Origin of the sequence: Kitasatospora sp. NPDC056783 (assembly GCF_042789895.1) — a bacterium.
Taxonomy (GTDB): domain Bacteria; phylum Actinomycetota; class Actinomycetes; order Streptomycetales; family Streptomycetaceae; genus Kitasatospora.
This window is the reverse complement of sequence record NZ_JBHUAF010000013.1, coordinates 1-50,956: the sequence shown is the minus strand read 5'-3', so window position 1 is coordinate 50,956 and position 50,956 is coordinate 1. Positions and strand designations below refer to the sequence as shown.

Here is a 50,956-nt window from a genome sequence, read left to right as displayed (position 1 = left end):
GCACGGCCGAGGTCAAGGACGGCAAGCTCACCTGGACCGGCGACCTCCCCGTCAGCGGCACCACCACCATCACCTACTCCGTCACCGTGAACGGCAACGGAGACGCCCAGCTGCACAACGTCGTCACCACCACCGACGACAAGCGCGGCCACTGCGACACCACCACCGGCTGCGAAACCAACCACAGCTACGGGACGTACACCTTCTCCAAGGTCTCGGACCCGAAGTCCGGCTCCACGGTCCAGGTCGGCGACAAGGTCACCTACACCGTCACCGTGAACCAGCACGGCAAGGCGGAGATCAAGGGCGCGACCATCACCGACGACCTGTCCAAGGTCCTTGACGACGCCACCTACAACAGCGACGTCAAGGCCTCCTCGGGCACGGCCGAGGTCAAGGACGGCAAGCTCACCTGGACCGGCGACCTCCCCGTCAGCGGCACCACCACCATCACCTACTCCGTCACCGTGAACGGTGGTGGTGACACCAAGCTCCACAACTCCGTCACCACCACCGACCCGCGCGGCACCTGCGAACAACAGATCGGCTGCGAAACCGACCACAGCTACGGGACCTACGTCTTCGCCAAGTCCTCGGACCCGAAGTCCGGCTCCACGGTCCAGGTCGGCGACAAGGTCACCTACACCGTCACCGTGAACCAGCACGGCACCGGCGAGGTCAAGGCAGCCACCATCGCCGACGACCTGTCCAAGGTCCTCGACGACGCCACCTACAACGACGACGTCAAGGCCACCACCGGCACGGCGCAGGTCAAGGACGGCAAGCTCACCTGGACCGGCGACCTGCCGACCGCCGGCACCGCCACCATCACCTACTCCGTGACCGTGAACGGCAACGGCAACGGAGATGCCAAGCTCCACAACGTCGTCACCACCACCGACGACAAGCGCGGCCACTGCGACGCCGACAAGGCCTGCGAGACGGACCACTCGCTGCCGGGGGCCACGCCCCCGCCCACCGAGCCCCCGGCGCCCGGCGATCCCGAGCCCGGCCCGCAGACCCCGGCGGCCCCCGCGCCGTCCGCGCCGTCCGGGATCCTCGCCCGCACCGGCACCGTCGTGCTCACGGCGGCGGGGGTCGGCGGCACGCTGCTGATCCTCGGTGGGCTCGCCCTCGCCCTCAGCAGGCGCCGCCGCAACAGCTGAGGTAGCACGACCGGAAAGGGGTGTCCGTGGCAGCCGGCCACGGGCACCCCTGTGTCGTACCCGTGTCACCGCGACAGTGCCCGTTGTCCCCTCTCCCCCGTTCCGGTGAGCGCCGGCCACACCTGCCTGCCCGACCTGGAACAAGCCGCCCGTGAACACCAGGTCACCGTCTCCGGGCCGCTCCGGAGCAGCCCCGCCCGCCGGCACCGCCGAAACGAGGGCTTCGCCCGGGACGACTTCCTCCCCGACGGAGTCATGCTCGGGCACCTGAAGCGCCATCAAGCCTGACAGGCCCACTGAAACGACGTCGCCCTGGCCCACCGATCAGGCGAGTCGACAACGCTGCGGGTCAATGCACCTAGCGGGCGATTACCGCGACGGTGGTACGGCCGCCGTCGACGTCCAGGACGATGCCGTGGACGAACGCGGACTCGTCACTGGCGAGGTAGACCGCGGCCTTGGCAATATCGGCCGGGTGGCCCATCTGCCCAGCGGGGGTGCCGTTCATCATCACCTCGCCCGGGCGGACCTCGCCCGGCACCTTCTCGTGCACCACGCCGGGTGAGATCGCGTTGACACGAACCCCCTGCGGCCCGTACTCGGCGGCCCAGGACCGCGTGAGGGTCTCCACCGCGCCCTTGGTGGAGCTGTACAGCGCGCCCGGAATGCCGAGCCGGGCGATCCACGACCCCAGATTGATGATCACTCCGTTCCCTGCCTCGACCATGGACGGTGCGACAGCGGCCGTCAGGAAGAACGGCGCCTTCACGTTCACGCCGTAGACCTGGTCGAAGGTCTTCTCGTCGATCTCGGACGTGCCGCCGCCGGGGTAGATGCCGGCGTTGTTGACCAGGATGTCGATCCGCCCGCCGAGCGCGGACTCGGCGTCCTTCGCCAGCGTGCGCGAGGCCTCCGGGCTGCCGTCCAGATCCGCTTTCACGAACCGCGCTCGGCCGCCGCGGGACCGGATCCGGTCCACGACCTCGGCGCCGCGCTCCTCGCTGCGCCCGGAGACCACCACGTGCGCGCCCTGCTGCGCGAACTCCTCCGCGATCGCGCGTCCGATGTTGCTGGTCGCGCCGGTCACCAGCGCCGTCTTGCCTTCAAGCCGCCCGGCCATATGCCTGTACTCCTTGCCGTTTTCCTGCGTGGGGTCGGCGCGCCGCACCGTCTCCGGCCCGCCCGCCGCGCCTGGATCGTCCCGGGCGCAGTGCCAGGCTGCGGAAACAGGATTGGACTTGCAAGTCCAAAATGCGGCCACGGCCGCCCAGCAGCCCTGTCCATCCTCCGCTCCACCCGGCTCCTTCCCTGGTGGGAACGTGCCCGCAAGGCCCGGCGCCACCGGAGGAGCCGCGGCGGGACTGCCCCGAACGACCCCCTGGAACGGACTCGCTCTCGCAACCCCGCGCAGGCGAAGTGTTCGACCTGGTCACCGCCCGCGAGGTCACGCCGAGGATCGGCGCCCGATACCCGCTCGCGAACGCAGCGAAGGCCCAGCCGGACCTCGCCTCGCGTCGGACCGTCGCCAAGCTCCTGCTCGTGCTCGTGCTCCTACTCCTGCTCCTGCTCCTGCTCCTGCCATGACCACCCACTGGTGGCGGCACCCGTGGGCGTGCCCCGGGTCGCAGGTCAGCGGGCGGCGATCGCCGCCGGTCGCCGGTCGGCCAAGCGGCGCAGGTCGCCGATCGCGTGGTCGAGCGCGACCCGCAAGTGGTAGGCCTGCCCGGTTGACTGAAGGATCGTCACACCGCCCTGGATAGCCGCCAGCAGCGCCGCCGCACGTTCCTCCGCGTCCACCTCTCGGGGCAGGTGGCCGGCCGCCTGCAAGGCACGGATGCCTACCGCCAGGTGCTCCTGCCAGCGGTGCAGCAGTTCCACCACGACCGCCCGCGCCCCGGGCGTGCTTCGCCCCAAGTGCAGCGAGAGCGACCCGAGCGGGCACCGGTCGCCCTGCTCCTCGTAACGCCTGATCATCACGTCCCGCCACTGCTGCCAGGCCTCCCACGAGCCCAGGCAGCCCAGGTAGGGCTGCTGGTCCTCCAGGACCTGCTCGGCCTCGAACCGGGCCACCGCGAACAGCAGGTCCTCCTTGCCGCCGGGAAAGTAGTGGAACAGCTGGCTCTTGCTGGTACGGGTGCGAGCCATCACCTCGTCCAGGGTGGCCTGCTCGACGCCTTTCTCGCGCAGCACCAGCGCCGCACCCTCGATGATGCGGCCACGGGTTTCCCGGCCCTTCGCCGTCAGCTCTTTGCCCACGACGCCTCCCTCGGAATGGACTATGCAGTCCATTCTATGCCGAGTTCCAAGGCCCGCCTGACTAATCGGTCTTGTGGCAGATCGAGGTGAGCCGACGGACGCGGCGCGGGAGCCGGGTAGAGCCCCTGTTGTCGCAGGTGGACGGGCGCGGCCGTCCGTGGCGTGATTACCGGCAGGTGGTCGCCGGTGTGCTGTGGCGGCTTCGGGCTCCAGGGCCCCGTGGCGCGACCTGCCCGAGCGGTACGGACCGTGGCAGACCGTCTACGAGCGGTGCGCCCGCCGGGAAGCGGACGGCACCCGGGCGAAGCCGCTGAAACACGTCCAGGTCCGCGACGATGCCGTGGGCCGGGCGGAGTGGACCGCCGACGCCGAGGGCGCCTCGGCGGCCGACCGCCCGCCTTCGGCAAGGAGATCCACCGCGACCGCAACGTCCTCTGACGATGCATCGCCCGCCTCGAGCAGTTCCGCGCGATCGCCACCAGGCTCGAAAAGCTCGCCGACCGCTACCGTGCCGGAGTCGTCCCGGCCTGATCCTCTGGCTCTGCGAACCGACCAGATGATCACTTGTCAGTCAGGCCCTACCGAAAGGCGGCAACGTCGCGGGTTGCCCCGCCCGGCCACCCGCGCGCCGCGGCGGCGGTCAGCCGTCGAACCGGCCCCAGGTGAGGCCGATGTCGGCGAAGGGGCGCAGCAGGCTGCGGTGGCGGGCGGTCACGTGGAAGCCGCCCGCCGGGACCGAGGCCGCCGGGGTGTGGGCGACCACGCCGGGGGCGACGTGGAGCTCACTCGGCATGGAAGGGGAGTGGAACGACCGCAGGGGCACCCGGCGTAGCAGTCCCTTCAGCCGGGGCAGCACCTCGGCGGTGGGGCCGCTGCCCCAGGCGACGTAGGGGCCGACCGGTGCCTCGTACAGGGCGAAGTGCAGGAGGAAGCGGCTGAGGGGTTCCGGTTCGGCGGTCGGGGCGTCGACCTCCCGGGTGTGCCAGACCGTCGGGTCAGTCCCGGTGGCGTCGGGCTCCCACGGGATCGACCAGTGCCAGCAGCCCTGGTTCTCATCACCGATCACGAGCCGGTCGCCGCTCTCCACGACGCGGTAGTCCTCGGGCCGGCGAAGGTAGTTCTGTCGGCCGAGCAGCCCGGGGTGCCGCGCGGCGAGGCGGTGGAAGACGCGCAGGACGGGCGGTACGGATCGCGGCGGCTCGGGCGGCGGCTCCGTCACGGGGCCGGTGGGGTACCAGTCGGTGACGAACAGTTCCAGGGCGCGGCAGGGGTCGGTGTCGACGTGATCGAGCCAATCCATGCCGGGGAGCGGGGGAACGGACCCGGTGCTCGGTGGCCGCACCAGCGCGAGGATCTCGTCGCTCAGTGGCGGGTCGAACCGCAGGGTGCAGGACAGCATCGTCCTGTTGCTGCCGTGAGCCGTGGCCTTCCGGAGCACACCCACGTAGAGCAGTCGGCCCGGGCCGAGGCGCACCGCCAGGTGGACGGGCAGGTCGTACCCGTCCAGAGGGCGGCAGCCGCAGCCGATGCCGAAGCGCGCGCCGACAGGATCGGGCGCGGGGCCGAGCAGGCGGAACTCGTGGTGGTTCCACACGCAGGCCGCCTCGGGGTCGTCGCCGGCCTCCGCGAGGATCACGGTGCCGGCGGCGCCGAGTACCACGGTGGCGCCGGGCAGGGGGTACGCGGTCCGGTCGGGGCCCGCGAGGCTCAGCAGAGCGGTTTCGTCCACGGTGTCCTGACGGGAGAGCGGCATCGGGGGAGTGTAGGCCCTCGCTTCGGATCATGCCAGGCAGTCACCGTCGGAGCGCGCACGCCCCGGCCTCCGCCTGTCCCGGCCTCCACCCGGGAGCGGCGCGGGCCGCCGGTTGCGGACCTCCGCCGCGAATCCGGCGGACTGTCAGTGACCACCACTACCTTCGTCACCAGAAGCGCCGCCGAGCGGTGTTCATCCCCCAATCCTGAGGAGACGGTGTGCTTTCGCCTGCCTGGGAGCATTCGAGTACGGTCCGGGTGGTCCCGCCCGCGAGACCCCGCAAGCTCGCCAAGGTCCCGTTCGTGGAGCTGGCCGACGGGCGCCTTCAGGGCGTGGTCTCCAGCGGTTCGGACATCAGCCGGGTCTACGTGTCGGCCATCGCCGCCGGCAGCCACGACTTCTCGTGCGGCACCAACAACAACCGGCCCTGCGGCGGGCTTCGCGGCGGCTTCTGCAAGCACCTGGTCGCGCTGGTGGACGACGCGGTGCTCCAGTTCGGCGGCGAGCGCGTCGCCCGCTACCTGCGGGTCGATCTCGACACCGACGCCCCCGGTGCGGCGGACCTCACCCGGGCGATGACCGTCGCCAACCCGGCCAAGGCCGCGACGTCCCCGGCCCCGGCGGTGTTCGCCCGGTTCCTGAACCACCTGCGGTACCTGGAGTTCGAACCGGTCACCACGCCCGTGCCGGAGATGCACTGGTTCCCGACGGCGCGGGCGGTGGCGTGATGCGCTTCGACGTCCTCTCCTCCCCGATCGCCGGCCTCGACGAGGCCCTCGACGTCGTCGGCGCCTTCGACCGGGTGCTGACGGACGGCCTGCTGCGGCCGCAGCCCGCCCAGGCGGGCGCGCTCGGCGAACTCGCGGCGGCCCTCGCGGCCTCCCCGCTGTCCGCCCTCGTCACCGAGGCCGTGGACAAGGCCTGCGCCGGCACCGCGGACGAGGAGCACCTGCTCGTCCTCGCCGCCGCCCGCACCGCGCTGCTCGGGGCGGCCCACGACGCGCTGCGCGGCGCCGTCGACGAGGCGACCGGCCGGAGCAGCGCCCCGTCCCCGGCCACCGTGCCGGGCGAGCCGCACGCGCCGAACCTGCTCGCCGCGGCCCGCTCCTGGCTGGCCGATCTGGCCCGCGCCGGCTGGCGCGGCCTCGACCACGACCTGGTGTCCGCCTCGGCCCCGGTCGTCTCCGCGATGCTCCCGGACCCGGCGCTGCGCCGGCTCGCCCTGCTGCTCGACGGGTTCGCCGGTGAGCTGGCGGCGTCCTGCCCGGGGGCGAGTCTGGAGCGCGTCCCCGCCCGGCGCTGGGCGGACCTGTGGTCCCGGGCCGTGCTGCTGACGGTGCCCGGCACGGCCGACGCGCCCGCCGTGGAGAACGTCACCGGCCGGCTGCTGCCGCTCGGCGTCGACCTGCACGAACACGCCACCGCCGCGCAGGCGCAGGTCCACGCGGTCCTGGAGCCGTCCGACGGGTCGGCGCCGCGGCTGGTCCGGGCCTCGGTGTCGGCGCCGAAGCCGGACAGCGTCGTCGGCGCCGGGATCTGGCAGCTGCTCCGCCCGCATCTGTCCCTGCTCGCCGCGCTCGGCGAGGGCCGCGCGATGGAGCTGACGGACATGCCGCTCACCGCCGAGGGCGACCTGCTGTGGCGCGACGACCGCGCCCGGCCGGGCGTGAGCGCCGACCCGTTCGCGACCGCCCGCGTCGTCCTGCCCACCGTCGTCGCGGCGCCGCCCGCGCCGCTGGAGCGCCACCCGGTACGGCTGGCCGAGCCCGTCTTCCTGGAGGGCTACACCGTCCGGGAGGCCGACGGCGTACCGGTCTTCGCCCTGGCCGGGCACGAGGTCGCCGTCGACACCGGCCGTCTTCCGGAGGCCGGGCCGCTCACGCCGAAGGCCGTCGCCGCCTCCACCGCGTGCATCGGCCTGCTCCGCTGGGACGCCGGGGCGTTCGTGCTCCAGCCCCTCGCCGTGGAGACCGCCGTCAAGCGCCAGAGCGTCGCCCTGCACGCCGGGGCGTGGGCCGGGGGCACCACCGACAAGGCGGGCGTCAAGGCCGAGACGGCCGCCGCCGCGACCGTGGCCGTGCTGAGCGAGCGCGCCGGAAAGCTGCTGCGCAAGTGAACGACCCGATAGCCGCGGCCCCCGACGCCGCGAACGACACCCCTGACGCCCCCGCCGGCCCTGACACCCCCGACGGCCCCATCGGCCCCGACGCCGACGAGAACCGCCGCCAACTCCTCTACTGGCGGCTGCTGGCCCGCCTCTTCGACCCGGCCGAGCAGCCCGCCCTGGAGTCGGCCGGCCTGGCCGTCACCGAGGACATCGGCCTGCCCGCCGGCCTGCTGGACCCCCGGGTCTCCCTCGACTCCGTCGTCCAGCGCCACCCCGCGCTGGCCGCCGAGTTCGACGGCCTGATGGTGCCTCGGGCCGACGCCGACGCCACCGGCCGCGACCGTGCCGCCGAGGTGCGCCGCGCCGCGCTGGTCTCCAAGGTGCTCCTCAACACCTTCGCCACCGGCTCCGGCACGGTGACGGCCGGACAGCTCGCCGCCTGGCAGTCCGACGCCGCCTGGCTGGAGCGCGCCCTGGGCTGCAAGCCGGGCGAGCTGCGCACCGGACGCGGCGCCGGTGGCGCCGCCGGGACCGGCACCGGCGGCGGCACCGGGAACCCGGACCTGTCGACGCTCATCCCGCAGATCGGCCCCGAACTCGCCGGCCTCGAAGCGGACCTGGTCAAGCGCATGCACCTGCGCGAGGTCCTCGCCGACAACGCGCTCGCCTCCCGGCTCACCCCCAGCATGTCGCTGATCGAGCAGCTGCTGCGCGACAAGGACAACCTCGACGGCATCGCCCTCGCCAACGCCAAGGCGCTGATCCGGCGCTTCGTCGACGAGGTCGCCGAGGTGCTGCGCACCGAGGTGGAGAAGGCGAGCGTCGGAGAGCTCGACCGCTCGGTGCCGCCCAAGCGCGTGTTCCGCAACCTCGACCTCAAGCGCACGGTCGAGAAGAACCTCGTCAACTGGAACCCGGAGGACGAGCGCCTCTACGTCGACCGCCTCTACTACCGGCAGACCGCCCGCAAGACCACGCCGCAACGGCTGATCGTCGTCGTGGACCAGTCCGGCTCGATGGTCGACTCGATGGTCAACTGCACCATCCTCGCCTCGATCTTCGCTGGCCTGCCCAAGGTCGACGTCCACCTGATCGCCTACGACACCCGCGCCGTCGACCTCACCCCCTGGGTGGGAGACCCGTTCGAGGCGCTGCTGCGCACCGACCTCGGCGGCGGCACCGACGGCACCGTCGCCATGGCCCTCGCCCAGCCCCGGATCGCCGAACCGCGCAACACCGTCGTGGTGTGGATCTCCGACTTCTACGAATGGCGCGGCGAGGAGCTGTTCGCCCAGATGGCCGCCGTGCACCGCTCCGGGACGAAGTTCATCCCGGTCGGGTCGGTGACCAGCTCGGGCCGCGGCAGCGTGAACCCGTGGTTCCGCGAACGCTTCAAGGACCAGGGCACCCCGGTGATCTCCGGCCACATCCGCAAGCTCGTCCACGAGCTGAAGACCTTCCTCACCTGACCCTCGACCGCCCCTCGTCCGAACCCGCACGCCCGCACGCCCAGAAAGGCGACCACATGTCCGACCTGCTCCGCGCCCCCGCCGAGATCAAGTACGCCGACGAGCTCGACTACCTCGAGTCCGTCGACACCGGCCCCAAGCCGTCCACCTGGCGGCTGTCCCCCAAGATGATCCGCACCTTCGTCCTCGGCTCCGAGCGCTCCGACGGCCTGGACCGCGTCGTCGAGCAGAAGTGGTTCGGCGAGCGCGGCATCGTCGAACGCGCCGTCGTCACCCTGGCCTCCGACCGCGGCCTGCTGCTGATCGGCGACCCCGGCACCGGCAAGAGCTGGCTGGCCGAACTGCTGGCCGCCGCGGTGTGCCGCAACTCCACCCAGGTCGTGCAGGGCACCGCCGGCACCACCGAGGACCACATCAAGTACTCCTGGAACGTCGCCCAGGTGATCGCCAAGGGCCAGTCCCGGGAGTCGCTGATCCCCTCCCCGATCATGACCGCGATGGAGAACGGCACCATCGGCCGCTTCGAGGAGCTCACCCGCTCCACCAGCGACGTCCAGGACGCGCTGATCTCCATCCTGTCCGAGAAGTACGTGTCGGTGCCCGAGCTCAGGGGCCCCGAGGGCACCGTGTTCGCCAAGCCCGGCTTCGCGGTCATCGCCACCGCCAACAGCCGCGACCGCGGCGTCAACGACCTGTCCTCCGCACTCCAGCGGCGCTTCAACTTCGTGCGCATCCCGGTGGTGACCAACAAGGCCAGCGAGGCGGAGATCGTCCGCTTCCGCACCGAGGAACTGCTGCGCCGCCACCAGCTCGACCTGGACGTACCGCCCACCCTGCTGGACGTGCTGCTGCGCAGCTTCGGCGACCTGCGCGACGCCGCCCGGCAGGCCGCGAGCGAGGACGAGAAGCTCGGGTCCGCGCTGTCCACCGCCGAGCAGATCGGCGTGCTGGAGGACGCCGTCCTGCACAGCGACTTCTTCGGCGAGCGGACGCTGACCGCCCGCTCCCTCGGCTCCTCCCTGGTCGGCTCGCTCGCCCGCCGCGCCCCCGAGGACTCCGCCATCCTCACCAAGTACTTCACCGGCGTCGTCGGCCCGCGCGGCCAGCAGGAGGGCGGCGACTGGCCGGAGTTCCACCAGGCCGGCCTCGACGCCCTCAAGGCCCTCGCGTGAACGACGTGACCACCCGGGTGCCCGCCGAGGGCGGGCACCCCGCGCCCCGGACCTTCGACGCGCTGCGCGCCCAACTCCAGGACGCCGCCGCCGCGTTCACCGAAGGCCCCGGCGCGCTAGACGGCATCCTCCACGGCCTCGTCGACGATGTCGACCGCGCGCTGCGCGAGCCGCTGGAGATCTTCCCGGTCTGCCACCACTCCCCCGCCTCCGCCACCGCCATGGCCCGCCGGCTGCGCGCCAAGCAGCCGAAGACCGTGTTCCTGGAGCTCTGCGAGGACCTGGCCCCGCTGCTCACCGAACTGCGCGGCTGCCGGCTGCCGGTCGCCGTCCAGGCGTTCGCCACCCGCATCGACGGCTTCCCCGCCGACTGGGCGCCGCTGTCCGTCGTCGCGCCGATCACCGAGGCCTCCGCCGAGTACCAGGCCATCGCGTACGCGCTGGAGACGCCCGGCGTCGAGCTGGTCCTCGTCGACCGCTCCTGCGACCACGTCTTCCAGTGGCAGCCCCGCGAGGACACCGGTCCGGGCCCGGAGAGCACGGCGCCCGCCGAGGAGGAGGCCGCCCTGCACGGCGACGCGGTCGGCGTCGAACTCGGCGACCTGCGGCCCCGGTTCGCCGAGCTGGAACGGCACCTGCTGCGCCACGGCAAGGTGCGGCACTGGTCGGAGTGGTGGCACCAGTACGTCGAGCTGCCGCTCGGCGACGCCGACCACGCCACCTACCGGCAGGTCATGTTCCTGATCGGCAGCCTCTTCCGCCGTCTGGCACCCGGGGACACCGGCCGGGTGCGGGTCGACGAGGACCGCGAGCGGTACATGTGGACCCGCATCCGCGAGCACCTGGCCGCCACCGGCGCCGACCCGGCCGACAGCGTCTACGTCTGCGGCGCCTTCCACGCCGCCAGCCGGGTCGAGGAGTTCGGCGTCCACGGGTCCTCCGGCTCCTTCACCATCCCGGCGCGCACCGCCACCGAGTGGCAGTACGGCCTGATCCCCTCCAGCCACACGGCCATCGAGGCCCAGTTCGGCCTGGAGAGCGGCTCGGTGTCCATCGCCGCCACCCAGTGGGAGAAGAACCTCAAGCGCACCCGCGTCCAGCCGTACCGGCTCAAGGGCCAGGCCGGTGCCAAGGCCGGCCGGGCACGGAAGGCCGCCGCCCCCGCGCCGGCGGCGGCGGAAGCGGACCCCGCCGACCTGCTGTCCGGATTCCTCCGGCGCCCTCCGGTCCTCGACCGCCTCGACCAGGAGGAACTGCTCGGCTGGTCCGTCGAGATCGTGCGCGCCGCCCGCCGCAACGGCTACCTCGCCTCCACCGCCGACGCCATCGCCGTGTACGAGACGTCCATCCTGCTCGCCGGGATGCGCGACCGCGCCAAGCCGACCCCGTACGACTTCCTGGACGCGGCCGTCACCTGCATCGAGAAGGACCGCGTCCCCGGCCGGCGCGACGTACGCCGCCTCGTCGAGATCATGATGGGCGGCGACCGGATCGGCCAGGTCGGCTACGAGTCCCTCCCGCCGCTCGCCCGCGACGTCCACGACCGGCTCGCCCCGCTCGGCCTCAACCTCCAGGCCCGGGGCGTCAAGCGGGCCCTGCTGGACATCAAGACGGACCCGCGGCTGTCGGCCTGCTCCGACGTGCTGTGGATGCTGCGCCACCTGCTCCCGCCCGGCGCCGCCCGCCCGATCATGGGCGAGCGCAAGCTCGGCGAGCAGCCCGTGCAGGAGTCCTGGGACCTCGCCCTCGGCACCCACCAGCGGGCCCTGATCGAACTCGGCTACGAGGGCGTCAGCCTGGAACAGGTCCTCGAACAGCGGCTGCGCCGCGAGGCCAACGCCGCGAACGCGACCACGGCCGTGGTCCTGCGGACCGTCGAGGACGCCACGCTGTACCTCGGCAGCCGCCGTCTCGCCGACGAGCTCGGCACCCGGGCCCTGGACGTGCTGTCCGGCGAGCGCGGCGTCGACGGCGCCCCCGAGGTGCTGCGGCGGGTGCGCAAACTGCTGGCGTACTACCGCACCAGCGAGCCGGTACTGCCGGAGTGGATCGAACGGTTCGCCAAGACCGGGTACGCGCACTACTGCACCCTGCTGCCGACGGCGTTCACCGACGAGACGGCCACGGTGCGCCAGGTCGCGGCGATGCTCGGCTTCCTGTTCGGCATGGAGAGCCTGGCCCTCTCCCTGGGCGGCGACCGCACCCAGCTCGAACTCGCCGTCGCCCAGTCCCACCCGGAGGAGCCCGCCAAGACGGCCCTGCTGTGGGGCGCCCAGGTGCACATCGGCCGGCTCTCCCGGCAGGAGCTGCGCGAGCGCTGCGACGCGCTGCTCTCCAACCCGCTGATGCTGCCCGCCTACCCGCGCTACCTCAGCGGACTGCTGCACGCCCTGGAGCCGGTCCCGGGCCTGGTCGACATCGTCGTGGAGGCCGTCTCCAACGCCTTCGCCCGCCTGCCCGACCCCGTGCTGCTGCCGTGGCTGCCCACCCTGATCGCCACGCTGCGCGGCAGCGGAACGGAGCTGGCGCCGCTGCTGACCCGCGAGGCCGGCCGGATCTTCCCCGGCCGCCTGGCCGAACTGGACACCTGGGTCCCGCCCTGGCGCACCCCGGCGGCCGCACCCGCCCGGCCCGCGGCAGCCGGGCAGGGGGTCGCGCTGCTCCTGGCCCACCGGGAGACCACCGACGCCCTCGCGGCCGTCCTGGGCTGCGCGGGCCCCTGGGCCGCGCCGGACGAGCCGCAGGGCTCGCCACTGCTCGCCCGGCACCCCGAGACCGCCTCGACCCTGGCGGCCCTGCTCGGCGCGGCGTGAGACCGGCCCGGGGCCACCTGCCGGGTGGCCCCGGCCGCCGGCGGGACGGGCCTCCGACGGCGGGCCGGCCGAGCGGACCCGCGGGCTCGGCGAGTCACCGATGTGAAGCGCGCTGGGCCCGGAGGCCCTCACGTGGCCACCCGGAGCTGGTGGAAGAACTGGCGGACCGCGGTGGTGCCGTAGGAGCCGGAGCTGAGGAAGAACCGTAGCGTGCAGCGCCATGCCTCCGGCGCGCTCTCGTCCTCGGTGACGTCACCGACGCGCACCTGGGTCTGCACCGCGACCGGGCGGGAGGAGGGGCGGGATGTCAGCCTTCCCTCCTTCCAGCACCAGCTGTCGTACTTCAGTCCGAGGCCGTCCCGGAGCACCGCGAGGACCCCGGTGGCCGTGGTGGGAAACAGGTAGGTGATGCCGTCGCGCACGTCACTCACCATCGCGTCGCGGCAGCACGCGCGCACCAGCTCCTCCACCTGACGGTTCCACTCGCCGGAGGCGTGGGCGGAGAGGAAGAAGGCCACCCGGCGCTGGTCGAGCGAACCGAAGAACCCGGCCGCGGGGCCGGTGAATCGCCGGGCCGCGGCGGCCTCCGGGGACGCGGACCCGGCCACCAGGCCCAGCGCCCTGTCGTGGTCGCCGTCGAGGAGTGCCTTGCCGATCAGATGGGTGGTCCTGGGACCCCCGGGAACGCCGAACCGCTGGGTGTCGTAGTAGTTGACGAAGTACAGGCTCCGCCGGCCCCGGATGCCGTCGAGTCGTTCGGCCTGCGCCCGATCGAGGTGGCGCACCACGATGTGGAAGCTGTTCCCGTCCAGTTCGCCGACCCCGAGCCGGACCGCCCCGTGACCGTGGTGCTGCAGGGTCAGGAAGGGAGGCGCGCCCTGCTGGTACTCCCCGGCTCCGTGCACGGCGTTGAAGTGCTCGATGCGGTCGCGCGTCAAGGGCGACGGACTCGTCAGCGCCAGCAGCTGGTCGGTGACCCCGTCCTCGTCCTTGAGCCCCGCGTAGTCGATGTCGCGGGCCTCCACGCCGCAGAAGGCGGATATCGCCTCGATCGCCTCGAACGTGGTGAACCCGCACTTGCGCAACCGTACGTAGTGGTAGCGGGCACCTTCGGAGCCGGGCGCGGTGGTGGTCAGGGCCAGGCTCTCCGAGACCACGAAATCGGCGGGGAACTTCTTCAGCAGCACCATCGGCTCGTCCCAGGGCAGGCGGGCGCCCCCGGCACACGCCCTCCTCGGCACGCACGGCCCCCCGGACGCGATTCGCCCCTCATCGTCGCGCTTCCGGTCCCCCGGTGCGACCGGTGTCCTCCAGTCGGGTGATGACGGCAACCGCACCGGCAGGGAGGACCTCGGCGGTCGGTTCGCCTTCGCGGTCACCGGGCACGGGCGGTCCGGCTGCCGGCCCGCAACTCCGGCCCGTGAAGATCGATTTGACCGGGAGCCCCGGGCGAGGAACCTGGATCGAAGGGAGACGACTCCGTCTCGCGAACCCAGCGCTCCGCATACGCACAGAATTCCGCAAGGACGTTCGGAGGTGCTCTTGATGGACCGCACACCCGTGTCCCGGTATCCCTCGTCGACGGGTACGTTCACGCCCGGTTCGAGGGCGGTCGTCGCCGGTGGAGCAGGATTCCTGGGTTCACACCTCTGCGAGCGGCTGCTTCTCGACGGGTGCGAGGTGACCTGTGTCGACAACTTCGTCACCGGGCACTCGAGGAACGTCGAAGCGCTGCTCGACATCGGTGGTTTCAGCGTGCACGAGTGCGACATCGCCTCGGACCTCGATGTTCCCGGACCCGTCGACGTGGTCTTCAACCTGGCCTCGCCGGCTTCGCCCGTCGACTACCTGAGACTGCCGATCCAGACGCTCGAAGCCGGTTCGCTCGGCACGATCCAGACCCTGAAGCTGGCCTTCAGGAAGAAGGCCCGGTACGTCCTCGCCTCGACTTCGGAGGTGTACGGCGATCCGCTCGTGCATCCGCAGCCGGAGTCCTACTGGGGAAACGTCAACCCGGTCGGGCTGCGGAGCGTCTACGACGAGGCCAAGAGGTTCTCCGAGTCCCTGACCATGGCCTACCGGCGGGCCTGTGGTGTCGACACGTCAATCGTGCGGATCTTCAACACGTACGGGCCGCGCATGCGAAGGGGCGACGGACGGGTCGTCCCCACCTTCGTCGAGCAGGCGTTGAGCGGAAAGGCCCTGACCGTCACGGGTGACGGGTCCCAGACCCGGTCGCTCTGCTACGTCGACGACCTCGTGGACGGACTGGTCAGACTGGCGGCGTCCCGCTTCCCGGGCCCGATCAATCTCGGGAACCCCCACGAGGTGTCGATCCTGACGCTGGCGGAGGAGATCCGCGAGCTCGCCGAATCGTCCTCGTCCATCGACTTCGTCGACCTGCCGGAGGACGATCCACGTCTGCGCCGGCCCGACATCTCCCTCGCCGGCGCCGCCCTGGGCTGGTTGCCCTCGGTGTCGCTCCAGCGAGGACTCAGCCGGACGATCACGTGGTTCAGGGAGAGCGCCTAGTGCCCTCCCGCACGCGCTACCCTCCCCGGGCCCCGCGATCCCCGGCCCGTCGATCGGGACCCGGCCGGCTGATCGAGCCGGAACGAGAACGGGTCGTGACCGCCCTGTGGGGTGAGCTCCCATGAAGTCACCAGCACCGAACCTCCCGAGGACACCGACGGCCGAGGCGGTCCTCACATCGAACGGCGTGTCCCTGCCGTACACCGCTCGCTACGTCGGCCGCATGCGGCGCAGCGACGCGACCCGTACCGAGGCCCTCCGGAGCCGGATCCACGAGGACGGCTACCTCTACCTGACGGGATTCCTGCCGACAGAGACGGTCATCGATCTGCGGGCCGACTACTTCAGCCGCTTCGACCCCGTCCTGCTCGCCCGTAGAACCACGCCCGCCGACGGCGTGTTCTCCGGCCGCCTCCCCGAAGGACTGCCGCCGTTCGGCCTGCCCGGCCACCCCGCTTACGAGTTCGTTCGGTCCGCGAAGTTCAGCAGCTTCGCCAACAGCCCCTCTCTGAAGGCCCTCGCCGAAGACCTGCTGGGCCGGCCGGCGCGACTGGTGCCGAGGCAGCTGGTGCGGAACTACTGCCGCGCGTTCCCCGGCGCATCGCGCGCCCACCGGGACGCCGACTACATGACGGGAGGTGAAGCGGTCACCATGTGGCTGCCCATCGGTCCCTGCTCGGTCGAAACGGGAGGGATCGCCTACCTGGAGGGATCGCACACCCTGCCCGGGGCGCGGATGGCTTCGCTGCGCCGGGTCACGGACCGTCCCGGCGATCCACGCCCGATAAGCCACGATCTGGGTCTGGTGGCCCGCGTCCTGGACCGCCGGTGGCTGGTGGCGGACTACACGGCGGGTGATGTCGTGGTCCACCTCCCCCACACGATCCACGCGTCGCTGGACAACACCACGGACGTCATGCGGCTGTCCATGGACATCAGGTTCGTGCCGGCCGACACGGAGATCGATGCCGACTGGTGCGAGCCGTGGTCCGGCGACGACTCGGGGTCGTTCGTCCACCGTCGCGGGAGGCCGGGAGAGTGAGCATGCGCGTAGCGGTCTTGTACGGCTTCCACGCCTCGGGACACCTGGTGGCGTGCGAGCGCATCGCGGCGACGGTCGGCGCGCGGGGTCACGACGTACGGCTGGTGTCGCCGCTCGACTCGCCGGAGCTGCGCGATTCGATCGGGAGCGTCTTCCGCGCCTTCGCCGCCCGCTCACACCCCGCGGTGCCCGCCGTGCTGACCGGCCCCTCGTTCCTCGAGGACCTCTACCGGCAGGTCGACACCACGCTGCACGAACTGCTGAGTGACGTCGACGTCGTCATCTCGACTCACCCCTACAGCACTTGGCTCTCCGGCCGGCACGCCGAGGTCCGGGCACTGGACTACCGCCTGATCGACGTCCAGACGGACTACGGCCACTGGCCCGTGCTGCCCCACCACGTCGTCGACGCGTACGTCGGGCCGAAGCTCCTCTTCCACCGGGAGGTCAACCCCCGCGCCCATGACATCGGGATCCCGCCACCCCCGGAGCGGGCTTCGGAGGCCGCTTTCGCCGACGGACGGCGCGAGTTCATGACGAAGCGCCCGTTGCTGTTGCTGGGCGGGGCCGACGGCTTCGCCCCCCTGACGGAGACGGTGCGGGCACTGGCGTCGCAGGACCTGCCGGTCCTCGTGGTGGCCGGGAGGAACGAGGCGCTCAGGAGGGAGCTCGAAGGCCGTCACGCGGAACCGATACGCCGCGGCCGGATCATGGTGGCGGGGTTCGTGCCGGACCTCTGGGCCGTCATGCCGTCCGCGTCGGCGGTCATCACGAAGGCCAGCGGGATGACGCTGATCGATGCCTTCGCCGGTCGCGCACCCGTGATCTGTCCACCACCGATCCTGGCCTGGGAAGCCGAGGGAATGTCCTTGCTGGAGAGCGCCGGCGCGATCCACGCGGTCTGGAACGCGGAGGACTTCGATCCGACCGCCGTACGCGCGCTGGTGGACGACCACGAGCGGACGGACCGGCAGTGCGAGCTGGCTTCGGCGATGGTCAACGACCGTTACGGCGATGACCTCATGGACCTCGTCGAGAGCCGGCCGGCGAGGAGCTTCAGGCATCCGCCCGACGTGCTGCGGGCCATCGCGGACGACCTCCGGGCCGACCGCACCCTGGCCCGTCTCCACCGCACCGCGGCCGGGCACCGCATCGCGACGGAGATCGAGTCGTATGAGTAACCTGATCGCTCTCGAAGGGCCGCCCTTCGGAGGCAAGACGACACTCGGGAGACGGCTCCAGGACGACGGCTACCGGCACGTGCCCGAGCTGGTGGCCTATGTCTCCCCCCTCACCGAACTGCCGGCCGAGAACCCCCGGTGGAGCACGGCGGCCGCTGACACGTGGTACCTCCACCAGGAGTGGCGTCGCTGGAAAGCGGTGTGCGAGCTCGCCGCGCGGCAGAAGGTCTGCGCGGACCGCACCCCCCTGACGGTCGTGACGTACTGGCTGACCCGCTGGAGGCTCCTCGGTGTCTCCCCCGCTCGGGAGACGGTCACCGCGTGTGCCCGGGCGCTGAACTCGCTCGACGGCACCACCGTCCACTTCCTCGTCCCCGATCTGGACGAGCTCTGCCGAAGGGTCCGGCAGCACGAGGCCTCTCCGGACGGGCCTGTCGAACGCGGCCGCACCGGTCCCTTCCGGTGGCACCGGTCGAAGGAGTTCCTGAGCACGAACAGGGAGTCCTACGTCGCCCTACGGGACCTGCTCTGCCGGGGCGGACACGGCCGGTACCCGGAGGCACTGCGTGGAACAGCGGCCCGCTCCGTCTCGTCCGGACGGGTCGGCGCACTCCTCCGAGAGATCCCCGGCTGTGAGGAATGGTGGACATGAGGAACTCGGTGAGCTGTGCCCTGTCGCTCACGGTGATGGCCGCGGCGGTGGGAAAGACCGTGAGGGCGGAGAAGTTCCTGGCCTACGTCCGCCAGGGACGGCCGGCCACGGCCGAGGACTGGTCACGGCTGCCGCCGGTGGTGGTGATCCTCCCGCTGCTCGACGAAGCACCGGTGATCGACGCGCTCTTCTCCGCCATCGGGAAGCTCCGCTACCCGCGCGACCGCCTCTACGTCCTGGCCGCCACGGCGGAGGAGGCCGGCGGCGGCCCCTCCTCCAGGGAGGCGGTGCAGCGGGTCATCGACGGCGCCCCCGACGACCCCCGCCGCCCGGTCCGGTGCGTCCACCTGGGCCGCAAGAGCACCTGCAAGGCCGACCAGCTGAACGCGGCGCTCGCGGAGGCCCGACGGATCTGCCGTGAACGTTCCTGGCCGGAGACGTCCTTGGTGGTGGGCGTCTTCGACGCCGACTCACGGCCCGAGAGCGACCTCCTGATCGAGGTCGGGTCGGCTTTCGCGCAGGACCCGGACCTCGAAGCGATGCAGGCCTATCCGGTCTATCTGGACGACCTGGAAGCGCGGACGCCGCAGATGAAGGTCGAGGCGCTCCGGCAGACGGCCCGGTCCTTCTGCGTCGAAGCTCCGCGTGCCCTCCGCTACCAGCGAGCGTCGGCCGGGCTCCGCAGTACGGTCGACGCCCACTACCTGATCGGTCACGGCCAGTTCTTCCGAGGCGCCCGGCTCATCGACGCCGGCTTTCCCACCGGGGCGCCGATCGATGACCTCGTCCAGGGCTTCGCCTACACGCTGGCCGGTCTCAGGACCCGGACGGCGGTGCACTTCGACCACTGCACCGTGCCACTCCGCACGACCGACTTCGTCCGCCAGACGAGGACCTGGTTCGTCGCCCAGTGCAGTGCGGGCGAGATGATCCGCCAACGACGCAGGCTCGACGGCCGGCGGGCGAGCACCGGCACGTGGCTGCGGCTCGGCTGGCTCATCGCCAGGGACGCGGTCCCCTGGCTGGGGCGCGGTCTGGAGGTACCGCTGGCCGTCGCCGACTCCTGGCGGCTCCGCTCGTCGCGGCCGATGGCCCTGTGCGCGGCCGCTCTCTGGTTCGAGTGGCAGTCCGAGAGATACGTACTGCAGCGGCTGCGCACGGTGCTGGACGTGGGCGGACCCGAGGTCAGCTCGGTGCGTGCGATGGCCCGTCCGACCCTCAAGGCGCTGGGCCCCATGTCGGCGGTCTGCTTGCGACTGACGGGGGTGGAGGTGAAGGGTGGGAAGACACCGCGCGACTGACACCGCCGGCCGCATGACCGATCCACCGCAGTGGCCCGGCAGGTGCCCCGCCTCGGGCGCGACCACGGGAGCTCGGATGGCCGAGGATGCGTTCACCAGGGTGTTCCCCTCCGGTTCCATCGCCTGCCTCATGCATCCGCGCAAGGCTGTCCCGCTGCCCCGCGACGGCCCCGCCTTCTGTCCCGAGTGCGAGACTCCGCTGCCGCACAGTTCCCGCACGATCCTACGGGTGGACGGCCGGCAGGCACCCTACAGGGTGATAGGCCAGGGAAGGAGTGCCCTGGTGCTGGCTCACCCCCGGCACGAGGATCGCGTCATTCGCGTCGTTCCCGTGGCCGAGAACGCGAGCGCACACCGGAGGCGGGTTCATGAAACACACCGCCTGACCCGGGCCTGGCAGCTCTCCCAGCTGTTCCCGGTGGCGCCGCGCCTCCATCGAGCGGGTGGCGTGGACATCGAATTCACTCAAGGAACCGTTCGGGCTACTGCCATGGAAGTCCAGTTCCTGCGGGGCCACGCTCCGGATGTCCTGTCACCCGACGATGTGCGAGCGACGCTCCGAGCCCTGACCTCCCTTTCCGTTCAGTTGCGGCACCTGGGGCTTTATCACAACGACATCTCGTTGAGCAACCTCCTTGTCGAGGGGCGGACCGGCGTCGCCAGGGTGCTGGACTGGGACTTCCTCGACGAGCGAAAGGACGTCTACGCGAACGACCCGTGCGGCGACCTCCTCCGATGCGCGCTCCAGCAGATCGCCGACGCGGGAAAGGAGCCGGTGCGGCCTGTTCGCTGACCCTTGGCTTCCTCGGCCACGCGGCGAAACAACCCGCCACGAAACCGCCCGCCCCCCGACAGAGAAAGGAGCGGTCCAGTGGATGGCCTGGACATCATGCAGACATGGAAAGACGCTCCGTTGCCGCCGGTTCTCGAGGATTCCGCGCGCACGTGGTGTCCGTCCGCCCTGGGCCCTTCCGTCAGACGGTTCCTGGCCAGGGACTCCTTTCTGATCCCCTGGCTCAGGCGGCAGGGACCGGTCCTTTCGCACTGCCTTCAGGACGGCCCTTTCATCCGCACCGTGGACATGTTCCGCTACTGCTATCTCGCCCGCTTCGGCGGACTGTACGTGGACCTCGATTTCTACTGCGTCCGGTCACCCCTGCGGCTGCTTCACGAGCGACACGCCGCTGTCGTGCTCGGTTCCATGCGGACCCCGGGCGAACTGGACTCGCATTCGATCCCGAACGCGTTCATGTACTCACCCGCCGGACACCCCTTCTGGGTCCTGGTCCTGGCCATGGCCAAGGCCCGCGTCGCCGAGCCGTTCATCGAAGCCGCCACCGGACCGGTTCTTCTGCACGATGCGGTTCAGAAGTACTCGGAAGTCAAGGATTCAGCGGCGGCGCTGAGAGGGATCAGGGGCGTCCCGGAGGTGGCTGCCGCCCTGGACGTCGGGGTGGTGGATCCGCTTCCGGAAGTCACCGTACTCCCCCCTCGATTCTTCTATCCACTGAGCTGGGCGATTCCGGAACACCGGCGGGAGATCGCGTCCTTGAGCGCCGGCCTGCACAGCACCGAGAGCCGGAGAATCATCGACGGGATGAGGAGCTCCGCAGACACCTACGCCTTCACGTTCTGGTTTCGCTCGTGGTCGCGCCAGACCGGGACCGGGAATCGAATCAAGTGACGAGGCACCGGATGACGAGTACGGCCATAGTGATCCCCTGGCGTTCGGGAACAGCCGAGAGGAACCGGCACCACCAGACGGTTCGAGATCAATTGCGCGGCCTGTTTCCGGACGCCACCCATCTGGATGTCGACAGCGGACACACGCGCTTCTCGCGCGCCGCGTCCAGGAACCGAGGCGTAGCCCTGGCCGACCAAGCCGGTGCCGAGGTCGTGGTTCTGTGCGACGCCGATACCCTCGTGGAGGAAGAGGCCCTCCGTGCCGCCGTATCGGCGGCCCGCCGCGACGACAGGCTGCATCTCCCGTACACCTGGAAGCGCTACCTCTCACCACGCGGGACACGTGAATGCCTGGACGGAGTCCCGTTCTCGGAATGCCATGCGGAGTCCGAGACCGAAGGCAAAGCCAGTGCCATGGCCATTCGCCCGACCGCGTGGTTCGCGGCGGGCGGCATGGACGAAAGGTTCACCGGCTGGGGATTCGAAGACGAGGCGTTTCGCATATCCACAGGGGTCATACTTGGTCCGGCGATTCGACACAAAGGCGTGGTGGTGCATCTCTGGCACCCGAAGGAGAAGGGGTTCGACTCCCCCGACTACCTCACCGGGCAGCTCCTCATTCGCCGGTACAGGGCCGCCAGAACGCCCGACCAGATCCGGGCGCTATTGAGCCGGGACTTTTGAGTCGACTGCTCGACAGCGCGGCGGATGTGATGGGCGTGGAAGCACGAGCGGGGCGTGAGAACGTGAATTCCGAAACGAGGGAAGACATTTCGACCGTCTCCGCCCTGCTGCCGGCCGAGTTCGGCATCGAGCCGTTCGGTCTCACGGCGGGCCCCCTGGGCACAGCCACCCGGAACTACATCGCTCAGGACACGCGGGGAAAGCGGTGGTTCGTCAAGGTCTATCCGCCTTCGACGGATCTGACCGCGGAACGGCGGGCCCTTGAGCTGGCGGAGTTCGCAGGACGGACCGGCGTTCCCGTCACCGTGGCGAAGCGCACCTGGAACGGCAGCCTGATCACCGCTACCGGCGATGTGGCCCTGTCCGTCCACGCATACCTCGACGGGACCGAAACCGCGGAGGGCGGGCTGCGCGGCGAGCGGTGGCCGGCGGTCGGCGCCGTGGTCGGCCGTCTGCACCGCGGCCTGGCAGAACACCCTGTCAGCCGACCGGCGCGTCTCGTTCCCTCCGAGGAGGTCTGCCAGTTCCCCGATGCCCGCAGGCGGCTCACCGCGCTGATCGCCCGGTACGAAGCCCTCACACCGCGCACCGACTTCGAGCGGTGGGCCCTTGAGACGGCGCGTGAGAGGTTGGCCGCGCTTCCGGACATCGCCCGTGCCCTGTGGGAACTGCCCGCACGGATGGCCGTGCAGGTCGTCCACGGCGATCTCACCGGCCCGAACCTGCTGCTGCGAGGCGACGATGTGGCGGCCGTGATCGACTTCCGGCCGCCCGAACCGCGCAGCCCTGTTTGGGAACTGGGCCGGATACTCACCGACGCGCAGACCGTCTGCGGCGAGCCGGACTGGCTGTCCGGGCTCGTCCGCGCGGTCTCGGCCTACCACGCGGCCAACCCCTCGCTGCCCACCGCCGAACTGACCTCGGTCCTGAGGGTGACGACGGGATACCTCGCCTCATCCGTGTATCCCTTGCGTGTACCGCTTGACCGCCCCGAAGCGACACCGTCTTCGTTCGAAGCATACGGATACGCCCGCCACAAGGCGGCGGGCGTACTGCTGGAGCACCTTGAGGACGCCGAGGCAGAGCTGCGGAAGGAGTTGACGAGTTGAGACCCACTGGACGCGGCCTGGTGGCGGATCACCCCACGCGCGCGGGCCCACGGCCGGCGAAGCCTGACGGCTCGCCGATCAACGTCTTCCCTACGACCCCTCCCGCAGACCTCGACGAAGGGACAGTCGGCATGAGCGAGGTTGCCGTGCTCATCCCCTACTTCAATCCCGTCGGATACCGTTCCCATCTGAGAAAGTTCCAGCAGTGCCGCTCCGGCTTGGCGGCGGCCGGGATGCTGAGCGACTCCTTCCTGACCGGGGCCGGGCCGCAGCGGCCCACGGGCATGGAAGTGGCCTTCTGGGACCGGTCCTGCCCGTTCATGTGGCACAGGGAACGGCTGGTGAACCTGGCCGCCCGGGAACTTCCGCGCCGCTACAGCCATGTCGTCTGGCTGGACAGCGACGTGATCGTGGATACCGGGTGGAAGCACGCGGTCAGGGCGGCGTTCGAAGAGTCCGAGGTCATCCAGGCCTTCCGCACCGCCCACATGATCGACGACACCGGCTCGGTCGTGCGGTCCCGCCCCAGCCTCCTCACCCCCGGGGCGAACGGTGGGGCCGTCGGCATCGGCTGGGGTGCGTGCCGGTCCCTCTTCACCGACGGCCCGGGCCTGTTCGAGCTGGGCCTGGTGGGAGGCGCGGACACCGTCTTCGCCAAGGCGATCGTCGACGACGCCGAATGCGCGGCTCCATGGCTGAAGGACATCAGGTCAACGGTCTTCTCGCACTGGTCGGCCCCACTGGTGGACGCCGTGGATGCCTGGCTGCTCGAAGGCGCGAGGTGGCGAGGGGAGTACGCGGCCGTCGCGGCCGACGCCGAGGTCCGGGTCGTGGAGCACGGTGCCCAGGAGAACCGCCACTACACGAGCCGGCATCACCTCCTCGGCGGTCTCGACCCCGCGGTGCATCTGCTCGTTCGGCCGGGCAGGGTGTTCCGGTGGACACCGGCCGGTCTCGCCGCCGTGGAGGGGAGCATTCGGTCGTACTTCCACGCACGGTGCGAGGACGGGCCCTCCGGCCGTCCGATCAGTGGCAACCGGACGGCGACGAACTCTCGCTGACAGCGGCTCGGTACCTGGAACGACCCGATCGGGCGACGCCCGGGAACGCTGTGCGCCCCGGCGGCGTCCCGGGTGGTCGACCCGTGAAATCCGGTGCCGCGCGCTCGCGTTCGCACGCCCGCCGCGCCCCCGCCCGCACACCGTCGTCGTCCTCGGGTGCGCGGGCGGGCGCTCGCGACGGTTCAGGGCCGGTCGCGGAGTCTCCTCTTGTCGATCTTGCCCAGGGCGGTGAGGGGCAGCGCGTCCGTGAGGTGGATCCGCTTCGGCGCCCAGAGCGCGCCCCTGCGGGCCCGGACGTGGTCCGTCAGCTCGCCGGGGGTGGCGTGCTGCCCCGGGTGCAGGACCACGGTGGCGGTGACGGCTTCGCCCCAGTGCGGGTCGGGGGTGCCGTAGACGGCGACGGCGGCGACGGCCGGGTGGCCGGCGAGGACGTCCTCGACCTCGCGCGGGTAGACGTTGAAGCCGCCGGTGATGATGGTGTCCTTGATCCGGTCGATGATCGTGATCAGGCCGGTGCCGTCGCGGCGGGCGACGTCACCGGTGTGCAGCCAGCCGCCGTCGAGCGCGGCCGCGCTCTGCTCGGGCTTGTTCCAGTAGCCGTCCATCACGAGCGGCCCGCGGACGCACAGCTCGCCGGGCTCGCCGGCCGCCACGTCCCGGCCGTGCGGGTCGAGCAGGGCGATCTCCACGCCGGGCATCGGCCGGCCGCAGCTTCCCAGGACGTGCGGGTCGTCCCGGTGTTCGGCCGGGTCCAGGACGGTCAGCGCGTTGGGGGCCTCGGCCTGGCCGTAGTGCTGGCTGAGTACCGGGCCGAGGAGCCGGCGGGCCTCGGCGAGCCGGGCGGGGTCGGCGGGTGCCGCGCCGTAGAGTACCCAGTTCAGCCCCGACAGGTCGGCGGCGGGGAGCCAGGGGTGGTCGAGCAGGGCGTAGAGCATGGTGGGGACGACGAACGTGGCGCTCACCCCGCCGTGTTCGATCGCGTCGAGGACGCGGTCCGGGTCGAAGGAGGGGTGCAGTTCGAAGCTCGCGCCGCGCAGCAGGCCGGGGGCGACGAGGAGGCCGGCGGCGTGGGACATGGGGGTGGTGATCAGGAAGTGGGTGTCCGGCGGCCAGGCCCAGGTGGAGCAGGCCCAGGCGTTGGCGAGCAGGGAGCGGTCGCGCAGCATCACGCCCTTGGGCTCGCCGGTCGTGCCGCCGGTGTAGAAGAGGTAGAGGGCGGGGCCGCGCGGGTCGCCGGGGCCGGGGGCCGTGCCAGCGGCGAGGCGGTCGAGTTCGGCGAGGGTGATGGTCTCGATGCCCTCGGGGCGCGCGCGGGCGGCGAAGCGGGTGTCGTCCGCGACCAGGCAGGTCGACGCGCTGTCGCGCAGGACGGTCCGGTCGGTGTCGGCGGTGGCCAGCGGGTGCAGGGCGGTGTAGCGCAGTCCGGCCAGGCAGGCGGCGGCCATGACGGTGAACGCCCGCGGGTCCGGGCCGCACAGCAGGGCGATCCCGTCGCCGGGTGCGAGACCGCGCCGCCCGAACGCGGCCGCGGTGCGCTCGATCCGTTCCGCGGTCTCGCCGTAGGTCCAGGTGTGCTCGGTCCCGTCGTCGCCGGTGAAGCGGAAGGCGGTGCGTTCGGGCCGTCTGCGCAGGGCGGACAGGATCAGGTCCGCGTAGCCGGGGCTCATCGGGCTCTCCCCAGGATGGTCACGGCGGCGACCGCCTCCTCGATTCCGTAGAGGCCGCCGCCGTTCTCGGCGATGGCGACGCGCGCCCCGGGGACCTGGCGCTCTCCGGCCCGGCCGCGCAGCTGGGTGACCAGCTCGAAGACCTGCGCGAGTCCGGTGGCGGACACCGGGTGGCCGCGCGATTCGAGGCCTCCGGACGGGTTCACCGGCAGGCTGCCGCCGAGTGCGCTCGCCCCGGAGGCCGACCAGGGACCGCCGTCGCCGATCGGGCAGAAGCCCAGGTTCTCCACCTGCTGGACCTCACCGAAGGCGGTGGCGTCGTGGACCTCCGCCACGTCGACGTCCTGCGGCCCGAGTCCTGCCTTCTCGTAGGCGGCGAGCGCGGCCCGGCGGCCGATGTGCCGTCCGACGTCGTCCGCCGCCCGGTCGGTGCCGGACAGCAGGACGCTGCTCAGCACCGCCACGGCCGAATCGTCGTGGGGGAAGTCGGCCCTGGTCACGACGACGGCGGCGGCGCCGTCACTGACCGGTGAGCACATCGGCACCGTCAGCGGCCACGCCACCCGGCGGGCCTCGAGGACCTGGTCGGCGGTGAACGGCTTGCGGAAGTGGGCCCGGGGGTTGTGGACGGAGTGGGCGTGGTTCTTCGCCGAGACCGCGGCCAGCTGGGCCTCGGTGGTGCCGAAGCGCTCCATGTGGGCGCGGGCCAGGGAGGCGTAGATCTCCATGAACACCGACCGCTCGCCCTCGGGGACGGACAGCTCGGGCGGCAGAGGATCGGACAGGGCGGCGAGCGCGGCGAGGGCCTCCTCGCGGTGGGCGACGTCCATGGCGCCGTCGAACACCGCCAGCCCCTGGGCGGGGTCGGCGCGGACGAGCTTGTCCACACCGACGGCCAGGGCGACATCCGACAGGCCCGCCCGGACGTGGGCGACGGCCAGCCACAGGGCGGTGGCACCGCCGGCGCAGGCGTTCTCCACGTTCACCACGGGCACGCCGGCGAAGCCGTGCGGGCGCAGCGCGACCTGGCCGGGGATCATGTGCTGGCCGTCGATGGCCTTCTGGCTGACCGTGGCATGGAAGACCGCGCCGACGTCGGCCGGGGTGAGCCCGGCGTCGCGCAGCGCCTCGTGCGCGGCCCGGCCGGCGAGGTCGCCGGCGGTGCGGTCGAGGTGGCGGCCGAAGGGGGTGGCGCCGACGCCGAGGATCAGTGCTTCGCGGTTCATGACACCACCCGGTTGCGCAGGATGCCGAGGCCGGACACTTCGAGTTCCACGGTGTCGCCGGGTTCCAGGAAGCGGCCGTGCTCCAGGCCGCAGCCGGTGGGCACGGTGCCCGAGCCGAAGACCTCGCCGGCGTGCAGCCGGGTCGACCGGGAGGCGAAGGCGATCATGTCGGCGAAGCCGTGGTGCATGTCGGCGGAGGTGCCCCGGCTGACCTCCTCGCCGTTGACGCGGGCGGTCATGGTGAGCCGGTAGGGGTCTCCGACCTCGTCGGCGGTGGTGATCCAGGGGCCGAGGACGTTCGCGTCGGTGAAGTCCTTGCTCTTGCTCAGGCCCAGGCCGGTGGCGATCTCCTCCAGCTGGGTGTCGCGGGCGCTGAGGTCGTTGAAGAGCGTGTAGCCGAAGATGTGCGACGGGGCGTCCGCCGCGGTGATGTCGGTGCCGCCGCGGCCGAGCACGCAGGCGAACTCCAGCTCGTAGTCCCGCACCGAGGAGTACGCGGGCCAGGTGATGTCGCTGTCGTGGCCGGTCACCGAGAGCCGGTTGGTGAAGTAGTACAGCGGGCGTTCGAGCATGATGGCGGGCAGCTCGACCTGGTCGGCCGGAATGCCCTCGATCCGGGCGCGGGCGTTGCGGAAGTGGCCCGGGAAGGCGCCGAAGTCCCGGAGCTGCACGGGCCTGGGCAGTGGGGCGAGCCAGCGCACCTCGGAGGCGGCGACGACCGCTTCGTCCGGGGCCTGTCCGGCGAGCCGGTCCAGGGTCCGTCGTACGGGGTCGCCGCCCTCGATGATCCGCTGCATGGTGGCCAGCGCGGGGGCGTGCTCGCCGGTCGTCAGGTGGTGGGCGCGGTCGAGCAGCAGCAGGCGTGCGCCCTGGTCGAGGACGAGCGCGGTGCGCTCGGCGCCCTCATGCTCCACGGTTGCGAGTTTCACGGTGGGTTCCTCTCCTCAGCGGGGTCCGGCAAGGTCCAGCGGGGTCAGCGGGGGCCGGGCTCAGACGAAGGCGACGACGCGGGCCGGGGCGGCGCTCGCGCGGGCGATCTTGATCGGGAAGAACGCCACCCGGAACCCGGACGGCGGCAGTGCGGCGAGGTTGGTCATCTGCTGGACGATGAAGACCTCCCGCTCGCGGCCGGCCCGGTGGCCGTCCCACAGCACGGAGTTGTCGCCGCTCTCCCGGAACCTGCGCGCCATCACGGAGAAGCTCAGGTCCCAGCCGCCGGCGTCGGTGCCGAGCACCTTGGCCCCGAGGTCGGCCAGGAAGAGCGTCGACTCGCGGCTCATCCCCGGGTAGCGGAAGAACTCGGGGTCGGACAGCCCGTAGCGCTCCTGGCCGGTGCGCAGCAGGATCGCGCCGCCGGCCGGGACCGGGGCACCGTTGTCGGCGAGGGCGGCCTCCAGCGCCTCGACGGTGATCGGGGCGTCGAGCTCGCAGCGCCCCCGCAGGTCCAGTACGAGCGCCTCGCACCACAGCTCGTCCAGGGCGATGTCGGTGATGGTGCGGGCCGGCTTGCCCTCGCAGGTCGAGCCGTAGTGCAGCGGGGCGTCGACGTGGGTGCCGAGGTGGGTGTTGAAGTCGGTCAGCGTCTCCGCGCCCCAGCCCTCGCCGTCGGGCAGGTCCTCGACGCGGCAGCGCAGGGCGGCGGCGAACTGCTCGCGGCCGTCGCCGGCGGGGTGGGCGTAGGCGATGGAAGGCGCGATCACCTCGGCGAACGGGCGCAGCTGCTCGGGGAGCAGCTCGCGGTCGGCGGGGTCCAGGGTCCTGGTCAGGTCGATCAGTTCCATGACGGCTCCTCTTTGGTTATTGGACGCTCAGCATAGAACTGGACTCCTGACATAGGCAAGGGATGCCGCCGCCTCGGCGCCGGCCGGTCGGCGTGACAGAATCGGCCGCGTCAGACGGCCGTGACCTTGGGAAAGGACGCCGCGTGGGTGCGACCCGCAAGCAGGAGATCTCCGCCGAGACCCGGCGACGCCTGGTGGCCGCCGCCTGGGAACTCGCCGCCGAGGGCGGAGCCGCCGCGGCCTCCGTCCAGGCCGTGGCGGAGCGCTCCGGCATCAGCCGGGGCTCCGTGGCCTGGCACTTCGGCTCGAAGGACGGGCTGCTGAAGGCCGTGGTCGCGGAGGCGTTCCGGTGGGGCGCCGACTTCATGCGCGAACGCCTCGCCGCCGCCGGGCCGGGCGCCGGGGTCGAGGCGCTGATCGAGGCGAACTTCGCCCTGATGTCCCGGCCCGAGGCGCGCATCTTCTCGACGCTCCTGATCGAGGCGGTGAGCCGCGAGTCCGCCCTGCGCTCCACCTACGCCGAGGAGTACGCCAAGATTCGCGGCCTGTACGCCGACCACCTGCGCACGAGCGGCGCGCACGTCGCCGACCCGGACGCCGTCGCGGCGGCGCTGCTGGGCGGCACCCTGGGCATCAACATCCAGCACCGGCTGGACCCGGAACTGGACCGGGCGCGGGCCGTGACGGCCATGACGGGCATCTACGCCGACGCGCTGTCCGGCACCGGACCGCACGCCCCGTCCGGGGCCTGACCCCGGGGCGGCCGCAGGTCATTTCGCGCGGGTTGTCCGGTCACGGCAGTCGAGCCCCGGGGTGCCGTCGCCCCCACCCCTGGGACGGCCCGGGAACGTCTCCCCCGCCGTTCCCCGGGATGCGCGGCGACTCACGCCGGCCACGGTCGGTCCCGCTCCGGAGAACCTGACAGGAGATCCCGACGTCCCGTCCGGTTCCCGCCGGAACCCCGACGCGGGTCAGCGGGTGCGCTCGCAATGCCGCGAAGTTATGCGGCAACGATGCATGTCAAGTGGGCCGGCGAGGTAGGCGGCTGCGCCGGCGAGAGCAACGGAGCCTGGAGCGACTGACATGATCAGCTGCATGATTCGGTCCCTTCCTTCAGCACCGTGCCGTCGGGCCGAAGGAGCCGTCGTGGAGGTTGCTGGGTGAATTCGTGGGAGAGAGACCCGGCATACCGGACGGTGGTGCGGGCGTTCGTGGACGGGGACCCGCTCGACCAGGTGGGTGGGCCCCTCGACGTTCGCGCGGTGGTGGCGGGTATCCGTCCGGAAGCCAAGGACGGCTTGCTGCTTGAGGAGGTGCCCTGGGACCACTTCCCAGAGGGTGCCAGAGTCCGGGAGGTCATGGAGCGCTTGCGCTCGGGCGACGCCGCCGACGTTAGTAGTGCGCTCGGCATGCTGATCGGCCTGTGTGCCAACGATATGAGGGCCGCCGCCGCACCGGCGGTGCCGTTCGTGATTCGGATCAGTACCGCTCCGGAGGACCACCACCGTGCCGAAGCCCTGGCCGTGGTGGGCGAGGTGGCGCGCATGCGGCACCAAGGCGTGTGCACCCGTGCCGACATGCTGCGGTTCCGCGGCAATGACGAATGGTCATTCGAGGTCACCGGCTACCTACAGAACTGGTCGGTGCAGGCTGCCCGCGAAGCGATCGCCGAGGACACCGATCGTCTCCTGCCCCTGCTCGACGACCCCGACCCCGCGGTGCGCATCGCCACCGCATACGCGCTGGCTGCCGCCTCCGACCGCGCGCAGGACATCCTCACCGCTTTCCGCTCCCGCCTGCTGGTCGAGCACAACCCGACCGCACGGGCGGGCTTGGTCCTGGCGATCGCACAGCTGGCCCGAGCGCACCCAGACCCGGGGGCGGTGGTGTGGATGCAGGCTCGCTGGTCCGACCCCGAGCAACCGCCCGAGGTACGCGTATGCGCTGCGCTGGGGTGGATGTGCCTCACTGACCTGCCGGTCCCGGACGAACTGCGCGCCATGCTGGACGACCTCGCCTCCGACGAGACAGCCCAGTTGATGGCGCCGTTGCCGTGGATGCAGGCGGTTGAGACCGCCAGGGGCAGCGGCCTTCACCGCTGCCTGCGCGCCATGCTGCATCCCGGCATGGCTGAGATCGAGGACTGCGACGATCCGTGGTCCTGACCACGGTCGGTCACTGACCGAGCCTTGCCTGGCGGTTCCTCATCAGCAAGGGGATCGCACTGCTCCGAAAGGTCCAGGCTTCGGCCACAGCGCCACCTTTGACCGCAGGGTTGGCCGAGCCTCTGGTAGGAGGGGTGATCTGCCAAGATCAGTCCGTCCCCCGAGGCCCCGTTGCGCTGCCAGTCTGCCACCAGCACGCTCACACGAACTCTGACCGTCGCCCCTGGCGTCTTCGCCCCCGGCCACCTGGGCGAGTTGACCAAGTACCTTCCCTTCGAACTGGTCGACGCCGTCCTGGTGGAGACCGGGACCATCCAACGTCGCTTACGGTCCCTGCCCTCGCGGGTCGGCGTGTACTTCGTGCTCGCCCTCGGGCTGTTTCCGCACCTGGGCTATGCCAAGGTCTGGGACAAACTCGTCGTCGGCTTGACCGGACTTACGGTGCCCGCGCCGTCGGAGAAAGCACTGCGCGACCTGCGCCGACGCCTCGGGGCAGCACCAATGAAGGCCCTGTTCGAGATCGTCGCCGGGCCGCTGGCTCAGCCACGGACACCAGGCGTGCGCTATCGGCGCTGGCGGACCGTGGCCTTCGACGGGTGCAGCTCAATCACGGTGCCCGACGCCGAACGCAACCGCGGCCGATTCGGCCGACCCCGCAACCGGTACGGCTGGACCGGCTACCCACTTCTACGGCTGATGGCGCTGGTCGAGACCGGAAGCCGCGGCCTCCTCGGCGCCGAATTCGGCCCCAGGAGCTACGGCGAGAACCACTACGCCCAGCGCCTGCTGCACCTGCTCGACCCCGACATGCTGGTTCTCGCCGACCGAGGCTTCGACGACGGCAAGTTCCTGGCGAAGGTCGCCGGCACCGGCGCCCAGTTCCTGGTCCGCCTCACCTCCAACCGCCGCCCACCGACCGTGAGCCGACTGCACGACGGCTCCCACCTGGCCCGCATCCACGGCGTCACGGTCCGCATCATCGAAGCCGACATCACCGCGACCTGCGCGGACGGCACCCGCCTGCACGACGGCTACCGGCTGGCCACCACCCTGCTCGACCCCGACCTGGACCCCGCCGAAACCCTCGTACGGCTCTACCACGAACGCTGGGAAATCGAATCCACCTACTACGCCCTACGCCACACGCTCATGAACGGACGCGTACTCCGCTCCGGAGACCCCTTCGGCGTCGAGCAGGAGATGTGGGCCCTGCTGACCCTCTACCAGCTCCTGCGGACCGCCATGGTCGACGCGGTCGAGTCCGCACCCGGCACAGACCCCGACCGCGCCAGCTTCGCCATCGCTCTGGAGGCGGCACGCGACCAGCTCGTCGTCGCTCACGCCGACTGCGACGGCCACGATCTCGTCGGACGGATAGGCCGGGCCGTGCTCTCGAACCTGCTACCGGCCCGACGAGCGCGGATCAGCCTCCGCAAGGTGAAGTGCCCGATCTCCCGCTACACCTATGCAAGCCCCCAGGACCCAAGACGTCGAAGCAGCACGCGAGTCGACTCGCTGGCGATCAGCATCCATACCGTCCAGCAAACGACGGCTCCGTTCGTGTCGAGTCGGCACCCGTTTCCGAGGGTGAAGCCGCAGCGGGCGCCCCGGCCACCGTCCCTGATCGACCGAGCACTCGGCGTTCTGCGATCCCAACCCGGCCGCCGCTGGGGCGCCCAGGAGCTTGCCGCAGCGGTCGAAGCCGACAACGTGAACAGCTTCTGCGTCCTGGTGGCCCGCTGGGCCCGAAACGGGCTGATCAGCAAGCTGCAGCACGGCGTCTACGCGCTGCTGGACGAGTCGGCCGCACCGACGTCGCCACCGACGGCGCTGCCCACGCCACCGCTGCCCGACATCGATCCGACGCTCTCCCGCTTTCAGGCGACACTCGCCGTCCTGCGATCGGCACCCGAGCACGCATGGACCGCCATGGAGATCGCTCCGGCGCTCGGCATCACCAACATCAACAGCTTCCAAGTCCAGATGGCCACCTGGTCCCGACAGGGGAGGATCGCCAAGGCCAGGCACGGCGCCTACACCCTGCTCCCGGACCCGTCCGAGTCGGCCACAGCGGCGAAACCGAAGTCGTTGACATACGCGGTCACCGCCTAACTTCGCGGCATTGGGTGCGCTCGTAGTGGCGGCGCGCCTTTTCGCGGTTGCCGCAGACCGCCATCGAACACCAGCGGGCCCGGTTGGCGCGGCTGCGGTCGAGCAGGAACAGCCGGCATTCGCCGTTCGCGCAGGGGCGCAGCCGGCCGGGCATCCGCTCCTCGGTGGCGGCCCAGGCGAGGACCAGGTCCACGGCCAGCCGGGCGTGCGCGGGAGTCCTGACGGTCCACCGGAGGCCGTCCGAGGTGATCTCCGGAATCCGGTGGACCCCTTCGAGCAGCGGGGCCAGCGCGGTGGGCGGGCGCCGCCCCCGCACGACGTCCTGCAGGACGTCCCGCGCCTCGCGCAGCAGCGCGAGTTCCACGGCGCTGCCGTCGCCGCCGTGCTCCCGCGCCCAGCGCTTGCCTGCGGCCGGGTCGCCGAGGGCGTCCCGCTCCTCGCCGTCGATCAGCGGCCTGCTGTTGAGCAGGTCCAGTAGCGCGTCCATCGGATGCCACCTCCTTCTAACCGGTTCGAATCGTTTGACAGGTTAGCCCAGGGCGTGCTTGTGTGGCGGATACCTAACCGGTTCAAGTAGGCAAAGGGGTTAGACATGCCCTCGGTGCACCATCGGACCGCCTCCGTCGACGGACACGAGATCTTCTACCGCGAGGCCGGTCCCGCCGACGCCCCCGCGATCGTGCTGCTGCACGGCTACCCGACCAGCTCGTTCATGTTCCGCGAGCTCATCCCGCTGCTGGCCGACCGCTACCACGTCATCGCCCCGGACCACCTCGGCTTCGGCCACTCGGACGCCCCCTCCGCGGCGGAGTTCACCTACACCTTCGACGCCCTCGCCGCACTCACCTCCGCACTGCTCGACCAGCTGGGCGTGGACCGCTACGCCCTCTACGTCCAGGACTACGGCGCCCCCATCGGCTGGCGCCTCGCGCTCGCGCACCCCGAACGGATCACCGCCGTCGTCACCCAGAACGGCAACGGCTACGAGGACGGCTTCGTCGACTCGTTCTGGAACGACCTCTGGGCCTACGGGGCGAACCCCGGCCCCGACACCGAACCCCCCGTCCGCGCCGCGCTCGGCATCGACGCCATCCGCTGGCAGTACCTGCACGGCGTGCCCGACCCGAGCCTCGTCAGCCCGGACACCTGGGAGCACGACGTCGCCCTCGTCTCGCGCGAGGGCAACGACGAGATCCAGCTGGCACTGTTCCGCGACTACCGGAACAACCGGCCCCTCTACCCGCCGCTGCACGAGTTCCTGCGCACCAGCGGCGTCCCGGTGCTCGCCGTGTGGGGCCGCAACGACGAGATCTTCGGCCCGGACGGCGCGCGGGCCTTCGCCCGCGACGCCGAGGACGCGGAGGTGCACCTGATCGACGGCGGCCACTTCCTGCTGGAGAGCCACCTGGACGTCGTCGCGGGCTACCTGCGCGGCTTCCTCGGGCGCGTGCTGGCGTAGCCGGGGCCGGAGGCCGGAGGCCGGAGGCCGGAACAGGAGGGCCGTCGCACCGGCTCCTGGGGCGACGGGGCCGGCCGGCCCCCCGGGCAGCGACGAGCTGTACGCCACCGCCGAGCGGCTGGCGGTGCCGCCGCGCTTCCACCGCGGACACCGCCCGGCCCGTCATCGACGCCTATTGCTCCGGCCTTCCGGACCCCATGGCGCCCCTGCCGGCCGGCGACGGACTCGGCTGGTACGACGACCTCGGCGTCCGGTACCCGCGCATGATCGTCTCGGGGGTCTTCGACCGGTTCCCCGGCCTTCAGGTGATCGCCGGACACCGGGGCGAAGTCGTGCTGTTCCACCTCGACCACACCGGCTTCTTCGCCGAGGCGGGCGGCCTGCGGCAGCCCCTGGCGGACTCTTCACGCGGACACCGGTCACCGCAACCGGGAACGCCTCACCGCCCGCGCCGAGCGCCCGTCCCCGTGAACCGCCGACGGACGGCGTGCCCGGCGCAGGCATCGGCGAGCGCGTCGGTGGCGGTGACGAGGTGGACGGTGCGGCGCATGAGGTGGGTGCGAACGACCTGGCGGCCACTGACCAGGTCGTCCAGGTCGGCGGGGGGGCGAACGCCCTGAGGCGCGACCACGGACCGGTGAACGGTTCCTGCGGGGCTTGGGCCCTCGACGCCGGCCGCGGACGCCAGGCCTCCCGGCACGGGATCAATGCCCGTCATGCCGCTTCGCCTGCTCGCGGAGCAGGCGGATGAGCGTCATGACGTGGGGCCGGTCACGGCCGCTGACCGTGGCGACGCCGATGTGCCGGATCGGGCCCGGCGACGTGATCGGGACGGTGCTCAGGCCCGGGATGTCGGGGGAGAGCGCGACGGAGGGGATCAGGGAGATCCCCATGCCCGCGGCGACGAGGGAGCGGGCGAAGAAGTAGTCGGTGGTGGTCCCCCGGATCTCCGGATCGAAGCCGGCGTGCTCGGCGTAGCGGCGCAGGTACGCCTCGGTCTTCAGACAGCCGAGCACCCAGGGTTCGGCTGCCAGCTCGGTCAGGTCGAGCGCGTCGCGGCTCTCCAGCCGATGCCCCCGCGGCAGGACGACGTGCAGGGGGTCCTCCAGGAGTGGAGTCCACTCCAGGCCGGAGATCGGGCCCGGTCCGACGGGGAGCGGACCGTCGAAGTGGTAGGCGAGGGCGAGGTCCACGGCGCCCTGCCGGACGAGGGGAAGGGTGTCCTCCGGTTCGCCTTCCCTGACGTGGAGCACGATGCGGGGATGCGCTGCCATGAGCCGGGTGAGAGCCGGCGGCAGCACGAGCCTGCCGCCGCTGGTGAAGGTGGCGACGGTGAGCTGGGTGCGGCCGGTGCTGAGCTCGGCGATCCGCTGTTGTGCGTGTTCGAGCTCTGCGGCGACGGATTCGGCGGCGCCGACCATGATCCGGCCGGCCGGTGTGAGGGAGACGCCTCGGGTGCTGCGCGCGACGACCTGGGCACCGAGGCTTCGCTCCAGGGCGGCCACCTGCTGGGAGACGGCCGAGGGGGTGAGGCGGAGAACCGCGGCCGCCCGGTTGAAGCTGCCGTGCTCCGCCACTGCCCGCAGGACCCGGAGCCGCTGCACATCGATCAACAGTTTTCCTTAACACGCATCAAGCAAGCCGGGACTTCTGCTGATGACGATAGGTCTCCAGGATGGGGCCATGCAAAGGATCTGCGTCATCGGCGGAAGCCGGTACTTCGGAAAGCTCCTGGTGGAGCGCCTGCGGGCGGCCGGCCATCAGGTCACCGTGATCAACCGCGGCTCCACCCCGCCGCCCACCGGCGTCGAGCACCTCATCGTCGACCGCGACGACGAGGCCGCCCTGACAGCCGCACTCGACGCGCGCACCTTCGACGTCGTGGTGGACCAGGTCTGCTACACCCCGGTACAGGCCGCCATCGCCGCCCGCGCCTTCTCCGGCCGCACCCGACGCTACGTCATGACCTCCACCATCGAGGTCTACGACCCCGCGACCGCCGCCTTGCCGACCGTGCCCCCGGGGACGCCCGTGCCCGAGGAGAACGTGGACCCGGCCGGCTGGCAGGTGGCCATGGACCTGCCCTGGCACGACGACGCCTACCTGGAGACGCACTACGCCGAGGGCAAGCGGCAGGCCGAGGCCGTCCTCGCCCACGCCGGCGACCTCGCCTTCGCCAGTGTGCGCAGCGCCCATGTGCTCGGCGGCGGCGCGCTGGAGTTCACCGGCAGGCTGGCGCACTACGCCGAGCACATCGTCCGGGGCGAAGAGATCACCGTGCACGCGAAGGCGCTGCCCACCGTCTTCATCCACTACGAGGAGCTGGCGGACCTGCTGTCGTGGGCGACCACCGCCGACTTCACCGGCCCGGTCAACGCCTGCTCCGACGGCCCGCTCGATGTGCACGGCCTCGCCGAGGCCTTCGCCGCGCGGGCCCGCCGGGAGGCCGTCTACCGAACCGTTTCGGCGGGCGAGGAGGCTTCACCGTTCTCCTTCGACCGCCACTACGCCATGAGCAACGCCCGGGCGAAGGCGCTGGGCTTCTCCTTCTCCCGCACCACCGACTGGCTGCCGGACGCCGTCGCCGAAGCCCTCGCCGTGTCCGCCGCTCCGACCGCTTGAGGAAGAAGGCCACCATGCAGTACCGGACCATCGCCGGCACCGCGGTCAGCGCCATCGGCCTGGGGGCCATGCCGCTGTCCATCGAACACCGCCCGGACGAGGCGCGGGCCATCGCCACCGTCCACGCCGCCCTCGACGCCGGCGTCACGCTCATCGACACCGCCGACAGCTACCACTGGCACGCCGGAGAGGCGGGCCACAACGAGCTGCTGATCGCCCGCGCCCTGGCCCGCTACGGCAGCGACACCTCCCGCGTCCTGGTGGCCACCAAGGGCGGTCGCGGCCGCCCCGGCGACGGAAGCTGGACCGTCGACGCCACCCCTGCCCACCTCAAGCGGGCCGCTGAGGCCTCCGTCAGGCGCCTGGGCGTCGACGCGCTCGGCCTCTACCAGCTGCACAAGCCGGACCCGACCGTGCCCTGGGCGGAATCCGTCGGCGCGCTGCGCGAGCTTCTCGACGCCGGCACCATCCGCGCCGCCGGCATCTCCAACGTCACCACCGCCCAGATCCGCCAGGCACACCGGATCCTCGGGCACGGGCTCGTCTCCGTGCAGAACCGGTACTCGCCCGCCGTCCGCGACAGTGAGCCCGAGCTGCGACTGAGTGAACGATTGGGGCTGGCCTTCCTGCCCTGGAGCCCACTCGGCGGAATCTCCCGCAGCTCCCTCGACGGCCCCTCCGGCGCCACCTCCCTCGGCACGGCCTTCCACCGCATCGCCACCGAACGCGGCGTCAGCCCCCAGCAGATCGCCCTGGCCTGGCTGCTCGCCCGCTCCCCGGCGGTGATCCCGGTACCGGGATCCAGTCGCCCGGCTTCCATCGCCGACTCCGCCCGGGCTGCGGAACTCACCCTGGACGCGCGGGAGTTGTCGGAACTGGAGGACGTTCTGCCGGGCTGAGCCGGGCCACGGGGCGCCTGCGGCGCCCCGGTCCACGTCCGGTTGACGGCTCTCCCGATCACCCGGGCGCACAACCCCTGATCGCCACCGCCTGTGCGGCCGGCCACCGAGGTCACCGATGGCCGGCCGCACAGGGCCGGACGAGAAGTCAGGCCGCGCGGCCCTGCGCCCAGGCGTAGAGGCGGTGTGCGCTGTCGCCGAGGCGCGTGGCGTAGAGCGTGTCGGCCGGGCCGCCCGCGAGGTCCTCACTGGTGGTGGTGACGCCGACGACGGTGCCGGTGCCGGTCCGGGTGTCGAACTGTGCCAGGTGGGGCCCGCCGCTCGCCCCGTGCGACATGTCGCAGGACTCACCCCACAGAAGAGGGGCCTGGGGTCCGGGCCGGGCCGGTCCGGCGCAATGGATCATGCGTGACCCGGCGTACTTGGCGTCGGGGTTGTTGAGCCGGTCCTTCGGGTACCCGAAGGTGTGGACGAACTCGTCCTCGGCGGGCATGGTGAACGCGATCCGCTGGCTTCCCGTGACGTCCGCGATCCGTCGGCCCTCGGCCGAAGGGTTCACCACGAGGATCCCCGTGTCGTAGCCGGCGACGGCGACATCGGCCGAGGTCGTCCTGCCCGGATCGGCGTCCCAGCGGGAGGAGGTGGCCGCCTCCTTGACGCTGAAGCCGCCGAGCGGCTTCGTGCCGTTGCGGTAGCCGGGCACGAAGTAGAGATTGTGGTTCCACGTCGCGTCGGTGGCGGCGGCTCCGACGCCCCTCAGACAGTGCGCCGCCGTGATGGCGGTGCTGCGGTTCGCACTGGTGACGACCGTTGCGGTGCAACTGCCGTCGTAGCCGTCGGAGAAGGTGAAGAAGAGCCGGCCGACGCTCCTGTTCACCGCTCCGCCGTGCGTCCAGGTGGCTCCGGGATCCGGTGTGTTCGCGGGAAGCGGCCGCGGATCATCAGGCGTGTTGTCGTCCTCGGGCACGGGGGTGATCTCGGGGACCATGGCGCCCGCCAGCTTCATCCGCTCGGGGGTCCAGTAGGCGTCGATCCGGCTGCGCTCCTGTTCGGTCGTGGCGCCGGAGTGCGTGGTGACGGATTCCCGTTCCGCGGCGAAGGCCGTGTTCGGCGGCAGCACGGCCGCCGTGGTCGCGCTCAGCAGGAGGACTCCCGCGGCGGCGAAGGTTCGGGGGAACGCTCGGTGTGTGGTGGACATCGTCGCCGATCTCGGTTGGGTGCGGTTTGTTTCGAGCACGGCTCGGCCGACGCTTCAGGAGCGTTCGGCGGCCTTGTACAGCGGCTTCGTGATCGCGGAGGTGAACTGCGGGCCGACCGGGTACCGGGTGCAGGCGGCGTCGCCGCGGGCGCAGACTCGGCCCGAGGAGTCGAAGAAGGCCCCCTGGGTGTTGTCACCCACCACCGTGCCGATCCCGGAGAACGGGTCGAAGTCGGCGACGCGGGGACCGCCACTGGAGCCGCCGCCCATCACGCAGGGGGCGCCCCACTCACCCCGGGGCTCCGGGTGCTCGGCGGTGCCGGGGTACTCGCGGGTCCGCCCCACGCAGTGGGCGAGCCTGGCCCCGGTGTACTCGGGCAGTCCCGCGCGGGTGGGATCGCCCGAGGCCTCGCGCGGATAGCCGAACTCGTGGACCGGGGCGCTGCCCGGCCGGTCGAAGCCGATGCGCTGTGCGGCGCCGACCGCGTCCTGCACGCGTTCGCCCGCGGCGTTGGTGTTCAGGACCAGGAACGCCTGGTCGTACGCGTCGTACTTCAGGGCGTTCTGCTCGTCGTTGAGGAGCCAGGTCGCGTCGGCGACCCCGGCGCGGGCGACGAACCTGCCGTACGGCGCGAGACCGTCGCGGTAACCCGGGACGAACATCTCGTTCGACAGCCACTCGTCGTTCTCACCGAGGAGGTCAGGGCTGTTGACGCAGTGCCCCGCCGTGACGACGGTGCTGCGGTTGGCGCTGTTCACGACGGTCGCGGTGCAGCTCTCGTCCTCCCCGTGATTGGTGAAGAAGAGTCTGCCCACCGTCCTGCCGAGGGCGTCGACGCCGGTCCACGGAGCGCCGTCGGGAGCGGCCTTGGGCGGATTGCCGGACGACGGCGTCGTCAGGGCGGCCATCCGCTCGGGGGTCCAGTGGTCCAGGACGGCCTGCTGCTGCGCGGCCGTGACCGCCTCCGGATGGACGACCACCCGGCTCGTGGCGGCCGCCCCGTCCTGCGCGGCGGGCCCGGCGGCCGCTGCGGGCGCGGCCAGCGCCGTGCCCGCCGCCAACACGGCTGTCGTCAGGACGATCCGGGTGCGCGCTCGGCTACGGATCCTGTCGCGGTGACCGTCGATCCGGCCAGGTGTTTGTGACATGCACGGCACCGTAGAAGCGGGATGTCAGGTTCTCGTCTGGGGGGAGTCTCATCCGTTCATCGGTACCGGCAGATTCCGGTAACGGCGTTTCATCCTTGTATCGATGACGGCCGCGCCCTCCCGGACCGGCGCCGGCGCGTTCGCCGGGCGCCCGCTGTCACCGTGTCGCCACGGTCCCGCGAGGTGGGAGCGCCGGCTGTCCGGGCCGCACAGCGGGGCGGCCGACGACATCACCTACCCGCCCGTGGGCCCCCGGTCGGCGGACGGGCGGTCGACCGACGGGCGGTCGGCGGCGGCGACGAGGTCGGCGAAGCCCAGGGGAGTGCCCGGCGTGGGGCCTGTCGCGGACGCGGTCGCCGGTGCCGTGTCGAGGCCGTCGAGGGCCAGGTCGAGGTGGCGGTGCAGGAGGTCGCCGTCGGCGTCGAGGCGGGCCAGTCCGCCGGGCAGGGGGCGGGAGAGGCGGATCGAGAGCAGGACGAGGTCGCCCATGCCCACGTCGTGGCGCAGCCGGCCCGAACGGTGCGCGGCGTCGACCAGGGCCTGGACGGTGTTCACGGTCCTGGTGCGGACGCGGACGAGTTCCTCGTCGACGACGAGGCCTTCGAGCAGGACGGGGATGACCGCTCCCATCCGCAGGTCCGCGGCGCCGCGGACGAACCGGCGCAGGGCCTCGAAGGGGTCGCCGTCCTCCGCGGCGGCCGCCTCGGCCACGCCCTCCAGGCGGGTGAGCAGGTCGCCGGTGAGGTCCCGGACGAGTGCTTCGCGGTCGGGGTAGCGCCGGTAGAGCGTGCCGGGCCCGATTCCGGCCCGGCGCACGATCAGGTCCAGCGGCGCGTCGAGCCCGTGCGTCAGGAAGACGTCCCGGGCCGCGTCGAGGATCCGCCGCCTGCTGCGTGCCGCGTCCGCCCGCATGATGTGCCGCCTTCCGTCGCCCCACTGAACCGGAGAATTCCTCTCCGCCTATGTTATCGTCCTAGAAGCGGAGAAAAATTCTCCGCTTAAGGGTTCCATCCCCTCGAAAGGAGCACGCCATGAACGGCGCGCTGACCGTCCGGACTGTGATCGACGGCACGGAGTACACCCGGGACGACATCCGCCAGTGGGAGCTGGACCGCGCCCGGAACGCGCTCACCCTGCTCAAGAACCGGATCGGCGACGAGTCGATGCGGGAACTGCTCGCCCAGGACCTCCGGACGGCGGACGAGATCATGGCCCCGCTGCCGGACGCCTCGGGCGGCGCCTGGAAGTCCGCCGTGACCGAGATGGAGATCGACGGGATCACCGCCGAGGAGTTCCTGACCTGGTGGCAGGGCCGGCTCGCGAGCGCCGACCGGCAGGCGCTGCTCGCGGCCAACCCGGAGCACTACCTCGCCGACTCCGCCGACGGCGTGGTCGAGATCATCGAAACCATCGGCTCCGGACCGCTGCGCTTCTTCCTCACCTTCCACGACGGCGTCGCGATCGAGGACGAGGGCCACGAGACCTACCCCGTGCGGATCGGCGGCACCGGCCGGCTCACGGACGGCACCGAGATCTGCCGCGTCATGCACGAGTTCGGCGACGGCCCCCGCGGCCTGCGCATCCACCTGACGATCCAGTTCCCCGCGAGCGCCCCCGAGCACGTCTTCACCGGCCACAAGTGGCACTTCGCCTGCGAGTTCCTCAACTGGCTGGAGGCCGCGCACACCGCTCGGTGACGACGCCCGAACGACGGCGGGGAGCCCTCGCGCCGCCGGGTTCCCCACCCCGCAGTCCCGGCGGCGCGCACCCCACACCATCGAGGTCGCCCCTCATGCGGACCAGAAAACCGCCCCCGAATCCGGACCCGCTCCCCTCCGCTCCGCCCCTCCCGAAGCCCTCACCGGCCTCTCCCCCGCTACGGCCCGCCCTCACCGGCCGAGTGCCCGCAGCCCGCCCGGCCCGGCACACCCTGCGCCGCGCCGCACACGAGTTCGGCCTCACCGCGCTGCTGCTCTTCCTCGTCGTCACCGCGATGCGATGGCTGCTCTCGCCCGACTCCCCCATGGCGATCGGGAACCCGGACCTCGCCCCGGTCGTACTCGGCGCGCTCGTCGGCGCGCTGCTGACCGCGCTCATCCTGTCGCCTTCCGGGCGGTACTCCGGCGGGCACCTGAACCCCGCCATCACCGTGGCCCTGTGGCTCCTCCGGGCCTTTCCCGGGCGGGCCGTCCTCCCCTACATCGTCGCCCAGGCGGCCGGATCGCTGGCCGGCACAGCGCTCGGAGGCCTCGCCTGGGGGGCCGCGGCCCGCCACGCCCCCATCGCGTACTCGGCCGTGGCGCCCGCGCCGACCTGGAACGCCGCCGCGGTGCTCGCCGCGGAGGCCGGAGCCATCGTCGTCGTGACACTCATGCTCGGCGCCTTCCTGCGCTGTCCGTCCTCCCTGCCGTTGCTGCCGTACGCGGTGGGCCTGGCCACCGCCCTCATCATCGCGTCGCTGGGCCCCCGCAGCGGCGGATCCGCCAACCCCGCACGGCAGTTCGGCCCGGCGCTGCTGTCCGGGAACACCACCCATCTGTGGATCTACCTGCTCGCCCCGATGATCGGCGCCTTCATCGGCGGGGGCATCTGGCACATGCTCGCCTCACCCGCCCGCCGGGCACGGACCCGACCCGCCCCCGACACGGACGCCGACTGATCAGCCCTCGCCCCCGTGCGGTACGCCGGCCGGCAGTGCTCGGCCTGCTGGCCATCGTGGCGGCCGAGAGCGCGGCGCGCGCCCTGCTCACGCGGACGCGCTCCGCACACACCCGGCCGAAGCCCCACCCCGGTCCTGACCACGCGGGACGCCGGCCGCACCGGCCGCCGCACCCGACCCCGCGATGACACACCGAAAGTGAGAACAGAAATGCCATTCACAGGCCTTGACGCCCTGCTCGACCCGACTCCGCTGCCGTTGGAGACCGGCTTCGAGCGAGATGCCGACGGAGTCCTCCACATCGCCTGCCGGACCGACCTGCACGGCGTCAGCGGCGAGATGTTCGAGTGGTGGTTCCGTTCCCGGCCCCTCACCCAGCAGTACATCTGGTGGCACCCGATCGACCACGTCGCCAGCGACTGGGCCGAAGGGGTCGAAGGAGAACTGCCCGGCTCGATCCACCTCGCCGAGGAACGCTTCGGACATCTGCCCGCACAGCAGATCGCCATCCAGTTCCGCGACCCGGAAGAGTTCTTCACTCCCCTCGCCTATCGGCAGGCACGCAGCGAGGGCCGGCTCACCGGCGCGGTCTGCGGCCGCATCGGCATGGGCTTCGACGCCGAACGCGACGAGGACGGACGGGTCCTGGGCAACCGGCTCATGCACCTGTGCCGCGACACGCCCTGGGGCAGCGCTCTGCGCAGCAACTTCTACTTCGGCGTGGACCTCGTCGGCAAACTGACGCCACAGCAGATGGCCGAGACCTTCACGGACGAGTTCGGCCGCGAAGTGCTGAGGCACTGCTACAACGAGTTCACCTTCCTGTCGCGGTTCCTGCCCTCCCTCTACACGGGCGAGCAGCGGGACACCATCGCGGTCCCCGAACCCTGGTGACCCTCCCCCCGGGACTCCGCACCTGGTGCGCCGCTCGTCAAGGGCGCCCCTGAGTACCGGCACGGCGAAGGGGCGTCGAAGCCATGGGAGCCGACTTCGACGCCCCTTCGTCGGCTGTAGCCGCGGAGCGGGGCGCACTCCGTGCCGATGCCGGACGCGGAGACCGCCCGGGCGCGGCAGGCACTGTGGGACCACGCAAGGTGACAGTCGAGACGGACTCCACGACGCCGGCCCGCCCTCACTATCACCGAACAGCTCCCGCACACCTTGGCCCGACAGGCCTGCGCCCTTTCCTCGACGGCCCCTCCCCCAGCCCCCGGCACACACCTCGCCGGTCCCGCGCCGGAGCCGCGGCTGCCCCCGTCCTCAGCCCTCCGGGAAGAACCGCGCGACGGCCGGTCGCAGCCGGGCGGTTTCGAAGTCATCGGTGGGAAGGGCGAGTTGTTCCAGGAGCAGGCCGTTGATGACGGTCAGCAGGTCCGCGGCGTCGGCCTCGGGGTCCGCGGATCCGGCCCCGCGCAGTTCGCCGGCGAAGGCCGACCGCTGGGCGACTCCCCACTCGTCGAGGGTGGGCCGCAGCTGGGGGCGGCGGGCGACTTCGAGGAAGAACTCGTACCGGGCGATGCCGGAGTCCCGGTCACGGGCCAGGGAGCCGGTCACGTACCGCACGATGCGGGTGATCCGCTGCGGAACGTCGACGTCCGGCACCTGGTGGAACAGTTCTCGCACTTCCTCGACCTGTCGGGTGGCCAGACGTCGCAGGGCTTCGTCGAGCAACTGGTCGAGGGTGCCGAAGTAGTAGCGGGCGATGCCGTGGGTGGTGCCGGCCTCCGCCGCGATGGCCCGGTGGGTCAGGGCGCGCGCGCCTTCCCGCGCCAGCAGCCGGGTCGCAGCGTCCAGGAGGGATTCGCGACGGGCGATCCCCCGGTCCATCTGGGGCTCTCGCATGGGCGTTGTCACGGAACTGATCGTACCGGCGTGATCGGCACAAGATTTTCTCCATATGGAGAAATTCCCTGTTACGGTGTGCCGCATCAGGCACCACCGTCGAACCGCGGAGGGAAGCTGTGACCAACACGATCATCACCGGTGGACGGGTGCGCGCACTCGATCCGAGCGCACCCGAGGCCGAGGCCGAGGCGCTGGTGCTGTCCGGCGGGCGGGTGCTCGCCGTGGGGGACCGGGACGCGATGGTGCGAGCGGCGGGGCCCGACGCCCACCACATCGATGCCGGGGGCGGCGTGATCATGCCCGGCCTGATCGACACCCACCCGCACGTCGCGCACTTCGGGATGCTCGCGGGCGGGCTCGTCGACCTCACCGACGCCGTCGACCACGCGGACATCGTGGCGCGCATCCGGGCCAAGGCCGCGACCACGCCGGCCGGGGAATGGATCATGTGCACCCCGGTCGGCGAGCCGCACTACTTCATCCGCCGCTCGGAACGGGACCTGGCCGAACGGCGGCTGCCCGACCGGTGGACCCTCGACTCGGCGACCGACCTCCACCCGGTGCTGATCCAGGCGTGGGCGCCGCGCATGCCCAACGTGGTCGCCTTCAACAGCGCGGGCCTGCGCGCCGTCGGGCTCACCGCCTTCATCCCCGACCGGGTCTGCGACGTCGAGATCGACAAGAACGAATCCGGCGACCTCACCGGAATCCTGCGCGGACCCGTCACCAACTACTACACCTACGACCCCTTCTGGGGCCAGATCCTCACCAAGCTGCCGAAGCTCAGCATGGCGAACGCCGTCGCCGGCACCACCGCGGAGCTGGCGCGCTACACGGCGCAGGGCGTGACCACCGTGTACGAGGGCCACGCGATGGAACCGGAACACATCGGGCTCTACCGGCATCTGCGCGCGACCGGCGCCCTGCCCCTTCGCGTACTGGCGACGCTGGACGTCGAGTCGGTCATCTTCTACCCGTTCGACCCCCTGTCGCACGACGAATTCGCCGCCCGCCTCGAACAGTTCGCCGCCCAGGCCTCGGACGGCAACGACGACATGCTGCGCGTCAACGGACTCACCATCAGCCCCGGCGGCCCCTGCTTCTCCGGCCACTTCGCGACCTACGAGCCCTACCAGGACCCCTTCGGCCGCCCCACCCGAGGCCATCGGTTCGTCTCCCTGGAGAAGGAGGAGACCTTCGTCAGGTTCTGCGCCGCCCACGGCATCCGGGCCAACGTGTGCGTCGGCTCCCAGCGCGAGCACGACGACTTCCTCGACATCGCCGAACGCGCTGTCCGGGAACACGACTTCCGCGACCGGCGCTGGATCCTCCAGCACGCCATCACCATCACACCGCGACAGGCCCGCCGCTACGCCGACCTCGGCTTCCAGGTCACCACCAGCGCCGGATTCGCCTGGGGCAAGGGCACGATGTACGGCGAGCGCATGGGCACCCACGTCTGGCGCGACCTCGAACCGCTGCGCCGTCTCCTCGACACCGGGCTCGACCTCGCGGGCGGCTCCGACTGGGGCCCGAAGAACCCGTGGGAGCAGATCGAACTGGCGCAGACCCACCGCTTCGCGGGCAGCGACCACCGCAACGACGGCCCGGACCAGAAGGTCACGCGCACCGAGGCGCTGCGCATGTGGACGACGGGGGCGGCGAAGGTGCTCGGCTGGTCCGGGATCGGCTCGCTCACGCCGGGGAACCACGCGGACCTGGTGATCGTGGACCGCGATCCGGTGACCTGCCCGGAGGACGACCTCGCCGGTACCAAGGTGCTGCGCACGCTGGTGGGCGGAAGGACCGTCCACGACAGCGGCGACCTGCGGACCGCCGGCGACGAGCCGGCACCGAACGGGGCGTGACCGTGGACGAGAGGGTCCGACCGCGTAGCGCCCGATCGCCGGGCGCAGCCGGATAGCGCCCGATCGCCGGGCTCGGGAACGGCCGGCTGCTCCAGGACGAGGCCGTCGAGCAGGGCCGGCGGGTGCGCGGCGTCGCCTTCCGGGCCGTCGGCCCTGCGCCGGACGCACCTCCCGACGAACGCCGGCATCCCGCTGCTGGGCGCCCACTTCCCCCAGCCGGTCTTCGGCGCGGTCCGGGTGAACGGCGGACGCTTGCGTCCGCATGCCGGGCCGGGCACCGAGACGGCGCCCGCTGCGGCCTGGCCGCCCCCGCGGCTACACGTCGTCGAGGTGGGCGAGCGTGGTGATGAGACGTTCGGCGATGTCCGCCGGCCACGGGAAGGCGACGGTCACCAGCCGCTGGTGGGCGAGCCCGTGCAGGCCGAGCCACAGGGCGACGGCGTCGGCGGCCGGGTCGTCGCTGGTCGCGCGGCCCGCGCGGACGCAGTCGTCGAGGGCGTCGGCGAACAGGGTCAGGCTCTCCCCGCCCAACGAGGAAACGTCGTCCTCGGTCACCGAGCTGGTGCCCAGGTCGGGCATCCAGACCCCGCCGAACATGGTGCGGTAGCGGCCGGGGTTCTGGTCGGCGAAATCCAGGTAGGCGTTGCAGAGGGCGACCAGCCGCCCTCTGGCGTCACTGCCCGCGGCGTCCAGGGCGCTGCGCAACTCGGTCTCGAGCATGGCGAAGGCCTGTTGCACCACGGCCAGCATGATGCTCGGCTGGTCGGGAAAGTGGCGGTAGATCGAGGGGGCGGCCACTCCTACTCGGCGGGCGATGGATCGCAGGGTGACGCTGCTCTGGTCGCCGCTCTCATCGAGGAGCTCGGTCGCCGCGGCCAGGACGTCCTCGCGCAGGCGGCCCCCCTCCCCGCGGGGGTTACGAGAGCGGGCGGGCCTCGCTGAGGCGGGTGTGGACATGTCTTCTCCCGGGTCGTCGTCTTACGTAGGAAAACTTACAGCCGTTCACCTTGCAGGCCCAAGACTTACATGCGTAAGCTTACGAGCGTCAGGGAAGTTCCGGACCAGGAGCCCATCGTGCTTGCCAGCCCCTTCACCACCACCGCTACCGAGATCGTCCTGCCCGGGAAGGTCGAGCCGAGCGGCCTCGAAGTCCGGGTCCGGGAACTTCCCACGCCGGCCGAGGGAGAGGTCGTCCTGCGAATGGACGCGACGGGCGTGTCCTTCGCCGAACAGCAGATGCGCCGCGGCAAGTACTACGACCAGCCGCCCTTCCCCTTCGTCCCCGGATACGACGTGGTCGGCACGGTCACCGCCGCCGGCTCGCAGGCCGATGCCGACCTGATCGGGCGGCGCTTCGCCGCGGTCACCAAGGTCGGAGGCTGGGCCAGTCACCTGCTGGTCGCCGCCGCGGACCTCGTTCCCGTGCCGGACGAAGTGGACGCCGTCTCCGCGGAAACCGTGGTGGTCAACGGCATCACCGCCTGGCAGATGCTGCACCGGATCGCCAAGGTCCGCAGCGGCGCGACGATCGTGGTCCTGGGCGCCAACGGCGGCGTCGGTTCCACCCTCGTGCAACTGGCCAGGCACGCGGGCATCGACGTGATCGGGACGGCCTCGGACCGTCACCACCCGCTCGTGCGCGATCTGGGCGCCGTCCCGGTCGACTACCGCGACCCGGACATGTACCAGCGCATCCGAGAGATCGCGCCCCACGGCGTCGACGCGGTGTTCGACCACGTCGGCGGGCCCGGCCTGACGGAGTCGTGGGGACTGCTGCTCCGGGGCGGGACCCTGGTGTCCTACGGCACGGCGGCCACGAAGAACGAGGAGGGCAACTCCCGACTGCCCGTGCTGCGGTCGGTCGCCCAGCTGGCCTTGTGGAACCACCTGCCCAACGGCAGGAGCGCGCACTTCTACAACTTCTGGGCCGGCAAGCGACGCCTCGAAGCCTTCCGCGGCCGGCTGCGCGAGGACCTCACCCAGGTACTGAGGCTGCTGGCCGACGGGGCGCTCACCCCGCAGATCGCCGCCCGGTTCCCGCTGACCGAGGCAAGCGCGGCGCTGGCGCTCGCCGAATCCCGCACGGTCGCCGGCAAGGTCGTCCTCACCTCCTGAACCCCTGTCACCGAACCACCTGTTGAAAGGCACTGCCATGAACCTCGACCGGATCGTCGCCGCCTGGGCCACCGCCTGGAACGGCACCGACCCGACCGCCCTGGGCGCCCTGTTCACCCCGAACGCCACCTACACCGACCAGGGAATCGGCGTCACCATGACCGGCCGCGACCAGATCTCCGGCTGGAAGGCCCGCACCGACGCCGGGATCGAGAACGTGCGGGTCACCGTGAACCACGCCTCGCACTGTGGCGCTCGCATCACCATCGAGGGCGTCTACGCCGGCCACATCAAGGGCGCACCCACCCCGTTCGCCGTCCCGCTGGCCACTCTGCTCGACCTGGAGAACGGTGAGATCGCCCGCGACCAGGACTTCTACAGCCTGAACGCCGTCTTCGCCCAGTCCGGCCTGCCCGCCGACTGGACCCCCAGCGCCGGCTGACCACCGCGCCGGCCCCAGGGCAGTCCGTGACAACCCCGACGGCGCCGAGGCCCCGAGCCGCACGCTCGGCGCACCGGCGCCGTTGGCGTCACCGAGACTCGGTGACCGGCTCCCCGGACCCGCACTTCGGTGGATCCGGGACGCAGTGACCAGGGAGTGGAGGAACGTGTGTCCAAGGTTTTCAGGAAGTCGTTCGAGGTGCGCTGGGCGTCTCGAACCGGCACGCCGCAGGCGGCACATCTCGACCAGCAGCCCCGTCTTGCTGCCGGTCAGCCGCCGGGCCGAAAGCAGGCCGCGCAGCAGCAGATACCCGTCCTGGCGCATCCTGCGCCGCAGTTCGGGGGCGGCGCCGGGGTCCCGCCGCGAGGCGGTCAGTTCCCGTTGGAAATCCTCGATCACGTTCGGTTCCTCCTCGGTGCGGGTGATGGCGTGGGGCCGTCGGCCGCCGTCCCGGTCAGCGGTAGCCCTCGGCCTGGATGGTGAAGAGCCGGGCGTAGCCGCCGCCCCGCGCCAGCAGTTGTTCGTGGCTGCCCTGCTCGGTGATCCGGCCGTCGGCCAGGACGACGATCCGGTCGGCCATCCGGACGGTGGAGAAGCGGTGCGAGACCAGCACGGTGATCGCCCCGGTCTGCGCGCCGATCCGCCAGGCCTCGTCGAACCGGGCGAAGAGCGCGTGCTCGGAGGCGGCGTCCAGGCTCGCGCTCGGCTCGTCGAGCACGAGCAGGACGGGAGCGGGCCGCATCGACGCGCGGGCCAGTGCGAGGCGTTGCCACTGGCCCAGTGACAGGTCGGTGCCCCCGGTCCAGCGGCGGCCGAGCTGGGTGTCCAGACCGGCGGGCAGGGCGCGCGGCACGGCCGCGGCATCGGCGCGTTCCAGCGCGCCGTGCAGCCGCCGCTCATCCGCCATTGCCGGCAGCGAGCCCACCCCGACCGTCTCCCGGACGAGCAGCTCGAACCGGGCGAAGTCCTGGAAGCAGGCCGAGAGTTGCTCGCGCCAGGTGGCCGGCGGCACGGATCGCAGGTCGGTGCCGTCCACCGTGATGGTGCCGCTGTCCGGTTCGTGCAGTCGGCAGAGGAGCTTCACCAGGGTGGTCTTGCCGGCGCCGTTCTCGCCGACCAGGGCCACCGTGCTGCCCGGTTCCAGGGTGAGGTCGACGCCCCGCAGGGCGTCCCGGTCCGCTCCCGGGTAGCGGAATCCGACCTGGTGCAGCCTTCGAGGCGCACATCGTCTACGAGGCCCAGGCCGACTTCACCGAATCCCTCCGGCACAACACCAACATCGGGCTGCGCCGGATCCGCGGCGTCGGCCGCGACCTGTACCACCGGTTCGCCGAGAACCCGGAACTCGAACGCGTCTTCTACCGCTACATGCGGGCCTGGTCGGAACTGTCCAACCCCCTCCTGCTGGCCCACAAGGGGTTCGCCGACGCCAGGACGGTCCTCGACGTGGGCGGCGGCGACGCGGTCAACGCCATCGCGCTGGCCCGCGCCCACCCCTACCTGGAGATCACCATCCTGGAGATCCCCGCCACCGCACCCCTCGCCTGCCGCCGGATCGAGGAGAGCGGACTCGCCGACCGGATCACCGTTCACGAGGGCGACATGTTCCAGGACCCCTTCCCGGCAGCGGACCGCGTGCTGTTCGCCCACCAGATGGTCATCTGGGAACCCCACGAGAACCTCGCCCTGCCCCACCCCGGCGGACGTCGCCCTGCTCCCCTGCGACTGACCGTCACCTCGCAGGACCGTCCCCGGCCACGGCCTGGGC

General features: G+C 71.6%; 47 protein-coding genes and 2 pseudogenes. 32 read left to right on the top strand and 17 right to left on the bottom strand.

All coding sequences use genetic code 11. The features are described from left to right. Both ACFRMQ_RS04375 and ACFRMQ_RS04370 read left to right on the top strand, forming a co-directional pair. Positions 1 to 1,166: pseudogene (locus ACFRMQ_RS04375) on the top strand (hypothetical protein); the annotation flags it as partial. A 105-nt stretch (positions 1,167 to 1,271) separates the two neighbouring features. Then, positions 1,272 to 1,454, top strand: a complete 183-nt coding sequence (locus ACFRMQ_RS04370; protein ID WP_380726763.1) for a hypothetical protein — start codon at positions 1,272 to 1,274, stop codon at positions 1,452 to 1,454. Positions 1,455 to 1,524: 70 nt separating this feature from the next. Here the strand turns inward: ACFRMQ_RS04370 and ACFRMQ_RS04365 are convergent, their stop codons facing one another. Next, complete coding sequence (locus ACFRMQ_RS04365; protein WP_380726775.1) at positions 1,525 to 2,286, bottom strand: SDR family NAD(P)-dependent oxidoreductase; 762 nt, start codon at positions 2,284 to 2,286, stop codon at positions 1,525 to 1,527. A gap of 296 nt (positions 2,287 to 2,582) precedes the next feature. Here ACFRMQ_RS04365 and ACFRMQ_RS04360 point away from each other — a divergent pair, with 296 nt between their 5' ends. After that, positions 2,583 to 2,750: a hypothetical protein gene (locus ACFRMQ_RS04360; protein WP_380726761.1), complete on the top strand. Its 168-nt coding sequence runs from the start codon at positions 2,583 to 2,585 to the stop codon at positions 2,748 to 2,750. Positions 2,751 to 2,795: 45 nt separating this feature from the next. On the opposite strand, the gene ACFRMQ_RS04355 is transcribed toward ACFRMQ_RS04360, so the two are convergent. Continuing rightward, entirely contained in the window at positions 2,796 to 3,422 is a 627-nt protein-coding gene (locus ACFRMQ_RS04355; RefSeq protein ID WP_380726759.1) for a TetR/AcrR family transcriptional regulator, read from the bottom strand. A gap of 73 nt (positions 3,423 to 3,495) precedes the next feature. Here ACFRMQ_RS04355 and ACFRMQ_RS04350 point away from each other — a divergent pair. Then, positions 3,496 to 3,982: pseudogene (locus ACFRMQ_RS04350) on the top strand (transposase). Positions 3,983 to 4,062: 80 nt separating this feature from the next. Here ACFRMQ_RS04350 and ACFRMQ_RS04345 read toward each other — a convergent pair. Beyond that, the gene (locus ACFRMQ_RS04345; RefSeq protein WP_380726757.1) at positions 4,063 to 5,175 is read right to left on the bottom strand and encodes a hypothetical protein; all 1,113 of its coding nucleotides are present in this window, start codon (positions 5,173 to 5,175) and stop codon (positions 4,063 to 4,065) included. Between the two features lie 218 nt (positions 5,176 to 5,393). Between ACFRMQ_RS04345 and ACFRMQ_RS04340 the strand changes: the two genes are divergently transcribed. The 5 genes from ACFRMQ_RS04340 to ACFRMQ_RS04320 all read left to right on the top strand — a co-directional run bounded on the left by ACFRMQ_RS04340 (position 5,394) and on the right by ACFRMQ_RS04320 (position 12,736). After that, positions 5,394 to 5,903, top strand: a complete 510-nt coding sequence (locus ACFRMQ_RS04340; protein WP_380726755.1) for a hypothetical protein — start codon at positions 5,394 to 5,396, stop codon at positions 5,901 to 5,903. Next, positions 5,873 to 7,291, top strand: a complete 1,419-nt coding sequence (locus ACFRMQ_RS04335; RefSeq protein ID WP_380726773.1) for a hypothetical protein — start codon at positions 5,873 to 5,875, stop codon at positions 7,289 to 7,291. The genes ACFRMQ_RS04340 and ACFRMQ_RS04335 overlap by 31 nt, the downstream gene beginning before the upstream one ends. Positions 7,292 to 7,371: 80 nt before the next feature. After that, positions 7,372 to 8,751 carry a VWA domain-containing protein gene (locus ACFRMQ_RS04330; protein ID WP_380726771.1) on the top strand — a complete coding sequence of 460 codons (1,380 nt, stop codon included), beginning with the start codon at positions 7,372 to 7,374 and terminating at the stop codon, positions 8,749 to 8,751. Between the two features lie 56 nt (positions 8,752 to 8,807). Further along, a complete protein-coding gene (locus ACFRMQ_RS04325; RefSeq protein WP_380726753.1) occupies positions 8,808 to 9,923 on the top strand; it encodes an AAA family ATPase in 1,116 nt (371 codons plus the stop codon). Between the two features lie 5 nt (positions 9,924 to 9,928). Further along, on the top strand, positions 9,929 to 12,736 hold the full coding sequence (locus tag ACFRMQ_RS04320; RefSeq protein ID WP_380726769.1) for a hypothetical protein: 2,808 nt from the start codon (positions 9,929 to 9,931) through the stop codon (positions 12,734 to 12,736). A 128-nt stretch (positions 12,737 to 12,864) separates the two neighbouring features. Here ACFRMQ_RS04320 and truD read toward each other — a convergent pair whose 3' ends face one another. Continuing rightward, on the bottom strand, positions 12,865 to 13,977 hold the full coding sequence (gene truD / locus ACFRMQ_RS04315; RefSeq protein WP_380726751.1) for a tRNA pseudouridine(13) synthase TruD: 1,113 nt from the start codon (positions 13,975 to 13,977) through the stop codon (positions 12,865 to 12,867). 304 nt (positions 13,978 to 14,281) lie between these two features. Here truD and ACFRMQ_RS04310 point away from each other — a divergent pair, with 304 nt between their 5' ends. The 10 genes from ACFRMQ_RS04310 (at position 14,282) to ACFRMQ_RS04265 (ending at position 23,981) form a co-directional block, all read left to right on the top strand. After that, the gene (locus ACFRMQ_RS04310; RefSeq protein WP_380726749.1) at positions 14,282 to 15,268 is read left to right on the top strand and encodes a UDP-glucuronic acid decarboxylase family protein; all 987 of its coding nucleotides are present in this window, start codon (positions 14,282 to 14,284) and stop codon (positions 15,266 to 15,268) included. A 121-nt stretch (positions 15,269 to 15,389) separates the two neighbouring features. Next, a complete protein-coding gene (locus tag ACFRMQ_RS04305; protein WP_380726747.1) occupies positions 15,390 to 16,310 on the top strand; it encodes a phytanoyl-CoA dioxygenase family protein in 921 nt (306 codons plus the stop codon). A gap of 2 nt (positions 16,311 to 16,312) precedes the next feature. Beyond that, positions 16,313 to 17,491, top strand: a complete 1,179-nt coding sequence (locus ACFRMQ_RS04300; protein WP_380726745.1) for a hypothetical protein — start codon at positions 16,313 to 16,315, stop codon at positions 17,489 to 17,491. Then, positions 17,484 to 18,143, top strand: coding sequence for an AAA family ATPase (locus ACFRMQ_RS04295; RefSeq protein WP_380726743.1), 660 nt, complete (start codon positions 17,484 to 17,486; stop codon positions 18,141 to 18,143). Before ACFRMQ_RS04300 ends, ACFRMQ_RS04295 begins: the two co-directional genes overlap by 8 nt. Then, positions 18,140 to 19,444, top strand: a complete 1,305-nt coding sequence (locus ACFRMQ_RS04290) for a glycosyltransferase (protein ID WP_380726741.1) — start codon at positions 18,140 to 18,142, stop codon at positions 19,442 to 19,444. The genes ACFRMQ_RS04295 and ACFRMQ_RS04290 overlap by 4 nt, the downstream gene beginning before the upstream one ends. Before the next feature lie 283 nt (positions 19,445 to 19,727). Beyond that, positions 19,728 to 20,237, top strand: coding sequence for a hypothetical protein (locus ACFRMQ_RS04285; protein ID WP_380726739.1), 510 nt, complete (start codon positions 19,728 to 19,730; stop codon positions 20,235 to 20,237). Between the two features lie 78 nt (positions 20,238 to 20,315). Beyond that, entirely contained in the window at positions 20,316 to 21,128 is an 813-nt protein-coding gene (locus ACFRMQ_RS04280; RefSeq protein WP_380726737.1) for a glycosyltransferase, read from the top strand. A gap of 11 nt (positions 21,129 to 21,139) precedes the next feature. After that, on the top strand, positions 21,140 to 21,811 hold the full coding sequence (locus ACFRMQ_RS04275) for a glycosyltransferase family 2 protein (RefSeq protein WP_380726735.1): 672 nt from the start codon (positions 21,140 to 21,142) through the stop codon (positions 21,809 to 21,811). Continuing rightward, complete coding sequence (locus tag ACFRMQ_RS04270) at positions 21,808 to 22,920, top strand: phosphotransferase (protein WP_380726733.1); 1,113 nt, start codon at positions 21,808 to 21,810, stop codon at positions 22,918 to 22,920. Before ACFRMQ_RS04275 ends, ACFRMQ_RS04270 begins: the two co-directional genes overlap by 4 nt. Positions 22,921 to 22,940: 20 nt before the next feature. After that, complete coding sequence (locus ACFRMQ_RS04265; RefSeq protein WP_380726731.1) at positions 22,941 to 23,981, top strand: hypothetical protein; 1,041 nt, start codon at positions 22,941 to 22,943, stop codon at positions 23,979 to 23,981. Positions 23,982 to 24,163: 182 nt separating this feature from the next. On the opposite strand, the gene ACFRMQ_RS04260 is transcribed toward ACFRMQ_RS04265, so the two are convergent. Genes ACFRMQ_RS04260 through ACFRMQ_RS04245 form a run of 4 tightly spaced genes read right to left on the bottom strand, consistent with a single transcriptional unit; the run spans position 24,164 to position 28,655 of the window. Further along, a complete protein-coding gene (locus tag ACFRMQ_RS04260) occupies positions 24,164 to 25,648 on the bottom strand; it encodes an AMP-binding protein (protein ID WP_380726729.1) in 1,485 nt (494 codons plus the stop codon). Then, a complete protein-coding gene (locus ACFRMQ_RS04255; RefSeq protein WP_380726727.1) occupies positions 25,645 to 26,874 on the bottom strand; it encodes a thiolase family protein in 1,230 nt (409 codons plus the stop codon). Before ACFRMQ_RS04255 ends, ACFRMQ_RS04260 begins: the two co-directional genes overlap by 4 nt. Continuing rightward, positions 26,871 to 27,803 carry a fumarylacetoacetate hydrolase family protein gene (locus ACFRMQ_RS04250; protein ID WP_380726725.1) on the bottom strand — a complete coding sequence of 311 codons (933 nt, stop codon included), beginning with the start codon at positions 27,801 to 27,803 and terminating at the stop codon, positions 26,871 to 26,873. Before ACFRMQ_RS04250 ends, ACFRMQ_RS04255 begins: the two co-directional genes overlap by 4 nt. Before the next feature lie 60 nt (positions 27,804 to 27,863). Beyond that, complete coding sequence (locus tag ACFRMQ_RS04245) at positions 27,864 to 28,655, bottom strand: cyclase family protein (RefSeq protein ID WP_380726723.1); 792 nt, start codon at positions 28,653 to 28,655, stop codon at positions 27,864 to 27,866. 143 nt (positions 28,656 to 28,798) lie between these two features. On the opposite strand from ACFRMQ_RS04245, the gene ACFRMQ_RS04240 reads away from it, so the two are divergent. The 3 genes from ACFRMQ_RS04240 (at position 28,799) to ACFRMQ_RS04230 (ending at position 32,932) form a co-directional block, all read left to right on the top strand. Then, positions 28,799 to 29,407, top strand: a complete 609-nt coding sequence (locus ACFRMQ_RS04240) for a TetR/AcrR family transcriptional regulator (protein WP_380726721.1) — start codon at positions 28,799 to 28,801, stop codon at positions 29,405 to 29,407. Between the two features lie 408 nt (positions 29,408 to 29,815). Next, on the top strand, positions 29,816 to 30,820 hold the full coding sequence (locus tag ACFRMQ_RS04235) for a hypothetical protein (RefSeq protein WP_380726719.1): 1,005 nt from the start codon (positions 29,816 to 29,818) through the stop codon (positions 30,818 to 30,820). Positions 30,821 to 30,991: 171 nt separating this feature from the next. After that, positions 30,992 to 32,932: an IS4 family transposase gene (locus tag ACFRMQ_RS04230; RefSeq protein WP_380726717.1), complete on the top strand. Its 1,941-nt coding sequence runs from the start codon at positions 30,992 to 30,994 to the stop codon at positions 32,930 to 32,932. Here the strand turns inward: ACFRMQ_RS04230 and ACFRMQ_RS04225 are convergent. Next, positions 32,922 to 33,419 (bottom strand): CGNR zinc finger domain-containing protein, encoded by a 498-nt coding sequence (locus tag ACFRMQ_RS04225; RefSeq protein ID WP_380726715.1) that lies wholly within the window; start codon positions 33,417 to 33,419, stop codon positions 32,922 to 32,924. The genes ACFRMQ_RS04230 and ACFRMQ_RS04225 overlap by 11 nt on opposite strands. Positions 33,420 to 33,524: 105 nt before the next feature. On the opposite strand from ACFRMQ_RS04225, the gene ACFRMQ_RS04220 reads away from it, so the two are divergent. Beyond that, the gene (locus ACFRMQ_RS04220; protein ID WP_380726713.1) at positions 33,525 to 34,391 is read left to right on the top strand and encodes an alpha/beta fold hydrolase; all 867 of its coding nucleotides are present in this window, start codon (positions 33,525 to 33,527) and stop codon (positions 34,389 to 34,391) included. A gap of 439 nt (positions 34,392 to 34,830) precedes the next feature. On the opposite strand, the gene ACFRMQ_RS04215 is transcribed toward ACFRMQ_RS04220, so the two are convergent. Next, positions 34,831 to 35,022: a DNA glycosylase AlkZ-like family protein gene (locus ACFRMQ_RS04215; protein WP_380726711.1), complete on the bottom strand. Its 192-nt coding sequence runs from the start codon at positions 35,020 to 35,022 to the stop codon at positions 34,831 to 34,833. Positions 35,023 to 35,095: 73 nt separating this feature from the next. Beyond that, entirely contained in the window at positions 35,096 to 36,004 is a 909-nt protein-coding gene (locus ACFRMQ_RS04210; RefSeq protein WP_380726709.1) for a LysR family transcriptional regulator, read from the bottom strand. A 70-nt stretch (positions 36,005 to 36,074) separates the two neighbouring features. Here ACFRMQ_RS04210 and ACFRMQ_RS04205 point away from each other — a divergent pair, with 70 nt between their 5' ends. Together ACFRMQ_RS04205 and ACFRMQ_RS04200 are read left to right on the top strand one after the other, a co-directional pair. Continuing rightward, on the top strand, positions 36,075 to 37,013 hold the full coding sequence (locus tag ACFRMQ_RS04205; RefSeq protein ID WP_380726707.1) for an NAD-dependent epimerase/dehydratase family protein: 939 nt from the start codon (positions 36,075 to 36,077) through the stop codon (positions 37,011 to 37,013). Between the two features lie 14 nt (positions 37,014 to 37,027). Beyond that, positions 37,028 to 37,912, top strand: a complete 885-nt coding sequence (locus ACFRMQ_RS04200) for an aldo/keto reductase (protein ID WP_380726705.1) — start codon at positions 37,028 to 37,030, stop codon at positions 37,910 to 37,912. A 148-nt stretch (positions 37,913 to 38,060) separates the two neighbouring features. On the opposite strand, the gene ACFRMQ_RS04195 is transcribed toward ACFRMQ_RS04200, so the two are convergent. From ACFRMQ_RS04195 to ACFRMQ_RS04185, 3 genes are all read right to left on the bottom strand, one after another. Further along, on the bottom strand, positions 38,061 to 39,110 hold the full coding sequence (locus ACFRMQ_RS04195; RefSeq protein ID WP_380726703.1) for a trypsin-like serine peptidase: 1,050 nt from the start codon (positions 39,108 to 39,110) through the stop codon (positions 38,061 to 38,063). A gap of 54 nt (positions 39,111 to 39,164) precedes the next feature. Then, on the bottom strand, positions 39,165 to 40,259 hold the full coding sequence (locus tag ACFRMQ_RS04190) for a trypsin-like serine peptidase (RefSeq protein ID WP_380726701.1): 1,095 nt from the start codon (positions 40,257 to 40,259) through the stop codon (positions 39,165 to 39,167). 234 nt (positions 40,260 to 40,493) lie between these two features. Then, entirely contained in the window at positions 40,494 to 41,171 is a 678-nt protein-coding gene (locus ACFRMQ_RS04185) for a TetR/AcrR family transcriptional regulator (protein ID WP_380726699.1), read from the bottom strand. Between the two features lie 119 nt (positions 41,172 to 41,290). On the opposite strand from ACFRMQ_RS04185, the gene ACFRMQ_RS04180 reads away from it, so the two are divergent. The 3 genes from ACFRMQ_RS04180 to ACFRMQ_RS04170 all read left to right on the top strand — a co-directional run bounded on the left by ACFRMQ_RS04180 (position 41,291) and on the right by ACFRMQ_RS04170 (position 43,812). Next, positions 41,291 to 41,956, top strand: a complete 666-nt coding sequence (locus tag ACFRMQ_RS04180) for a hypothetical protein (RefSeq protein ID WP_380726697.1) — start codon at positions 41,291 to 41,293, stop codon at positions 41,954 to 41,956. Positions 41,957 to 42,159: 203 nt separating this feature from the next. Continuing rightward, positions 42,160 to 42,918 carry an aquaporin gene (locus ACFRMQ_RS04175; RefSeq protein WP_380726695.1) on the top strand — a complete coding sequence of 253 codons (759 nt, stop codon included), beginning with the start codon at positions 42,160 to 42,162 and terminating at the stop codon, positions 42,916 to 42,918. 210 nt (positions 42,919 to 43,128) lie between these two features. After that, entirely contained in the window at positions 43,129 to 43,812 is a 684-nt protein-coding gene (locus ACFRMQ_RS04170) for a DAPG hydrolase family protein (protein ID WP_380726693.1), read from the top strand. A gap of 366 nt (positions 43,813 to 44,178) precedes the next feature. On the opposite strand, the gene ACFRMQ_RS04165 is transcribed toward ACFRMQ_RS04170, so the two are convergent. Further along, positions 44,179 to 44,772 (bottom strand): TetR/AcrR family transcriptional regulator, encoded by a 594-nt coding sequence (locus ACFRMQ_RS04165; RefSeq protein ID WP_380726691.1) that lies wholly within the window; start codon positions 44,770 to 44,772, stop codon positions 44,179 to 44,181. A gap of 107 nt (positions 44,773 to 44,879) precedes the next feature. Between ACFRMQ_RS04165 and ACFRMQ_RS04160 the strand changes: the two genes are divergently transcribed. After that, positions 44,880 to 46,631 (top strand): amidohydrolase, encoded by a 1,752-nt coding sequence (locus ACFRMQ_RS04160; RefSeq protein WP_380726689.1) that lies wholly within the window; start codon positions 44,880 to 44,882, stop codon positions 46,629 to 46,631. 315 nt (positions 46,632 to 46,946) lie between these two features. Here ACFRMQ_RS04160 and ACFRMQ_RS04155 read toward each other — a convergent pair whose 3' ends face one another. After that, positions 46,947 to 47,588, bottom strand: a complete 642-nt coding sequence (locus ACFRMQ_RS04155) for a TetR/AcrR family transcriptional regulator (RefSeq protein ID WP_380726687.1) — start codon at positions 47,586 to 47,588, stop codon at positions 46,947 to 46,949. A gap of 117 nt (positions 47,589 to 47,705) precedes the next feature. On the opposite strand from ACFRMQ_RS04155, the gene ACFRMQ_RS04150 reads away from it, so the two are divergent. Together ACFRMQ_RS04150 and ACFRMQ_RS04145 are read left to right on the top strand one after the other, a co-directional pair. After that, entirely contained in the window at positions 47,706 to 48,746 is a 1,041-nt protein-coding gene (locus ACFRMQ_RS04150) for a medium chain dehydrogenase/reductase family protein (protein ID WP_380726685.1), read from the top strand. Between the two features lie 37 nt (positions 48,747 to 48,783). Continuing rightward, positions 48,784 to 49,188, top strand: coding sequence for a nuclear transport factor 2 family protein (locus ACFRMQ_RS04145; protein ID WP_380726683.1), 405 nt, complete (start codon positions 48,784 to 48,786; stop codon positions 49,186 to 49,188). Positions 49,189 to 49,642: 454 nt separating this feature from the next. Here ACFRMQ_RS04145 and ACFRMQ_RS04140 read toward each other — a convergent pair whose 3' ends face one another. After that, positions 49,643 to 50,353: an ATP-binding cassette domain-containing protein gene (locus ACFRMQ_RS04140; protein WP_380726767.1), complete on the bottom strand. Its 711-nt coding sequence runs from the start codon at positions 50,351 to 50,353 to the stop codon at positions 49,643 to 49,645. Between the two features lie 29 nt (positions 50,354 to 50,382). On the opposite strand from ACFRMQ_RS04140, the gene ACFRMQ_RS04135 reads away from it, so the two are divergent. Beyond that, positions 50,383 to 50,956 (top strand): methyltransferase (locus ACFRMQ_RS04135; protein ID WP_380726765.1); only part of this gene is annotated, 574 nt, incomplete at its 3' end.

Coding starts and splice junctions, on each gene's coding strand:
- ACFRMQ_RS04365 (WP_380726775.1), bottom strand. CDS start 2,286: ATGGCCGGGCGGCTTGAAGGCAAGACGGCGCTGGTGACCGGCGCGACC.
- ACFRMQ_RS04345 (WP_380726757.1), bottom strand. CDS start 5,175: ATGCCGCTCTCCCGTCAGGACACCGTGGACGAAACCGCTCTGCTGAGC.
- ACFRMQ_RS04325 (WP_380726753.1), top strand. CDS start 8,808: ATGTCCGACCTGCTCCGCGCCCCCGCCGAGATCAAGTACGCCGACGAG.
- ACFRMQ_RS04310 (WP_380726749.1), top strand. CDS start 14,282: ATGGACCGCACACCCGTGTCCCGGTATCCCTCGTCGACGGGTACGTTC.
- ACFRMQ_RS04305 (WP_380726747.1), top strand. CDS start 15,390: ATGAAGTCACCAGCACCGAACCTCCCGAGGACACCGACGGCCGAGGCG.
- ACFRMQ_RS04300 (WP_380726745.1), top strand. CDS start 16,313: ATGCGCGTAGCGGTCTTGTACGGCTTCCACGCCTCGGGACACCTGGTG.
- ACFRMQ_RS04295 (WP_380726743.1), top strand. CDS start 17,484: ATGAGTAACCTGATCGCTCTCGAAGGGCCGCCCTTCGGAGGCAAGACG.
- ACFRMQ_RS04290 (WP_380726741.1), top strand. CDS start 18,140: ATGAGGAACTCGGTGAGCTGTGCCCTGTCGCTCACGGTGATGGCCGCG.
- ACFRMQ_RS04275 (WP_380726735.1), top strand. CDS start 21,140: ATGACGAGTACGGCCATAGTGATCCCCTGGCGTTCGGGAACAGCCGAG.
- ACFRMQ_RS04260 (WP_380726729.1), bottom strand. CDS start 25,648: ATGAGCCCCGGCTACGCGGACCTGATCCTGTCCGCCCTGCGCAGACGG.
- ACFRMQ_RS04255 (WP_380726727.1), bottom strand. CDS start 26,874: ATGAACCGCGAAGCACTGATCCTCGGCGTCGGCGCCACCCCCTTCGGC.
- ACFRMQ_RS04245 (WP_380726723.1), bottom strand. CDS start 28,655: ATGGAACTGATCGACCTGACCAGGACCCTGGACCCCGCCGACCGCGAG.
- ACFRMQ_RS04225 (WP_380726715.1), bottom strand. CDS start 33,419: ATGGACGCGCTACTGGACCTGCTCAACAGCAGGCCGCTGATCGACGGC.
- ACFRMQ_RS04220 (WP_380726713.1), top strand. CDS start 33,525: ATGCCCTCGGTGCACCATCGGACCGCCTCCGTCGACGGACACGAGATC.
- ACFRMQ_RS04205 (WP_380726707.1), top strand. CDS start 36,075: ATGCAAAGGATCTGCGTCATCGGCGGAAGCCGGTACTTCGGAAAGCTC.
- ACFRMQ_RS04200 (WP_380726705.1), top strand. CDS start 37,028: ATGCAGTACCGGACCATCGCCGGCACCGCGGTCAGCGCCATCGGCCTG.
- ACFRMQ_RS04195 (WP_380726703.1), bottom strand. CDS start 39,110: ATGTCCACCACACACCGAGCGTTCCCCCGAACCTTCGCCGCCGCGGGA.
- ACFRMQ_RS04190 (WP_380726701.1), bottom strand. CDS start 40,259: ATGTCACAAACACCTGGCCGGATCGACGGTCACCGCGACAGGATCCGT.
- ACFRMQ_RS04185 (WP_380726699.1), bottom strand. CDS start 41,171: ATGCGGGCGGACGCGGCACGCAGCAGGCGGCGGATCCTCGACGCGGCC.
- ACFRMQ_RS04180 (WP_380726697.1), top strand. CDS start 41,291: ATGAACGGCGCGCTGACCGTCCGGACTGTGATCGACGGCACGGAGTAC.
- ACFRMQ_RS04170 (WP_380726693.1), top strand. CDS start 43,129: ATGCCATTCACAGGCCTTGACGCCCTGCTCGACCCGACTCCGCTGCCG.
- ACFRMQ_RS04155 (WP_380726687.1), bottom strand. CDS start 47,588: ATGTCCACACCCGCCTCAGCGAGGCCCGCCCGCTCTCGTAACCCCCGC.
- ACFRMQ_RS04145 (WP_380726683.1), top strand. CDS start 48,784: ATGAACCTCGACCGGATCGTCGCCGCCTGGGCCACCGCCTGGAACGGC.